We start from the raw sequence: 56,210 nt of genomic DNA on the forward strand, positions 1-56,210 counted from the left end.
GCGCGTCGCGCCCGCCAGCGATGACCTTGTCGATCTCGTGCAGTTTGCCGTGGTCGTAGTCGCGCAGGCCGCGCGGCTCGTCATAGAGCATCTGGCGCAGATGGGGCAGGCGGTCTGCGATGGAGAGGACCTTGTCGACCTGCTCCTGGTCCTGCACGCAGGCGAAGACCGCCTCGGCATGGTCGAGCACATAGGCCATCTCCTCGGCGACGCTGTCGGCATAGACCGGCACGGGAACCGCGCCGATCCATTGCGCGGCGCACATCGACCAATAGAGCCTGGGCCGGTTGTAGCCGATGATCGCGACCTTATCGCCGCGCTTCAGGCCGAGATCCTGGAGGCCCCTGGCGAAGCTGCGCACCTGCTCGGCCACCTCGGCCCAGTTCCAGGACTGCCAGATCCCGAGATCCTTGTGCCGGAACGCAATGCGCGAACTGCGCTCGCGCGCATTGCGCAGCAGCAATTTCGGAAAGGTATCCGCCTGGCCGGCGCTTGCGCTTGCCACGATTGCGTTCTCCACCCTGTCCGGCCGCCGTACATGGCAGCGACCTTCATTTTGGCCGTTTCAGCCCTTGTTCTTGATGCGAGCCTCGCAGCCACTCCATATCTTTGCAAGGGGGGCTTGACAGACAACTTGGCATTTGGTCGCTATTGTCTTGGGGCAGTGTGGTTCACTGCGCTCGGGTACGCGAATATGGCGAGCCTCGCTGTCATTCTGGAGCTTCGCCCTTGGGCCCGACCTGTGGTCGGCCCAAGCTAACTCAGCGAAGAGCCTGGAACCCATGGCCACCATTCATGCCAAATGAGCCTTGGCTCGGAACCACGCCGTCATCCTGGACAAGCCGCGTCAGCGGCGCAGCTCCGGCAACTGTGTTGTTTGGAGTGTCATGGTTGGAAGGCGGTGTCAGTTTTGAGCATGGCGTTGAGGGTTACGAGGAGCTTTCTTGCGACGGCGATGATGGCGACCTTTGCGGCTGGGCTGCGTGCGCGGATTGCGTCGTAGAAGGTCTTGAAGCGCGCAGATGTCCGGATGGCGGCGAGCGCGGCCATGTAGAGGGCTTTGCGGACGCGTCGCCTTCCGCCCTTGATCATGCGCTGGCCGCGCCTGCGCCCGCTGTCGTCGTTGAAGGGTGCGAGGCCTGCGAGCGCGGCGATGGCCTTTGGCGAGACGTGGCCGAGTTCGGGCATCAGGGCGATGAGAGTGGCGGCTGTGACGGGGCCGATGCCGGGCGCCGAGCGCAGCAGGGCCTGCGTCCTTGTCAGGGTCTCATCTGCCTGCAGTGCCTCGCTGACGAGGTGCTCGAGCGTAGCGATCTCCGCATCGAGCCAAGCGAGATGGCGGGCGAGGCTGCCGGTGGGATCTTGCCCCTCGCTGTCGCGGACCCGCTCGGCGGCGCGCATCTCGACGAGTTGGTCGCGGCGTTTGTGAAGCTGCGCCAAGGTGTTGCGGGCGGGATCGGAGGCTGCGTCGGGCGTGAGTGCCAGCATGCGCGCCATCGCAGCCAGCATGTGAGCGTCGATCGCATCGGTCTTGGCCAGACGGCCTGTGGCGCGGGCGAAGTCACGGGCACGCGCCGGGTTGATCCGGGTAAAGCGGCAGCCGACCTGCTCCAGGGCCTGGCGCAGCGCACGGTCATAGGGGCCGGTCGCCTCGAAGGCGACGAAGCTGGCCTGGCAGTCGAGCGACGACAGCCAGCTCGCAATCGCCTCGCTCGTATTGGCGATCCGAAGGCTCGTCCCGCTCGTCTCCTCGAACAGGTCGAGATGGCTCTTGGCGATATCGCAACCGATGAAGCAGGGGTGTATGGTCATGGTGCCTGTCCCTGTGCTGCGAGGTCCGGTGCAAGCGGCCTCGGTCAACTGTTCAGGATGGGGTCTTCGAACGCGGGCGGGAACCGAGCCGGAACGCGGTGTTTGCCACCCGGGATCCAACGGCTTCCCGCCCGCACCAATCATGACACCAATCAAACACACAGGGATCCATCGGAAAGCGCAGTTCCCTACGATGGATCCCGGGCCGAAGCGGAGTTTATCCTTGGGCCGATCGAAGATCGGACCCGGGGGCTTCGCCCAGGATGACGGCGTGGTTCCGAGCCAGATAGCTCATGGCCCTCGTCGTGCGACAGCCGCACTGATCGCACTTGCGTCGCGAACGCCTTGCATCCGCCGCCTTCCAGACGGAAGCTCGCCGCGAGGGTAGGTGAATGCGTGTTCTTGCCGCGATCAGCCTGGCGGTGGTGCTGGCCACCGGAGCGACCGAGACGCGCGCGCATCAGGCTGCCAGCGGTTGGGACTACCCGTTTGAGTGCTGCTCGGGCGCCGATTGCGCGCGGATCGATGCCGGCGCCGTCCGGGAGAACCCATCCGGCTTCGTCGTGACGATCGCGCCGGGGCGTCATCCGATGTGGCCGGTGGAGCGCCGCGAGCCTCTCATCCTCGAAATTCCCTATCAGAAAGCGCGTGCCTCGCCGGATGGGCTTTGGCATCTGTGCATTAACGATGCGGGCGAACTGCTCTGCTTCTTCTCGCCGGGTGGGGATTCGTAGTGCGATCGGCCGAGCTGCTCTGGTGCTAGCTATTGATCGCCTCTGGCGACTAGTATCGAGGACCTCAAGGAGCTGTGATGTCCGCGATGGATGGAGAGCGGAATTGCGAAACGCGATAGATTCCGCGTCATGAACCTCTCCGAACTCCCTCCAGATTTCACGTTCGTACCGCTGCCACAAACCTCTGAGGCCCGCGACTTCGCCTTTGAGGCCAAGCGCGCGGCCATGGGGCCTCACATTCTTCGCCGCTGGTCGTGGGACGAGGCGTTCCAGCGGGATCTTCACCGGCGTCACTTCAACGAAAAGCCATTCTTCATGATCAGGCGTGCCGGTCAATCTATCGGCACACTTTCATTTGTGCTTTTGCCAGACCACGTCAGATTTGGAGAGTTCCATCTCCTTCCGGCTTTCCACGGACATGGATATGGCACAGCCATTCTCCGCCATTGCCTATCTTTGGCGGACGAGCTTGGCCTTCCTATCCGTTTGGAGCATCTCCACTGGAACCCGGTTCGCTCGCTCTACCACCGACATGGATTTGTGGAGATCGGGCGTTCGGACACCCATTGCTTCCTCGAACGGCCCGCCTCGAGGTGCCTCGCCTAAGTCCCACTTGGGTCGAAAGCTGCCGTCGATGGGCAGCCCTACCCCTCGTAGCGCGCGAGCCGCTCCAGATCCAAGATCGTCACGCTGCCATGGCCGACCTCCAGCAGTCCCAGGCCCTCGAGTTTCGCCAGTCCCTGATTGGCGATCTGGCGCGACATGCCGGCGAGCAGACCGAGTTCCTCCTGCGAGATCGCCAGCGTCCGGTCGAGATCGGGATAGAGGATCGGGTTGAACAGCCAGGCGAGATTGCGCGCGAGGCGTCCGGTCGAATCGAGCGTGCGCTCGGTCTCGGCGATGGCAATGAATTGGGCGAGGCGCTCGTTGAACTGGTGCACCAGGAAGCGGTTGAAGGCTGCGCTATGCTCGAACAGCCAGAGGAATGTCGAGCGCCGCATCAAGGCGAGCCTGGTCTCGCGCAGGGCGACGAGTTCGTAACGGCGGGGCTCCGCCTTGATCACCGTGCCCTCACCGAACCAGGCGCCGGCGCGCATGCCCGCCAGCGTCGCCGATTTGCCGGTTTTCGAGGTGGTCGACATCTTGACCAGTCCCTCGGCGACGCCGGTCCAGGATTCGAGCCGGTCGCCGACATGGCAGATATAGGCGCCCTTGCCATAGAGCTTCAGGCTGACGCCGCGCCGCGCCTCCTCGAATTCCACCTCCGTCAGGTCACGCGACCAGGCGGCGATGCGGCGGAGGTCTTCGGGGGGGATCAAGGGCGGGGCGATCCTGGGTGGGGCGTGAATGCTCAGTATGGGGCGCGGCTACGTTCAGACTCAAGCTGGACGAAAGATGCGTGGGGAACCTTCTCCTGCGCGCCACCTTCTCCCGCCGGTCTTGAACGTTTGTGCGGGCTTCGGTTCACGGCTCGCAAACCGGGCGCGATGGCCCATGCCAGTGTGAGCACCGGATCACCGTGCAGAAATTGCCCCGCTTGAACTGCGGGTCCTTGTCGGCAAGCACATCCGCCTTGACGTTGCCGAAGGTTGTCTCCGGCTTGTGCCTGATGCCATCGAAGAAGGCCTGGATGATCTCTTCCTTGAAGTTCTGGTCGCGCGGATGTGCGGCGACGACGGCCTCGCGCTCAGCATCGCTGTATTCACTATAAGTCAGGCCGAGCACGTCCATTTCGACACCGGCTGTAACAAGCGCGACGACCGGGTGCATGTGCCTGGGGATCCCGGGTGTGGTGTGCAACGCGATCGCGGTCCAGACCGTGTCGATATCCGCCTGCGCGATGCCGTGCCCGCGCAGGAAATCGCGCGCGGCATTGGCGCCGTCGACCTCGAAGCGTTCATGCGCGCTGCCGTGCTGCCGGGTCAGTCCCATGTCGTGGAACATCGCGCCGACATAGAGCAACTCGCGGTCGAAGATCAGGTCGCGTTTCAGGCCGGCCAGCGCGCCGAAATAGTAGACACGGCTGGAATGATGGAACAGCAGCGGCGTCTCGATGTCGCGCACCAGCTCGGTCGCTGCGCGCGCCAGCCGGCTGTCGGGGATGCTCACGCCATGGATCGTCGTCATCAAGGCCTCCTGCGAATGAGTTCGGCCGGAGGCTAGCCAGCCCATTATTAGGCTGCAATTGACGTCTTACGTCGATTTCTGCCAAAAGCGGATGCAGGAAGACATGAAGCGCCGCCATGCCGCCGATCAGGACCATCGCTATCCTTGCGATACCCGGAGTCCAGCTCCTGGACGTTTCGGGCCCGCTCGACGTCTTCGCCGAAGCGAACCGGCAAGCAGGGGAGAGGTGCTATCGCCTGCTCGTTGTCGCCAGTGTTCCGGGCCCGCTCACCAGTTCGTCCGGCATCAGGCTCCTGCCCGATCTCGTCATCGCCGATGCCAGGGGCGAGGATATCGACACGCTGCTGGGCGCCGGCGCACCGCAGGCGGCCGCGACCACTCCCTCGCCCGATCTTCTCGCCTGGCTTGCCGAGCAGGCGCCGCGCACCCGTCGCTATGGCTCGGTCTGCAGCGGCGCTTTCATCCTTGCCGCCGCGGGCCTGCTCGACGGCCATCGCATCACCACGCACTGGGCTGTGGCCGGGCAGCTCGCCCGGACCTATCCGGCCGTGACGGTCGATGAGGATGCGATTCATGTCCGCGATGGCCGCGTGCGCACGGCCGCGGGCGTTACCGCCGGGCTCGATCTCGCTTTGGCGTTGGTCGAGGAAGATGTCGGCCGCGAGGTCGCACTGAAGGTCGCGAGCCAGCTCGTGATGTTCTTCAAGCGGCCGGGCGGTCAGCTGCAGTTCAGCCGCAAGGGCGAGGCCGAGCTGGCGGGACGCTCGGCCTTGCAGGAGATCCAGCGCTGGGTCGCGGCCAACCCTGCCGAGGATCACAGCGTTACAAGCCTGGCGCGGCGCGTGGAGTTGAGCCCGCGCCATTTCGCCCGGCTGTTCCGCAGCGAGGTCGGGCTGACGCCGGCTGCCTGGGTCGAGGCTGCGCGCGTTTCCGCCGCGCGGCAGCTGCTGGAAGGTGGGAAAGAGGCGCCCAAGCAGGTCGCCGCCCGCTGCGGCTTTGCCGATGCCGACACGCTGAGGCGCGCCTTTGCCCGCCATGTCGGCGTGACCCCGGCCGAATACCGCAAGCGCCACGCCCGGCTAGGCTGAGGGTGAACGGGCTACTCCGCCGCCCGCGGCATCGCCAGCGCCTCTGTCGAGCCGTCGCGCAGACGCTTCAGCAGCTCGGCTTCTTCGGCCTTCGCCGCCTTCAGGTGCCGTTCCTTGACATGGCCAAAGCCGCGGATCTTTTCAGGCGTCGCGGCCAGCGCGATGCAGAGCGCGTGGTTCTGGGTCGAGAGCTTCGCCAGGATTTCGCCGATCAGCGTCTCATAGGCGCCGATCAGCGCGCGCTCGGTCCGGCGCTCCTCGCTATAGCCGAAGATGTCAAAGGCCGTGCCGCGCAGGCCCTTGAGCTTTGCCAACAGGCCGAAGGCCGACATCATCCAGGGGCCGAAGCTGATCTTGCGGGGAATGCCGGTGACGGGATCGCGCCTGGCCAGCAGTGGCGGAGCCAGGTTGAACTCGTAGCGCAGCTTTTGGCCCGACGCGCTGGTCGGCTCGAAGGTCGCCTCGACCTGGCGCTGGAACGAGCCGTCGGCATAGAGCCGGGCGACCTCGTATTCGTCCTTGTAGGCCATCAGCTTGAAGAGATAGCGCGCGACGGTTTCGGTCAGGGCGTGCTGGCCCGGCAGAACCTCGGCTTCCTTCGCATGCACGCGATTGACGAGTTCGCGATAGCGCGCGGCATAGGCCGCGTTCTGATAGGCGGTCAGGAACGTGACGCGCCGCGCGATGATCTCGTCGAGCGAAGCCGAGATATGCCGGGCCTGCGTCGGGGCCTTGGCCTCCGAGAGGGAGGCGACCAGTGCAGCGGGATCATGCGCGGCGCGGCGGCCGAGCTCGAACGCCTGTTTGTTCATCGGCACGGCTTCGCCATTGAGCTCGATCGCGCGCAGCAGCGCCACGCGCGACAAGGGCACGCTGCCGAACTGCCAGGCGTAGCCGAGCATGAACATGTTGGCGGCGATGGCATTGCCGAGGAAGGTGACGGCCGCAGCCGTCGCATCGACGAAATGGGTCTGGTCGCGGCCCGAGGCCGAGAGGATCGAGCGCTTGATGCGCTCGATCGGCAGCGAGAAATCGGCGTTGCGGGTAAAATCGCCCGGCAGGCTTTCGGCTGTGTTGACGACGACGGTCGCGGCTGTGGGCTTGATCGCGCCGAGCACTTTCTTCGAGCCGGTGACGGTCAAGTCGCAGCCGAGCACGAGGTCGGCTTGCCCGGCCGAGACGCGGATGGCGTGGATGTCGTCGGGCGTCGGGGCGAGCTTGACGTGGCTGAAGACCGCGCCGCCCTTCTGGGCGAGCCCGGCCATGTCGATCATGCCGCAGCCCTTGCCCTCGAGATGGGCTGCCATGCCGAGGATCGCGCCGATGGTGACGACGCCGGTTCCGCCGACGCCGGTGACGATCACCGCGAAGCTCTTGTCGAGGGTTGGCACCTGCGGTTCGGGGATGTCGCTCGCGCCGAGTGCGCCGGCGTCGAGCTTGCGCGGTTCGGCCTTTTTGGGCCGCGCGCCATGCACGGTGACGAAGGACGGGCAAAAGCCCTTCACGCAGGAAAAATCCTTGTTGCAGTTGGACTGGTCGATCTGGCGCTTGCGGCCGAATTCGGTTTCCAGCGGCTGCACCGAGACGCAGTTCGACTGCACGCCGCAATCGCCGCAGCCCTCGCAGACCAGTTCGTTGACGATGATGCGCTTGTCGGGGTCGGGATAAGTGCCGCGCTTGCGCCGGCGGCGTTTTTCGGTGGCGCAGGTCTGGTCGTAGAGCAGCAGCGAGACGCCGGGCACCTGCCTCAGCTCGCGCTGGACGGCGTCGAGATCGTCGCGGTGGTGGAAGCTCGTGCCGGGCGGCCAGACCGTGCCGGGCGGGTATTTGCCGGGATCATCGCTGACGATCGCGATGCGCTGGACGCCTTCGCCGGCGATCTGGCGCGCCATCTGGTCAGGCGTGAGATGCCCTTCGGCCTGCTGGCCGCCGGTCATCGCGACCGCGTCGTTGTAGAGCAGCTTGTAGGTGATATTGACGCCAGCCGCGACGGCCCAGCGGATCGCGAGCGAGCCGGAATGGGTGTAGGTGCCGTCGCCGAGATTCTGGAAGACGTGGTTGCGGGTGGAGAAGGGCGCCTCGCCGATCCAGTTCGCGCCTTCGCCGCCCATCTGGGTGAAGCCGGTGGTCGAGCGGTCCATCCACTGCACCATGTAGTGGCAGCCGATGCCGGCATAGGCGCGCGAGCCCTCGGGCACCACGGTCGAGCTGTTATGCGGGCAGCCCGAGCAGTAATAGGGCGTGCGCTTGGCGACCTCCTGGGCTTCCGCGAGACGGCCTTGCGCTTTTGCGATCTCCTCCAAGCGCCCGCGCAGAACGGAATCGTCCCGGTATTGCAGCAGTCGCGCCCCGAGCGCGATCGCGACATCGTTGGGGTCGAGCGCGCCATGGACCGGGAACAGCCATTCGCCGGCCTCGTCCTTCTTGCCGATCACCATAGGCTGGTGCTCGGAACCATAGAGCTCCTCGCGGACCTGGACCTCGATCAGCGAGCGCTTTTCCTCGACGACCATGACGAGGTCGAGCCCGGCGGCGAAGCTTTTCAGCTCGGAAGGGTCGATCGGCCAGGGGCAAGCGACTTTGAACAGGCGGATGCCGAGATCGTTCGCCCGGACCTCGTCGATGCCGAGATCCTCAAAAGCCTGGCGCACGTCGAGATAGGATTTGCCGACGGTGATGATGCCGATGCGCGGGCTCTTGCCGCCGGAGGTGATGGTCTGGTTGAGCTTGTTGGCGCGTAAGTAAGCCAGGATCGCGGCGCGTTTGTGGATGTGCAGGCGCTTCTCCTGGTCGAGGAAATCGAGCTCGCGGCGGATGCTCAGGCCACCCGCCGGCATCACGAAATCATCCGGGACGGTGATCGTCACGCGGTCGATCGCACCATCGACGGACGCTGTCGATTCGATGTTGTCCTTGACGCATTTGATGCCGACCCAGACCGAGGCAAAGCGCGAGAGCGCGAGGCCGTGCAGGGAATAATCCATGATCTCCTGCACGCCGGCGGGATTCAGGATCGGCATCATCCGGTCGACGAGGACGAATTCGGTCTGGTGGGCGTTGGTCGAGGACTCGGCCGTGTGGTCGTCGCCCATCAGGCAGATCACGCCGCCATGGGGCGAGGTACCGGCCATGTTGCCGTGGCGGAAGACGTCGCCGGTGCGGTCGACGCCTGGGCCCTTGCCGTACCAGAGCGCGAAGACACCATCATATCGACCCTCGCCCTGGAGTTCCGCCTGCTGCGTGCCCCAGACGGCCGTGGCGGCGAGGTCCTCGTTGAGGCCGGGCTGGAAGACGATGTTTGCCGCCTTGAGCTGCTTGCCGGCGCGCGAAAGCTGCTGGTCGAGGCCGCCGAGCGGCGAGCCGCGATAGCCGGAGACGAAGCCTGCGGTGTTGAGGCCGGCAAGCCTGTCGCGCTCGCGCTGGACCATCAGCATGCGCGCGATCGCCTGCGTCCCGGTCAGGAAGATCGTTTGCTTGGAAAGGTCGTATTTGTCGTCGAGCGCGACCTCGCGCAGGCTGGCCGCCGCCTTGGCGTCAGAGCCGGAGTTCCGCTGCGTCTCGGCCATGGCCGACCTCCCCAGATCGTCCCGTTTCCAGACTATGGGGCCGGTTGATCCAGCCTCCAAGCTGGGCATCGCCCAACTCTTGGATATGTCAGTAAGGCTGACATATTGGCGCGCCGGGGTCAATTCAGATTGGGATTGTTCCAGCCTTTGCGCGAGGGCTGATGCTGCGCCGCGATTTGGCCCAGTTTACAGGGGAAGTCTGGTTGCGACGCTAATCACCGGCAAGCAGCGGGTTCATAATAGGTTAACCATGATCCGCCAGGTTTCGACCTCACGCGAAGGAGCCGCCCCTTGAAGCGCTGCGCCATTACCGCTGCCTTGCTCGCGGCCCTGGGCTGGTGGGCTGTTCTGTCCACTCCGGCCAGCGCGCATCCCCATGTCTTCGTCTCGGCGCGCGCCGAGATCGTCTTCGGTCCCGACGGGGCGGTGACGGCGCTGAAGCACATCTGGAGCTTCGATGAGGCTTATTCCGCCTATATCACGCAAGGGCTCGACAAGAACGGCGACGGCAAGCTGACGCCCGACGAACTGGTCGACCTCGCCAAGGTCAATATGGAATCGCTGCCCGAGGTCGGCTTCTTCACCACCGCCAAGGCCAATGGCAAGGCGCAGGAATTCGGGGAGCCGACGGGGGCTTCCCTCTCCTTCGAGAACAAGATCCTGACGCTGACCTACACCCTGCCGCTGAAGACGCCGATCAAGTCGGTCCGCTCGCTCGGGCTGGAGATCGGCGATCCCACCTATTTCGTCGCCTTCGACATCATCGATGCGCCCGACGCGGTGATCACGCGAGATGCGCCCAAGGGCTGCGTCGTGCGGGTCGCCCGCCCGCCCAAGCTCGATGCGGCGACCCAGCTCAAGCTGGCGCAGGAGGACATCACGTCCATGCCGGATATGAGCGGCTTCGAGGTCACGACCCGCGCGCTGGTCGCATGCCCTTAACCCCATCATGTCCTTGACCGCGTCATGTCCCTGATCCCGTCGCAATCGACCCCGCTTGCCTGGCCGGCGCTGTCGCGCCGGTTGATCGTCGTCGCGGTCACGCTGGCGCTCGTCGCCGGCGTCCTGGCGCTGCTGGCGCATTTCGTCACGAGCCTGAGCCCGGTGCCGCCACCGCCGCCGCGCAATCCCTTCGGCGGCGCGATGCCGCGCGAGGCGCTGCCCTCGACGACCGGGATCGGCGGGTTGCTGCTGGCCTGGCAATCCTCCTTCTATCGCGAACTGACGGCCGCACTGAAAGCGGTCCATCAGAGCCCCGCCGCGCTCTGGAGCCTGATGGCGCTGGCCTTCGGTTATGGCGTCTTCCATGCCGCCGGTCCCGGTCATGGCAAGGCGGTGATCTCGGGCTATATCGTCGCCGACAATCGCAGCCTGCGCCGCGGGCTGGGCCTGAGCTTCGCCGCGGCGATCCTGCAGGCGCTCGTCGCCATCGCGCTCGTCGGCACGCTGACGCTGGCCTTGAGGGCGACGGCGCAAACCATGACCACCGCCGCCGACATGGTCGAGCAGGCGAGCTTCGCGCTGGTCGCTCTCGTCGGCCTCTTCGTGCTCTGGCGCAAGGCCGGGGCGCTGCTGGCACTCGGCCATGGCGCGCAGGCGCATGACCCGACCTGCGACCATGTCCACATGCCCGGTCCCGACGAGATCTCGCGTCTCAAGAGCTGGCGCGAGATGGCGGGCGTGGTCCTCGCGGCGGGCCTGCGCCCTTGCGCCGGGGCGCTGATCATCCTGGTCTTCTCGGCCTCGCAGGGCCTGCTCTGGGCCGGTATCGCCGCGGCCTTCGCCATGGCGCTCGGCACGGCGCTGACGACGGGAGCGCTCGCCGCGCTCGCCGTGTTCTTCAAATTCGCGGCGCTCAAATTCGCGGGCGGCGGCTCCCTGCGCAGCGCGAGATTGATCGCCGGGCTCGAACTGTTGGCAGCGGGCTTCGTGGCGGTGCTGGGCGCGGCGCTGTTCTTCGGGCTCTGGGCCGCGGGGGCGGGGAGTTAGAAGAAGGCATCGAGGAACGCCGTCGCCTCGTCCGAAATCGCGACGAGCTTGTTGGTCGCCTGGCGATAGAACTTGAAGTTCAGCTCGGTTTCTGGCCGGCCGTCGTTCCAGGACGCGAAAGGCTTCAGCGCGCCGCGTCCCAGCGCCCGCCGGGCTAGCGCGGTGCGCTCGACGAGGATGCTGACGCGCGGCGTTTGACGTTCGATGTCGGACCGCTTGGGGACGGCCTCGGCGGAGGTGACGACGCCACGTGCGATCAGACCTTGCCCGCCCTCACTCTCGCTGGCGAAGACGAAGACGACATCGCCCGCCGCGATGCGCTTTCCGCCATACATCGTCTTCTGTCCGGCAAAGACGAACATCATTGCATGCGGATCGCCGATTTCGGCCTTTATCGCAAACGCCATGGTCATAAAGCCTCTGCGGGGTCGTTGGCCTGGGCGGCACTGTGCCAGCCATGTCGACCCATTTGAGGCAATATTAACCGAACTGGCAGCATTTTCGTCGAACGTATGGTGCTGGCCGCAATCGCTGTCGGGCTGAACTCCGTTCCAGGTGCTGTGATGATCTTTCCGAGTTCCATTCGGCAGTACCTCCTGGCGACCATGGCTGCCGTGTGCCTGCCGGGCCTCGGCACGCTCGGCTATCTCGCCTATGACGCCGTCATCGACATGCGCGCGAACCAGCGGCTAGCCAGTCTGGTCGAGGCCGATCGCGCCTTGCTGCTCACGGGCAATGCAATTCGCTCCGATCGCGGCAAGGCCCAGACGAGCCTGCAGGCCAATGACGATGCCGGCACCACGATTCGGGCGATCGTGGAGACATCGCGAAGCCAGATCGCGACAGCGGTGGCGAAGCTCGAAGCTGTCGATCTGGCGGAGCGTTCGGCATACTCCGCCGCTATCCTGCAGGCGGAAAAGGCCATGCAGGGCAAGATTCCCGATCTGGATGCCGAGGCGGCCAAGCCGCGGGCGCAGCGCAGCCTGGCTGCGACCATGCCCTGGTACAATGCCGTCGGCGCCATCGAGACCGCGCTGACCAAAGCCTCCGATGCGGCCTCGCTCGCGGTTCGATTGGCCGATCCCGCGCTCGCGGAGCTTCAGGCATTCAAGGCCGCCTCCTGGGCCTTGCGCTCGAACTACGGCACGCAATGCTCGTTGCTGCGCGGGTCGCTGGGCTCCGGCCAGGCACTCACCCCGCCGCAATGGAAACAGTTCGGCGAATTGCGCGGCGCGAGCAATGCGGCGCAGACCCAGCTGGGGCAGCTCGCCATGCGTACGGGGATCTCGCCCGAGCTTGCGCGCAAGGTCGGCGCTGCGACGGGCGAAGTCGCCACTGCAAACCAGGCGATGGACCAGCTTGTCGGCAAACTGGGCCAGGGCGCCGGTGCCGTCATCGGCGCCGAGGACTGGACCGCGATGTGCAACGGGCCCTTCAACGCCATCGTTGGCGCGGTTGCCCAATCGCTGGACGAAATGCGAGCGACGACCACGACGCAGACCAATAATGCCCTGACCCGGCTGGCGCTGATTGCCGGTCTGCTCGTCGCGCTGCTGGCCCTGTGCGCAGCAAGCTGGCGCGGTATCCAGAAGCGCATTGCGAACCCGTTGACCGGCATGAATGTCGCGCTTGCGCGCATGCAGGCCGGCGATATCGACGAGGCTGTTCCCGCCGCGCCCTGTCCCGACGAAGTCGGGGCGCTTGGCAACGCGCTTGAGGCCTATCGCGAAAACCTGGTCAAGGTTCGGGCTCTGGAGGAGCAGGAGCGTATCGCCTCGGCTGCTCGCCTGGCGCGGGCGCAGTCGATGGAGGCCGTCGTCTCTGATGTCGGCGAGGTTGTCGCGGCTGCGGCGTCGGGCGATTTCTCGGCGCGGCTGCAGATCGAGCATGCCGATGCGCAGATGCAGAAGCTGGTGGCGGGGATCAACGAGATCAACGCGGTGGTTGATTCAGCCACATCCGAATTCGCGGCCGCCCTGCAGGCAGTTGCGGGCGGGGACCTGACCGCCCGGATCGAGACCGCCTATCGCGGCAAGTTCGCCGAGCTCAAGGGCGCGATCAACGAGACGGTCGACCGCCTGTCCTCGACGGTGCGCACGATCCAGACGACCTCTGCGGATGTCGGTCTGGCGGCGCGTGAGATCACCATGGGCGCCGATGATCTCTCGAAGCGCACGGAAGAACAGGCGAGCTCGCTGGAGGAAACCGCGGCCACGACCGAGGAGCTCGCAGCCTCGGTGAAAGCCTCGGCCCAGGCCTCGAAGCAGGCAGCCGCGATCGCGACCGAGGCGATGCAGGCGGCCCAAAGCGGCGGCACGATCGCAACTGAAGCCGTGGCTGCAATGGCGCGCATCGAGAGCGCCTCGCAGAAGATCTCCGACATCATCCGGGTGATCGACGACATCGCCTTCCAGACCAATCTGCTGGCGCTGAACGCGGCGGTGGAAGCCGCACGCGCCGGCGATGCCGGCAAGGGCTTTGCTGTCGTGGCCTCGGAAGTGCGCACATTGGCGCAGCGCTCGGGCGCCGCCGCCAAGGACATCTCCGGCCTGATCTCGTCTTCGAACCAGGAGGTCGGCGAGGGCGTCAAGCTGGTGCGCCAGGCCGGCGACGCTTTGACCCAGATCCTGGCCGCCTCGCAAAAGGTCGCGGCCACCATCGCCGAGATCTCGGCGGCGTCTGGCGAGCAGGCCAACGGCATCGACGAGATGAGCCAGGCCGTCGCCCATCTCGACGAGATGACGCAGGCCAATGCGGCGCTCTCCGAACAGAGCGCGGCCTCGGCCGGTTCGCTCTCGGGCCGCATCGTCCAGCTCAACGACCTCGTCGCAGCCTTCAAGACCGGCCCCGAGGGCGCGACTACCTCATCGGCCAGTCATGGCTCGGAGCCCGCGCGCCTGCGCAAGCTCGCAGAGGCCGCCTTCGGGCAGGCCAGGACGCAAGCTCCAGCCAGATCCGCTCCTGCTCCGACGCGCGCCGCCGTTCCCGCCAAGCGCGCCGTTAACGGCCGCGCCAATGACGCTGGCTGGGAGGAGTTCTGAGCGATCGTTTGAAACGCTGGCCCCTATCCCGAGCGGCTGGCCTAGAATGAACCTCATCCTGACAGCCTTCAGCGCTGAGCGACGGCGTTATTCTCCGCCGTCATTCCGGGACATGGCCGTCGGGTCCGACCTTTGGTCGGCCCAAGGATAAACTCCACCATTGGCCCGGAACCCAGAACCGATGCGTGTTGTCGTGAAGCGAGCCGGTGCCCCGTGCCTTCTCAAGCCGCGGCATCGGTTCTGGGTTCCGGGCTCGATCCTTCGGATCGCCCCGGAATGACGGCGCGGAGGTGATCAGGACAGATCCATTGAAATCTGCAGCGGCCTATCGCCCCCGCTCCGGATCATTCTCCAGCACGATCGGCTTGCCATGCGGCGTCGCCTCTGCCGCCCGTGCCCAGGAGGCGGCGAGCGCATCGACGCCGTCATGCGAGGTCAGGCCCTTGTCGATCAGCAGGTGTTCCAGCGCCTCGCACCAGCGCTCGTAGTAATCCGAACCGTCGCGGCAGCCGCCTTCCGCCACCGCCTCGGCGATTTCGGCGCCCAGCGCTTGCGCCCATTCCTCGGCGGTGAAAACGCCCTTGTTCTGCAGCGCCACGACGAGCGCAAAGGCCTGCGCCTGCCAGGGCTCGGCGAAAACCGGACCGTCGGCATCGCGCGGGATCGGTGTATCGGCTGCCAGCGCGGCGACGAGATCAGGCTGGCTCAAGATAGCTCTCCCAGGCCTCGATGCTGACGCGCGTGGTCGGGTCGGCGTCGCGGCCCCATAGCTCCGGGCCGGTGAAGACCACGGTGTAGAGCCATTGCGCCGCCTCGGGCTGGCCCTGCGCCCCGGTGTCGGGGAAGACATGGCAGCCGCTGACGCGCTCGATCACTCCTAACTTGCCCCGGGCATAGCGCGGCAGGCGGGTATGGTGCTGCGGATGGATCACGATGGTGCGCACGCAGTCGCCGACGCTGAATTTCGCCGGCGACTGCGCTTCGCGCTCATAGGGAAAACCGCGTCGCAGCACGGCAGCGACGTCCTCGCCCTTCAGCACGCGCTTGGGCGGCCTTGGCGGCGCGGAAGGCTTGCCCTCGGCGAGCTCGCCTTCCGTGACGAAGCCATGCCGCAGCAGCAGGTTCTGCAAGCCCGCGAGCCAGATCTGGTAATAGGAGAAGGAGAGATAGTCGCTTGGGGCAATGCTCTCGCGGGCATGGCGGCTTTCGTCGATGCTCCATTGCCCCATCGCGCCGGCGGCGACGTTGAGCGCCAGCACGCGCTTTTCCCAGTCGCCGTGGAAGATCGGCTCGTTCGGCTCGGGCCGGACCGGGCCAAAACCCATCTGGCCGCCGAGATCCTGCCCGCCATTCATGACTGGGCCTCCGCGACGGCCAGCCCCGTGCCGATCATCGAATCGCGGCTGACGATCGAAGCCAGTTTGTCTTCCGACCAGCCCTCGGTGCCGGCTGGGCGCATCGGGATGACGATGAAGCGCGTCTCGGCGGTCGAATCCCAGACGCGGATGCTCTGGCCTTCAGGCAGCGTCACGCCGAAATCGGCGAGCACGCCGCGCGGGTCGATCACGGCCTTGGAGCGATAGGGCGGAGATTTGTACCAGACCGGGGGCAGGCCGAGCACCGGCCATGGATAGCAGGAGCAGAGCGTGCAGACGATCAGGTTGTGCTCTTCGGGGGTGTTGAACACCGCGACGATATGCTCGCCGCCGCGCCCGCCATAGCCGAGCTCGGCGACTGCCGCCGAGCCGTCCGCCTTCAGCCTTGCGGCGAAGGCTGGGTCGCTCCAGGCTCTTGCGACGACGCGGGCGCCATTGCGCGGGCCGATCTTGGTCTCATAGGTATCGATGATCGCGTCGAGCGCGGCCGGGTCGACATAGCCCTTGGCGACCATCAGCGTTTCCAGCGCCTTCACCCGCGCCTCGATCGGGGTGAAGTGGTTGTCGTGATCATGGTCGTGATCGTGGTGGTGATGATGACCGCTCATGGCCGCCTCCTCATGCGATTCGGATCCGCGCCGCCCGCTCGAATTTCACGGCGAAGGCGATAAGGGATTTGTCCGAGCCCTTCGGCCCGATCAGGGACAGGCCGAGCGGCGCGCCCTCGCGCTGCGCCACCGGCATCGTTACTTGCGGGAAGCCCGACAATCCGGCGAGGCAGAGCAGGCGCAGCGCCCGGTTGCGGAAATCGTCGAGCTCGGGCTCCTGCGCGCTGATGAGCGGGGCGATGTCGGGCACCGTCGGCAGGATCAGCACGCCGTCCCGCCCAAGCCAACGGACGAGCTTGGCGCGGAAGCTCTTCCGGACTGCCTCGGCCTTGGCATATTCGGCATCCGTGACGGATTTCGAGAAGGCGAAACGCTCAGCGACACCAGGTCCGAGCGGCGGCGCGAAGCGCTCGATCATCGGCCCATCGGCGAGCCAGGCCTCGCGGCCCTGCACCCAGCGGAAGGCCCAGTAGAGCCCGTCGAGATCGCGCGCCACCTTGATGCTCTCGGGCTGGCCGAGCGCGGGCACGGCGCGCTGGACGACATTGCGCAGGATGTTCTCGGCGTCCGGCACCGCCTGCGAGAACATGTCGTCAGCCAGCAGCATGCGTGGGATCTCGGGCAGGGCGATGCGGTCCTTGCCGAAGACGACCTCGGCGACGCGGGCAAAGGTTTCGCCGTCACGGGCGAACCAGCCCGGCGTGTCCAGGCTCTCCGCCAGCGGCCAGGCATGCTTGAGCGAGAGCCGGCCATGGCTCGGGCGGATGCCGAAGAGCCCGCCATAGCTCGCCGGCGCGCGCACCGAGCCGCCGGTGTCGGAACCAACAGCGATATCGGCGAGGCGGCCGGCGACGGCGGCCATCGAGCCCGAGGACGAGCCGCCGGTGATGCGGTCAGGCGCGGATGGATTGATCGGAGAGCCGAAATGGGCGTTCTTGCCGTTGAGCGAAAAGGCGAGTTCGTCGGTATGAGTCTTGCCGACGAAGCGCGCCCCGGCATCGAGCAGCGTCTTCACGAGCGGCGCGGTCCTGGTCTTGATGCCGGACTGGGCCAGCACGGTCGGCGAGCCGGCCCCCGTCGGATAGCCCTTGACGTCGAACAGGTCTTTCACTGCCAGCGTCAGCCCGGCGAGCGGGCCGAAGGCGGCGTTCTGCACCGGCGCATCCGGATAGGGAACGAAGCAGCGGAAGGGGTCTTCGGTAGGCATAGGCGTCAAAGTCCTCTGGCGTCGCCGTCTGAACGTGGGTCGTGGGTGGCTTCGACATGGCCCTTGGGATGCTTCACCAGCATGCCGGCATGGCCGAACTGATCGGAATAGGCTTCGCTGTATTCCTCGACCGGATGGCCGGCGGCGGCGAGCCTTGCCAGCAGCATCGGGTCGAAGCGGCTCTCCAGTTTCAGCGAGAGCGAGCCCGCGCCCCAGGTCTTGCCGAAGAGCCAGCGCGGCGCATCGACGGCGGCCGCCGGGTTTTGGCCAAAGCGGTAGCGCGTCAGGATCTGCGCCTGGAATTGCGGCTGGCCGTCGCCGCCCATCGCGCCATAGGAGACGATACGCCCATCAGTGAAGCGCGCGAAGGCGGGGTTGAGCGTATGGAATGGCTTGCGGCCGGGCGCGAGCGGGTTCAGCGCGCGCCTGTCGAGTGAGAAGGAGACGCCGCGATTCTGCCAGTTCACGCCGGTCCTGGGCAGGATGCAGCCTGAGCCGTATTCCCAATAGATCGACTGGATATAGGACACCGCCATGCCCGACGCGTCGATCGCGCCCATCCAGACGGTGTCGCCGTCACCCGCCTTGAACGGCCAGCTCGCCGCGCGCTTGCGGTCGATCGCGGCGGCCTCGCGGGCGAAGACGGCGTCGCTGAGGAGGCTCGCGGGATCGATCTGCAGATGCGCCGGGTCGGTGACATAGCGGTCGCGGATGGCGAAGGCGCGCTTGGTCGCCTCGACCAGGCCGTGATGATGGTCGAAGCCTTCGGCCCGGGCCACACCGAGCTTCTCGAAGATGCCGAGGATCAAGAGCGAGGCCAGCCCCTGCGTCGGCGGTGGGACATTGTAGACGGAGAGGCCGGGCAATTGGATGGCAAGCGGCTGGACGAGGCGCGCCTTGAAGGCCGCCATGTCCTGGCGCGTTACGGGCGCTCCCATCGCCGCTAGGTCGGCGCCGATCTCGCGGCCGATATCGCCGCGGTAGAAATCGTCGAGGCCGGCATCGGCGAGATGCTTGAAGGTGGCGCCGAGCGCCTCAGGTCTACGGCGCGCGCCCGCCTTGGGCTGCTCGCCGCCCGGCCAGAAGAATTCGCTGAAGCCGGGCGCGAGCTTGGCCGCCTCGACCTGCTGGGGCCAGGTGCGCAGCTCCGAATCCGAGATCGCATAGCCCGCATCGCAATGAGCGATCGCATTGGTGAGCAGGTCCTTGAGCGGCATCCTGCCGCCCAGGCTCCTGGAGAGCTCCAGAGCCGTCTGCCAGCCGCCGATCGCGCCGGCGACCGTCACGGCGGCGTCGGGTCCGCGCGCGGGGATCGTGTCATGGCCCATCTCGCGATAGCGCTCGATCGTCGCCAGCGCACCGGCCGGGCCGCAGGCCTCGATCGCATGAACCCGACCCTTGCCGCCGGGCTCATGCACCAGCCAGAAGCCGTCACCGCCGATTGCGTTCATATGCGGGTAGACCACCGCGATCGTCGCGGCCATGGCGACCATCGCCTCGATCGCGTTGCCGCCCTCGGCCAGAATGGCGCGCCCTGCCTCGGAGGCGAGATGGTGGGGCGCGGCGGCGGCACTGGCACCAAAGACGGGCGTCTCGATCATCAGGGTCTTTTCAAGCTGGGCGGTCGGGACTATTTCGCCTGGGGCAGGAATCCTGCCTTGTGACGAAGCGCGCGATTTTGTTGCATGCCGCTGCGGCCTCCGCTAGGCCGTCCCGTGCATGAGCGTTTGAGGAATGGGACCGATGGCCGTAAGGCGCACCAACTGGCGCACCCTGATCATGGTGATATCGCTGGGCATCCTGATCGCGGTCGAATTGTTCGGCGTCGCGCTGGCCTCGGGCTGGGCGCTCGCCGGCCTGCTCGATCTCGGCCATGTCGTCGGCTATGTCCTGATGGCGCTGTTCTCTGTCGTGGCCGGCTACGCCATGATCAACCTGATGCGCCGCGTGCTCAAGGTCGAGCATATGATCGGCGACAACTGAGACAGGCGGTTCAGCCGCAGGGCCTCAGGACGACCGGGTCGGCGTCATCCGGCAAATAAGTCCCCATCGGCCGGCAGGCGCCGGCGATGCAGACGCGCCAGTCGGCGGTGGCGCCCGAGCGCCGCATTACGACCTCCGGCAATACGGGCAGCTTCGGCGTCCAGCGCCAGAAGCCGTCGATGAGCTTCGCGCCGTCGGGGGGTCCATGCCGGCGCCCGAACCCTGGATGCGCGCCTCGATCAATCGCATGCCGTCGGGCTCATTGCGCCAGAGTTCTTCCCACACGCTCTTCTGCACCGAATGCCGCCAGCTCAGCGTGATCTCGTCGCTGCCGAGCGCGATGACGAGCGCGCCGGCTGCGAGGCAGAGGCTCATGCAGGTCTCTCGGCGAGCTGATTGCGGGCGAGCCACCAATGCCGCCCGACCATGGCGGCGGCAAGGATGTAGCCGAGCAGGTCGCTATAAGCGAACTCGCCCAGGATGAAGACCGAGGCGATGAAGGCCACGAGCCGCTCGATGAGGGTCAGCCGGCCGAAGAGATAGCCGATGGCCACCATGCCGAAGAGTGCGATGGCGACGCTGGCCTTGATCACGGCATAGACCACCGCCGGCCAGAAGCCGATGATGTTCGCCAGTGGGTCACCGGGCTGCAGCATCAAAGCGGGCGAATAGACCGCGATGAAGGGGATGACATAGCCCGCCAGCGCGACGCGCATCGCCTCCCAGCCGATCTTGTCGGGGTTCTCCTTGGCGATCGGCGCGGCGGCCAGTGCCGCCAGCGCCACCGGCGGCGAGAGGTCGGCCATGATGCCGTAATAGAACGCGAACATATGGCTCACGATCAATGGCACGCCGAGCTTTTCAAGGGCCGGGGCGGCCAGCGCCGCGACGATGATATAGGTCGGGATCGTCGGGATACCGGTGCCGAGCAGGATCGAGAGCACCATGGTCAGGACCAGCGCCAGGAACAGGCTGGTCTGGCCGAGCCCGATGACCCAGGCGCCGAAGGTGGTGCCGATGCCGGTCTGCGTCATCAGGCCGATGATGGTGCCGACGATGGCGCAGGCGATACCGACGGGAAGCGCCGTCTTGGCGCTGTCGGCCAGCGCGTTGCGGCAGGTCGCCAATGTCGCCCGCCCGCCCATGGTCAAGGCGTTGATAGCGATCAGCAAGGCGATCAATCCGGCGACGATCCTGACATCCATGCCCTCGCGGAACAGGGCAGCCGAGATCAGGCCGAGCCCGACCCAGAAGATCACGCGCAGGGTCGTGGTCGCCAGCCCCAGCGCGATGCCAGCGCCCAGGATGAGCCCGACCGTGAGCGCAAGCCCGATCGTGCCGGCAAACAGCGGCGTGAAGCCGTGGAACAGCATGAAGACCAGGACGGCGAGCGGCAGGGCCAGATACCAGCGCTCGCGCAGGGCCTTCAGCGGGCTCGGGAGCAAATGCCGCTCGACGCCTTTCAGGCCGTATTTGCCGGCTTCGAGATGCACCATCCAGAAGGCCGAGGCGAAATAGAGCACGGCGGGAATGGCGGCTGCCTGGACGATCGCCGAATATTCGACGCCCAGCGTCTCGGCCATGATGAAGGCGGCGGCGCCCATCACCGGCGGCATGATCTGCCCGCCCATCGAGGCAGTGGCCTCGACGCCTGCCGCAAAGGCGCGGCGATAGCCGAACTTGATCATCAGGGGAATCGTGAACTGCCCGACGGTCACGACATTGGCGACGCCCGAGCCAGAGATCGTGCCCATCAACCCCGAGGAGAAGACGGCGACCTTGGCCGGGCCGCCGCGAGCGCCGCCGAAGAGGCCGAGCGAGACGTCGTTGAAGAGATGGATCATGCCGGCCTTCTCGAGGAAGGAGCCGAAGACGATGAACAGGAAGATATAGGTCGCCGAGACATAGATCGGCACGCCGTAGAACCCCTCGGTGCCGAAGGAGAGGTGGCTGACGATCTGGTCGAAATCATAGCCGCGGTGATTGAAAGGAGCGGGCAGGTACTGCCCGAAGAACCAGTAGAGCAGGCAGACGCCGCACATGATCGGCAAGGCATTGCCCATCAGCCGGCGCGCGGCCTCGAAGATGAGCACGATCAGCAGGGTGCCGGTGACGAGGTCCATCGTCGTTGGGTCGCCGTCGCGCAGGATCAGGTCCTGGTAGAAGACGAGTTGGTAGAGTCCGAGCCAGAAGCCGAGCCCGCCCAGCGCCCAGCCGATCCAGCGCCCGGTCTCGGACTTTGCCTTGAAATTGGCGACGAGGCCGAAGGTCAGGAGCAGCAGGAAGCCGACATGGATGCCGCGCACCGCCTGGCTTGGCAGGACATGCCAGGCCGAGATCGCGATCTGGAAACAGGCGAAGATCAAGGCAACCGCATAGGCGAGCAGGCCCCAGCGTCCCGGGCCGAAGCCGGGTGGAAAGCCGTGCTCGAAATTGTCGAGCGCCGGGTTGTCGATCTCGACGGGCTGAGCGCCCGAGAGTTCGTGCAGCTGGTCGGTCTGGGCGGTCATTGCGGTGTCCTGCCGGTGTCATCCCGCACGCGCTGCGGCGCGTCAGTGCTGCTGCGCGGATGCGGGACCGCATTCAGAAAAGAGGCGCCTCGTCGTCCTACGGTCCCGTGTCTGCGCCACGTCACCTTGTGCCGCAGCGCGCACGGGATGACGCGCTTTATGAGCCGACCTTCAGGCCCTTTTCCCTGAGATAGCGCGCGGCGCCGGGGTGGAGCGGCACGGGCATGCCCTCCAGCGCGCTTTCGAGCTTGATCGATTTGCCGGCCGAATGCGCCGCGCCGATCTCGCCCAGATTCTCGAAGATGTTTTTCGTCATCTGGTAGACCGTCTCCTCCTTCACGCCTTCATGGGTGACGAGGTAGTTGACGACGGCAGCCGTGTTCACATCGCTGGTCTGGCCGCCATAGGTGTTGGCGGGGATGGGGGCGCTGACGAAGGGCGCCCCGGCCTTGTCGATCACCGCCTTGGGCACCTCGACGACGACGATCTCGACGGAAGCGGCGAGGTCGCGGATCGAGGCGACGCCGAGCCCGGCCGATTGCAGCGTCGCGTCGAGCTGGCGATTCTTCATCAGCTCGACCGATTCGGCGAAGGGCAGATACTCGATCTTGCCGAGATCCTTATAGGTGATGCCGGCGGCGGCGAGGATGGCGCGAGCATTCAGTTCGGTGCCGGATTTCGGCGCGCCGACGGAGAGGCGCTTGCCCTTGAGATCGGCGAGGGTCTTGATGCCGCTATCCTTTGCGGCGACGATCTGGACGTAGTTCGGGTAGATCGCGGTGATGCCGCGCAATTTCTTGAGCGGAGTCTTGAAGCCGGCTTCCTCATCGCCCTTCCAGGCGGCGTCGAGGGAATCGCCCAGCGTGAAGGCGACCTCGCCGCGGCCCTGCTGGAGCAGGACCAGATTCTCGACCGAGGCCTTGGTGGCCTGCACGGTCGGGCGGACGTTGGGTATCTTATCGCCATAGATCTTCGAGAGCGCGACGCCCATCGGATAATAAACGCCCGAGGTGCCGCCGGTCAGGATGTTGATGAAGTCCTGGGCGCGGGCCGTCACCGGCGCGGCGGCGAGCAGAACAGCGGTGGCGAGGCCTGCAAGCCTTCGGCCGCGAATGAAGCGGTTCATGTGTCCTCCCAGACGATTTTTTCCGGCCTTGCCGGCCGTGCTTATCCTTTTGTAGGTCAGGCCGAACGCAAAAGGAAAGCCAAAGGAACACAGGGCCTTTCTACTTTTGTCGGTATCGCGTGATGCTTTCGCCATTTTTGGCGTGCATTGAAACGGCCTCCCCCTTTCCGGCTGTCCCCTTCTCGCCAGTGGCCTCTCCTCGGTTGCTCTGGCCTGCGGGACAGGTTAGCCCGGATAACCCATGCCATTGCACAGCCAAAGAGCCTCGCCAGACATGCAGGATCGCTCCTCACCGCCCGCCCTCGACCGCCGCACCTTGCTTGCCGGGGCGAGCGCAACCGCGACGCTGGCTGCGCTCGGCTTTTCACCAGCCGCGCTGGCGCAGCAGGGCCTGAAGCTCGGCGTGGCGGAGGCGTTCGGCTTCGAGGGGCTGAAGGCGCGGGCGCGCGATCTCGCATCCAGGCCCTATCAGGCCCCGCCGTCACCGCGAGCCGATGTGCTGGAGCGGATCGACTACGACGCGCATGGCAAGATCAAGTTCAAGCCGGAAATGGCGCTGTGGGCGAACGGTCCCTCGCCCTGGCCGGTGACCTTCTTCCATCTCGGCCGCTACTTCCAGAAGCCGGTGCGCATGCATGTCCTCGATGCCGGCCAGGCGCGCGAGATCGTCTATGACGAGAGCTATTTCGAGATGCCGGCGGATTCCCCGGCGCGTGAATTGCCGACGGGAGCCGGCTTTGCCGGTTTCCGTTTCCAGGAAAGCCGCTCGGGCCATCCCGGCCGCAAGGGCGAGAAGCTCGACTGGCAGAAGAACGACTGGGTCGCCTTCCTGGGCGCATCCTATTTTCGCGCCATCGGCGAGCTCTACCAATACGGGCTCTCGGCGCGCGGGCTTGCGATCGATCCGGCTGTTGCGGGCAAGCCGGAGGAATTCCCCGATTTCACCCATGTCTGGCTCGAGACGCCTCAGCCCGGGGCTGAATATGTCGTGGTCTATGCCCTGCTTTCGGGACCGAGCGTTGCCGGCGCCTATCGTTTCCGCATGCATCGCGGCAAGGGCGTCACCATGGAGATCGAGAAGGCGCTCTATCTGCGCAAGGATATCGAGCGCCTGTGCATTTCGCCGCTGACCTCGATGTACTGGTACTCCGAGACGGCCAAATCGACCGCCGTCGACTGGCGGCCCGAAGTGCATGATTCCGATGGGCTCGCACTCTGGACCGGCGCGGGCGAACGCGCCTGGCGGCCACTCAACAATCCCCACCGGACCATGGCTTCGGCCTTCATGGACGAGAATCCGCGCGGTTTCGGCCTGCTGCAGCGTGACCGCGAGGTCGGCCATTATCTCGACGGCGTGTTCTATGAGCGCCGGCCGAGCCTCTGGGTCGAGACGCAGGGCGATTGGGGCAAGGGCGCGGTCCAATTGATCGAGATCCCGACCGACGACGAGATCCACGACAACATCGTCGCCATGTGGGTGCCCTCCGCTCCGGCCAAGGCCGGCGCCTCCTTCGAATTCCGCTACAAGCTGCATTGGCTCGCCGACGAGCCCTTCCCACCGGCGCTCGGGCGGGTCGTGGCGACCCGGCTCGGCAATGGCGGCCAGCCCGGCACGGTCCGGCCCAAGGGCGTGCGCAAGTTCATGGTCGAGTTTTTGGGGCCGGCGCTGGAGACGATCCCCTTCGGCGTCAAGCCTGAGGTCGTGCTCTCGGCCTCGCGCGGGACGTTCTCCTATGTCTTCGCGGAAGCCGTGCCCGATGACGTGCCGGGCCATTGGCGGGCGCAGTTCGACCTCACGGTCGAGGGCAACGAGCCGGTCGAGATGCGCTGCTTTATGAAGGCGGGCGAGACGGTGCTGACCGAGACTTGGTTGTATCAGTATCTTCCGTTCTGATGGCGGCGATTTATAGCATTTCCGCGTTTCTTCGAATTGCGGAAATGCTATAACCTTGTTTTGTCGCATTTTCTTCACGCGAACCGGTGTCCACTTCGCTCGAAAATGCTCTAGCCTGACTTTGCCGTCATGGTCGGGCTGTCTCTCAAGAACAAACACTTGTCCCGACCATTAACCGCTTCCCTTTCGAGGGCGGTGTTCAAGAGGTGGGTGCTCGCCACAAGGGCGCGCATGACGGTAAAGCAACGGGGCCATCCACAGACTCCGCTTGCTCGCTGTCGAGCGTAACATTATATCATTCCATATGAGTCAATCGCACAGCCATGTCCGTCGCGCCGTCTCGGAGGACCCGGGCTGGTCGCTGCTGCGCCTATCGGCTGTGGCGCGGCTTGGCCTGGCTGTCGCCGTGATCGTGCTGGTCTGGGCGGCGACGCTCGCCGTGATCATGTGAAGAGAGTGTTTGAGCCCGTGCCCGCTATCCGCTTGGACGATCTGACGCTCGGCTATGACCGCCATCCGGCGGTGCATCATCTTTGCGGAGAGATCGCCCAGGGCAGCCTGACGGCGATCGTCGGCCCCAATGGCGCCGGCAAGTCGACCTTGCTCAAGGGCATCGCCGGCGCGCTGACGCCGCTCGATGGCGGGCTGACGTTGGCCAAGGGCAAGCGGCTTGCCTATCTGCCGCAATCGGCGGATCTCGACCGCTCCTTCCCGATCCATGTCTATGATCTCGTCGCGATGGGCCTGTGGGGCTCGGCGGGCATTTTCGGCCGCATCGGCTTTGGCGCGAAAGCCAGGATCGAGCAGGCGATCGCAGCCGTCGGCCTCACCGGCTTCGAGCGTCGGCCGATCAGCAATCTCTCCGGCGGGCAGATGCAGCGCGTGCTGTTCGCTAGGCTTTTGCTGCAGGACGCCGACATCATCCTGCTCGATGAGCCTTTCACCGCGATCGATGCGCGTACCACGTCGGATCTGCTCGCTCTGGTGCAGCGTTGGCATGGCGAGAGCCGCACCGTCGTTGCTGTGCTGCACGATATCGAGACGGTCCGCCGCGCCTTTCCGCAGACGCTGCTGTTGGCGCGCGAGACCGTTGCCTGGGGCGCCACGGCCGAGGTGCTGACGCCTGCCAATCTGCTGAAGGCGCGCCAGATGGTCGAGGCCTTCGACAGCCATGCCGCCCCTTGCGAGCGCGACGCCGCCTGATCGGGCACAGCAGCCATGACGCAACTCTACGACCTTTTCATCGGCCCCTTCGCCGAGTTCGACTTCATGCGCCGTGCGCTGGTTGGGATCTTTGCGCTCTCGGTTGCAGCCGCGCCGATCGGCGTCTTCCTGATGCTGCGGCGGATGAGCTTGACTGGCGACGCCATGGCGCATGCCATCCTGCCTGGTGCTGCGATCGGCTATCTCGTCGCCGGCTTCTCACTGTCGGCCATGACGCTTGGCGGCCTCGTCGCGGGGTTTGCGGTCGCGCTGGCGGCCGGCGCGGTGGCGCGGGTGACGGTGATGAAGGAGGACGCGTCGCTGGCGGCCTTCTACCTGATTTCGCTCGCGCTCGGCGTCACCATCGTCTCGCTGCGCGGTTCGGCGATCGATCTCTTCCATGTGCTGTTCGGCAATGTGCTGGCGCTGGATGACGACGTGCTCGTCCTGCTGGCCGGCGTGACGACGCTGACGCTGCTGCTACTGGCGGCGCTGTATCGCCCGCTGGTGATGGAATGCGTCGACCCCGGCTTCCTGCGCTCGGTCAGCCGTTCCGGCGGCTGGGTCCATCTGACCTTTCTCGCGCTCGTGGTGCTCAATCTCGTCGCCGGCTTCCACGCGCTGGGCACCTTGCTCGCGGTCGGGATGATGATGCTGCCGGCGGCCGCCGCGCGGTTCTGGACCGCCGACATCACGCGCCTGATCCTGCTGGCCTCAGGTTTCGGCATGGCCTCGGGCTATGCCGGGCTCGTCGTCTCCTATGCGGCGGGCAGCAATCTCCCCGCCGGCCCCGCCATTATCCTTGCCGCCGGGACGCTTTATCTCGGCTCGCTCCTGATCGGCTCGCAGGGCGGCCTTGCGCGGCGGCTCTTGCCTCGACCCCATCTCCAGCGCTAGTAATGTTATAGTGTTTCAATTTTACTGGAGAGAAGCCATGCCGAATCGTCGCGAACTCGTCGCGGGCCTTGCCGCCGGGTTGATCCTCGCCGCCGCTCCGCTGGCGGCGCGGGCGCAGGAGAAGCTCCCGGTCGTCGCGAGCTTTTCGATCCTGGGCGATTTCGTAAGGGAGATCGGGGCCGAGCGCGTCTCGGTGACGACGCTGGTCGGGCCCAATGGCGATGCGCATGTCTATTCGCCGACGCCCGCCGACGCCAAGAGCATGGCCGGCGCCAAGCTGATCGTCGTCAACGGCTTCAAATTCGAGGGCTGGATGACGCGCCTGATCAAATCCTCCGCCGCCAAGGGCACGGTCGCGGTCGCGACGACGGGCATTACGCCGCAGGCGCTGCCCGCCGAGGAGGAGCCCGGCAAGAAGGAGGCCCATGGTCACGACCATGCCGGCCGCGAGGACCCCCATGCCTGGCAGAATGTCGCCAACGCCAAGATCTACATCGCCAATATCCGCGACGCGCTGAGCGTGGCCGACCCGGCGGGAAAAGCCGTCTATGAGGCCAATGCGACGGCCTATCTCGCCAAGCTCGATGCGCTGGACGGCGAGATCAAGGCGGCAGTGGCGCGCATTCCGTCCGACCGGCGCAAGGCGATCACCTCGCATGACGCCTTCGGCTATTTCATCAAGGCCTATGGCATCGACTTCATCGCGCCGCAGGGCGTCTCGACCGAGGCCGAGGCTTCGGCCAAGGATGTCGGGCGCATCATCCGGCAGGTGAAGGCCGAGAAGATTCCGGCGGTCTTCCTCGAAAACGTCACCAATCCGCGCCTGATCGAGCAGATCGCCAGGGAGAGCGGAGCCAAGATCGGCGGCCGGGTCTATTCGGATGCGCTTTCGGAAGCCTCCGGCCCGGCCGGGACTTACATCGCGATGATGAAACACAATATAAGCCAGTTCGAGAAGGCGCTCGGCGCCGGCCCGGCCTGAGCGTCGGTCCTCATCTTCAGCCCTCATCCCAGGGAGCCGCGAGGCGGCGTCTCGAAGGATGGTCCTAAAGGGGCTGGAGCATTCTTCGGGACGCGACCCTTGCGGATCGCTCCCCGGGATGAGGGCTGAAGGTTTCCAAGGCCGGGGCGGATATCGAGCGCTCCGGCTTTGTCCGTTCAATAACCAGGTCGAACCCATGTCCGAGAAAATCCCCGTCACGGTGCTCACAGGTTATCTGGGCGCCGGCAAGACCACGCTCCTCAACCGCATCCTCACCGAGGATCACGGCAAGAAATTCGCCGTGATCGTCAACGAGTTCGGCGAGACCGGCATCGATGGCGATCTCGTCGTCGGCGCCGATGAGGAAGTCTTCGAGATGAACAACGGTTGCATCTGCTGCACCGTGCGCGGCGACCTGATCCGCATCCTCGACGGCCTGATGAAGCGCAAGGGCAAGTTCGACGCGATCATCGTCGAGACCACGGGCCTGGCCGATCCGGCCCCGGTGGCGCAGACCTTCTTCGTCGACCAGGATGTCGGCGATGCGACCAAGCTCGACGCCGTCGTCACCGTGACGGACGCCAAATGGCTGACCGAGCGGCTGAAGGATGCGCCCGAGGCGAAGAACCAGATCGCCTTCGCCGACGTCATCATCCTCAACAAGGTCGATCTCGTCTCGGCCGAGGAACTGGCCGAGGTCGAGGCCGCGATCCGCGCCATCAACCCCTATGCCAAGCTGCACAAGACGACGCGCTGCGAGCTGCCGATCGACCAGTTGCTCGACCGCAACGCCTTCGATCTCGACCGCATCCTCGACATCGAGCCGGATTTTCTCGAATCCGGGCACCATCATCACCATTCCGACGAGGTGCGTTCGATGTCGTTCACGATCCCCGGCGATGTCGACCCCGACAAGTTCATGCCCTGGATCAACGACATCAGCCAGGCGCAAGGACCCAACATCCTGCGCTCCAAGGGCATTCTCGCCTTCAAGGACGAGCCGCGCCGCTTCGTCTTCCAGGGCGTCCATATGATCCTCGATGGCGATCTGCAGCGCGATTGGAAGGCGGATGAGACGCGCAATTCCCGCCTCGTCTTCATCGGCCGCGATCTCGACGAGAGCGAGTTGCGCAAGGGATTCTTGGCCTGCGCGGCGTGATCTGATGTCATTCCGGGGCATCGCGCAGCGATGAGCCCGGAACCTATGACCGGGCGAGCCCGTCCGCCGGTTGATAGCGTTTCACCCAGCCGTGGGTTCCGGGTTCGACCCTGCGGGTCGCCCCGGAATGACAGGGTTTGCGAAACACGCGGTCGAAGCTAAAGCGTTGCTCATGGATACGATCACCAAACCCGTTTCGCTGCGCGAACATGTCGTCCCCATTGAAGCCGGGGCGCATGTCGTCGCGGCCCATTGGCTCAAATCGACGCTGGTGCTCGCGCTTGCCGACGGGCGCGTGTTGCGCTGGCGCGATGGCGAGGCCGAGAGCGTCGAACCTCATGCCGGCGGCATCCTCAGCGCCTGCACGGATGGCGAACGACTGATCACCGGCGGCGATGACGGGCGCGTCGTCGCGACCGGGACTGAGGGCGAACCGACCGAGATCGCGCGCGATCCCAAGCATCGCTGGATCGATGCGGTGACGCTGTCTGGCAGCGGCAGCCTCGCCTGGAACACCGGCAAGACCGTGCATTCCCGCGACGACAAAGGCCGGGTCAAATCGCTCGATTTCGTCACGACGCCGCAGGGGCTGGTCTTCGCGCCGAAGGGCTACCGTCTCGCCGTCGCCCAGATGAACGGTGTCTCGCTGTGGTATCCCAACACCGAGGCCAAGCCCGAATTCCTGGAGTGGAAGGGCTCGCATCTCGATGTGATCTGGTCGCCCGATGGCCGCTTCGTCGTCTCCTCGATGCAGGAGAACGCGCTGCATGGCTGGCGGCTGGGCGACAAGCCGACGCATATGCGCATGACGGGCTACCCGGCCAAGCCGCGTTCGCTGTCCTGGTCGCATGACGGGCTCTGGCTCGCCTCGTCGGGCGCTGACGCCGCGATCGTCTGGCCGTTCCAGGGGGAAGGGCCGACCGGTAAGGCGCCGCGCGAATGCGGCGCGCGCCACGCCAAGGTCACGCGCGTGGCCTTCCATCCCAGGGCTCTGGTGCTGGCCGTCGGCTATGACGATGGCTGTATCCTGATGATCCGCTTGACTGACGCCTCCGAGCTCCTGGTGCGGCCTGCGATCAAGGGCAGCGGCGTCACCGCCTTCGCCTGGGACAAGCTTGGCAAGCGCCTGGCCTTCGGGACCGAGGACGGTGTCGCCGGCGTGCTCACCTTGCCAGCCGGCTGAGGGCCCGGGATGCGCTTTGGCCTGTTCGGGAAAGGTGCTGCGGACAAGGCCGTGGCTTCTGAGGCCGCGACGCGAATCAAGGCCGATATCCGCGACCTGCTCGGCTTGGCCGAAGATGCCGTGATCGCGGTCAACGAAATCCTCTGCGCTGACCCGGCCTGCCCGGGCACCGAGACGGTGATCCTGGTGATGAACCCCGGCAAGAAAACGAGGGCGTTCAAGCTGCAGAGTGCCATGGCCGAGGTGACTCGGGACATGCTCGCCGCCGCCCTGGCCGGCTGAGGGCAATCGCAGCGGCGCACTAGGGCAATTTCCGATCCGATTGGATCGTTCAATTGCTCTAGATCTTTGTTTTAACGCGTTTTCTTCACGCGAACCGATATCCACTTCGCTCGAAAACGCTTTAGACGTGCAGGCGCATGGCGTGCGAGGCGAGGTGGCTTGTCTCCCGCCTGGAATACCGACGATGAATCTCACACCCCTGATCCGCGAGATCACTGACGCCGATATCGATGCTGTGGTCGCGCTCTGGCATGCGGCGGGCGTCGCAAAACCCTGGAACGATCCGCTGCGCGACATCGCTTTCGCCCGGCGCGAGGCGCATTCGACCGTCCTCGTCGCCGAGATCGAGGGTCGCGTCGCAGCCAGCGTCATGGTCGGCGAGGACGGGCATCGCGGCTGGGTCTATTACGTCGCCGCCGATCCCACGATGCAGGGAGGCGGCCTCGGCCGGGCGATGATGGCGGCCGCCGAATCCTGGCTGGTCGGGCGCGGCGTCTGGAAGCTGCAATTGCTGGTTCGCGGCGACAACGACAAGGTCAAGCGCTTCTACGAGCATCTCGGCTATGCTGACACGAAGTCGAGCTGCTTCCAGAAGGTGATTGCGCCGTAGGCTTTCAGTTTTTGCGTCGGCTTGTCCTGAGAGGCTGACCTGAAATGAAGCCAATGATTTCAGAGGCTCTGCCTTGATCACCTACGCGCCGTCATCCTGGGCGAAGCGAAGCTTCGTCCCGGGATCCATCGGAGGGCTCCGGAGCTCTACGAGGGATCCCGGAGCTGTGCCGCTGCGCGGCTTGTCCAGGATGACGGCGCGGGTGATAAAAAGAGATCGTAAGTAATTAATATCGCTCGATTCATTTCAGATCGGCCTCTGAGAACCGGCTTCCACTTGCCGGGCCGATGTTCCGGCGCTGACGCGGCCTGTCAGCAGAGGTGGCCGCGACGGCTCTACAGCGGGGCGAAACGCGGCTAGCCTTTGCGCATCATGGCCAGACGTCCCGAATCACCGCTCGTCCTTTCCGCCGCGCAGCTCCGCCGGATCTGGCTGCACGCCCAGCGCCTGGACGAGCCGGAGCCTTTCGGCGCCGGGCCGGAGGCGACGCGAGCCGCGGTCGCGCATCTCGGCTATGTCCAGATCGACACGATCAACGTGATCGAGCGCTGCCACCACCACATTCTCTACAGCCGCATCCCGGCCTATCGCCGCTCCGATCTCGCGCAGGCGCAATCGCTGGATAAGAGCGTCTTTGAGTACTGGACGCATGCGCTCTCCTATGTCCCGACTGCGGATATCCGCTTCTTCCTCGGCGCGATGAAGGCGCATCGCGAGGAGCCCAAGCGTTGGTCGGCCGTCGGCTCGCCCGAGGAGGCGCGCAAGCTGCTGCGGCGCATCCGCAAGGAGGGCGCGCTCACCATCCGCGATATCGACACCGACGTATTGGTCGAGAAGGCCCATCTCTGGGCGAGCAAGAAGCCGTCCAAGGGCTTGCTGGAGCGCGCCTTCTACGATGGTGAGCTCGTCATCTCGGCGCGCGCCGGCATGCTCAAGACCTATGAACTGATCGACCGGCATTTCGGCTGGGAGAAGAAGCCCACTCCCGCAAGCGAGCGCCAGGTCGTCGCCTATAAGCTCGACCGGGCACTGCGGGCGCAGGGCGTGGTCAGCCTCGATTCGATCTGCCATCTCGATGCGCCGGCCAAAAAGGCCGTGGCCGAGTTGATCGCGGGGCGGGTCAGGCGCAAGGAGCTCGTGCCGGTACGGATCGAGGGCGCCGAGAAGGCGCCGCATTGGGCAAGTCCCGAGGTGCTGGAGGCGGCTGTGCCCGCAGAGGCCGGGCTGGTCCACATCCTCTCGCCCTTCGATCCCCTGATCATCCAGCGCAAGCGCCTGAACCTGATCTTCGGCTACCAGCATCTGTTCGAGGCCTATTTGCCCCGGGAGAAGCGGGTCTATGGCTATTTCGCCCTGCCGGTCCTGCTCGGAGACCGCATCGTCGCGGTGCTCGACCTGAAGACCGACCGCGCAGCGGGCAAGCTCCTGATCCAGCAATGGAGCTGGCTTGCAGGAGAGGAGACGCCGGCGGCGAAGGCTGCGATCGAAGTTGAGCTCGCGCGCTTCGAGCGGTTCCAGCTCGCGCGCGACAGCGAGAGCGAGCCAGCCTTCGCAGAGGTGCTGCCCGAAGAGGAGAGCTTCGCCGCGCTTCGCGCCTAGAGCACGCTGCTTATGCTCGGAGCCGCGCCGTCATTCCGGGGCTACGCCCCCGGGTCCGAGCTATGGTCGCCCCAAGGATAAACTCCGCGTAGAGTCCGGAATCCAGAACCGATGGAGCCGGGAAACGGGCGCCGTCATCAGCCGCGCCTATGTCGTCGCCACCTGCGGTTCTGGGTTCCGGCTCGACCCTACGGGTCGCCCCGGGATGACAGTGTGGTTCCGAGAATAGGCGGCCCATTCCAGGGGCGACAGGAGATGGGCTCGTGAGAGAGAGGCCTCAAGCCCCCAGCAGGTCGATCAGATGCGGGATCAGGGGTTCGTCGGCGGGCGGCATCGCCAGTTGGCTGAGCTTGCCGGCGCGGAGCCATTTCAGGGCCTGGCCCTCGCGCGAGATGGCCGTGCCTTCCCAGCGCCGGCAGATATAGAGCGGCATCAGCAGGTGGAAGTCCGGATAGGCGTAGCTGGCGAAGGTCAGGGGCGCGAGGCAAGCCTCCTTCACGGTGATGCCGAGCTCTTCCGAGAGTTCGCGGATCAGCGCGGGTTCGGGCCGTTCGCCGGCCTCCAGCTTGCCGCCGGGGAACTCCCAGAGGTCCGCCAGCGCCTTGCCTTCAGGGCGTTGCGCGACAAGGACGCGGTTGTCGGAATCGATCAGGGCGCAGGCGACGACGAGGAGGAGTTTCACGCGGGTGTCGATGTCCGGAGAGGATGACGTGGACGAGTCCTTCTCCATTACCCGTCACGGTGACAATGTCATAGGCCGCGCCGCCCTCGCGGAAGAGCCAGGTCTCGTCGCCCCAGATGGTCTCGTCGCCGCGGATCATCTGGTGCGAACGAAATACTCGCCCGGCGCGACGTTTTCGAAGGCGAAGCGGCCTCCGACTGAGGGCCGGGTGAACGCCCGCTTCACTCAGGAGCGATAGTCGCCATTGATCTCGACATAGGCCTTGGTCAGGTCGCATGTCCAGACCGTGGACTTGCCCCGGCCCAATCCGAGATCGGTGGTGATGACGATGTGCTCGCCGGTCATGTAGGCGGAGACCGCCTGCTCGTCATAGGACGGGGCGCGCGCGCCCTGCCGGGCAACCATGATCTCGCCGAAGGAGATGTCGAGCTTGTCGCGATCGGCGGGCTCGCCGGCCTTGCCGACGGCCATGACGATGCGGCCCCAATTGGCGTCCTCGCCGGCGATCGCGGTCTTGACCAGAGGCGAATTGGCGATCGAGAGCGCGACCCGCTTGGCCGAGCGCGCGGAGGTCGCCCCCACGACGCGGACCTCGACGAATTTGCGCGCGCCCTCGCCATCCTTGCAGACGAGATGGGCGAGCTCGAGCAGCAGCGAATTCAGCGCGCGCTTGAAGCCGGAGAGGCGGGCATCGTTGACCTGGGTGATTGTGGGCACGCCACGCTCGGCCGCCTTGCCGGTGGCAAACAGCATCAGCGTGTCGGAGGTCGAGGTGTCGCTATCGACCGTGACCGCATTGAACGAGCCCTTCACGCCCTTGGAGAGCAGCGCCTGCAAGACGGGCGCTGCTATGGGGGCGTCGGTGAAGACGAAGGAGAGCATCGTCGCCATGTCGGGCGCGATCATGCCGGCGCCCTTGGCGATGCCGGCCAGCACGACCTCCTTGCCGTCGATCTTGGCCTTGCGCGAGAGCGCCTTGGGGAAGGTGTCGGTGGTCATGATCGCCCGGGCGGCGTCGATCCAGGGGCCATCCGCGGCGCGCTTGGCGCAATCGCTCAAGACACCCTCGAATTTGGTGGCGTCGAGCGGCTCGCCGATCACGCCGGTTGAGGCGATGAAGACTTCCGAGGGCTTGCAGCCGGCAGCCTTCGCGGCGATCTCGGCGGTGAGCTTGACCGAGTCGCGGCCTTTGAGCCCGGTGAAAGCGTTGGCGTTGCCGGAGTTGACGACGATCGCGCGGGCCGAGCCCTGCGCCAGATTCTCGCGGCACCAGTCGACCGGGGCGGAGGGGCATTTCGAGCGGGTGAAGACGCCCGCGGCCTGCGTGCCCTGGTCGAGCAGCATCAGCACGACATCGGTGCGGCCCTTGTAGCGGATACCCGCCTCGGCGGTCGCGAAGCGCACGCCCGGCACGGCCGGGACCTTGGGCTGGCGCTTGGGCGCGAGCGGGGAAACGGGGACATCCTTGCCAGCCATGAAAAGCACCTCCAGATCGAGGAAGCCCATGTGCCGCAGGCCGATGACGAAAACAAGAAGGATGGCCGATAAGCCGGTATGCGCTCTTGCGGCAAGGCAAATTGTAGTTACATTACGGCATGGAGATCGAGTTCGACCCGGCCAAGGACAGCGTGAATGTTGCAAAGCACGGCATTTCGTTGGCGCGGGCAGTCGACCTCGAGATCCTCGGGTTCCAGGCTGACGACCGCTTCGCCGGGGAAACGCGCTATCGCGCCTGGGGATTGATCGACGAGCGGGCCTACTGCCTGGCCTTCGTCCAGCGTGAAGGGCGCATCCGTGCCATCAGCCTCCGTCGAGCGAGAGACAAGGAGATCAGACGTCATGTCCCGCAAGATCGTTTTCGATGACGACAATCCCGAATGGACGGAAGAGGATTTTCGGACGGCCCGCCCGGCCTCTGGCCTCCCTCCCGAAATCCTGGCGGCTTTTCCAAACACGAAGCAGCGTGGAGCACAGATTGCTCCGACCAAGGTTCAGGTCACGTTGCGGCTTGATCTCGACGTGATCGAGCGGTTCCGGAGGACCGGAAAGGGTTGGCAGACCCGGATCAACGAGGCGCTTAAGAAAGCCGTCTGATCGAGGCGGGGGCACCTGTCGCGGGCTGCGCAAAAAGAAAGGGGGAGCTGTTGGCTCCGCCCTCGGGCAATCTCATCAGGTTTTTCGTTCGTCAGGGCTTCTTCGGCTCGGCCGCAGGAGCAGGCGTGGCAGCGGCCGGCTGGTCCAGCCGCTCGACCTTGGCTTTCTCGCGCAGCGCCAGCACGATGTCCTGCTGAGCCTTGCGCTCGAGATACTGATCGATCTGCGGCTTGACGGCGGCGAAATCCGGCGTCGGCTTGGTGCGGCGGTCTTCGAGCTTGATGACATGCCAGCCGAACTGGCTCTTCACCGGGTCGGAGATCTGGCCCTTCTGGAGCTTGAAGGCGGCCTCGGCGAATTCGGGCACCATGCGCTCCTTGCTGAACCAGCCGAGATCGCCGCCTTCCTTGCCGGAGCCGGGATCCTTGGAGAGCTCGGCTGCGACCTTGGCGAAATCCTCGCCCTTCTTGACGCGCTCTGCGGCCGTCTTGGCCTGGGCCTCGTCCTCGACCAGGATATGGCGCGCGTGGATCTCCTCCTCGGGCGGCAGCGCCTTGACGGTGTCGTCGAACAGCTTCTTGGCGGCCTCCGGGGTTGCGGCCTTCTTGGCCTCGCGCTGGAGATATTCGTCGAGCAGCACCTTGTCGCGGTTATAGGCGAGGCGGGCGGCGAAATCGGGGCCTTCGGCGACCTTGGCGTCGGTGGCGGCCTTGGCGCCGAGCTTGAGGTCGACGAGATAATTCACCACCTCGTCGCGCTTGCGCTCCTCAGGAACCTGCGCGAGCCGCTCGCCGAGATCTTCCGTCGCCAGCGCGACGTCGCGTTCGGTGATGGCGATGCCGTTGACCTTGGCCACGATCTTATCGGCTTGAGCCAGCGCGGCAGGCGTCGCGGCGAGCACGAAACCGAGAGACATCATGGCGAGACGTGACAGCGTCATCGGGTCAAACCTTCAGCAAGCAGCAAAAACCGGTCATTTGCGCTGCACTGCCAGTTGAACGCGGCAAAGGCAAGGCAGCTGCGCGGTTTAAAGCCTCCATGGCGCGATGCTTTGCCGGCCTTTGCGCGGCTTGCGCTGTTCGATAGCGCGGCTCCCTTGGAACTACGCGACAAAAACCCCACATCGGTTGCGAATTCCGCCGCCGGCCAAGGCTCGTGCTTGCTGCAAACAAGGCTCGCACTTGGTGCAAAGCGGTGCTGGACCCCGCCCCCGCACGCGTCTAAACACGCGGTCGAATTGAGAATTATCGGGCTTTCGCCCGCGCGCGGGTCACCGCGGACGCAAGGCGAAAGCTGCACTATCGAAAGGCCCAACAATGCTTGGCGCGCTCGCAAAGAAACTCTTCGGCTCGTCGAATGATCGGCGGGTCAAGGGCTATGGCCCTCGTGTCGCGGCGATCAATGCGCTCGAAAACGAGATCGCCGCGCTCAGCGACGAGGCCCTGCAGGCGCGCACCGCCGAGTTCCGCCAGCAGCTCGCCGATGGTGCAAAGCTCGACGATCTCTTGGTGCCGGCCTTCGCCACGGTGCGCGAGGCGGCCAAGCGCGTGCTCGGCCAGCGGCCCTATGACGTCCAGCTCATCGGCGGCATGGTGCTGCATGAGGGTGCCATCGCCGAGATGAAGACCGGTGAAGGCAAGACGCTGGTCGCGACCCTGCCGACCTATCTCAACGCGCTCGAAGGCAAGGGCGTGCATGTCGTCACGGTCAATGACTACCTCGCTCGCCGCGACGCGGAATGGATGGCCAAGCTCTACAACTTCCTCGGCCTTTCCGTCGGCATCATCGTCCACGGCATCGACGATGAAGAGCGCCAGCGCGCCTATGCCAGCGACATCACCTACGGCACCAACAACGAATTCGGCTTCGACTATCTGCGCGACAACATGAAATACGAGGTCGCGCAGATGTCCCAGCGCGGCCACCATTTCGCGATCGTCGACGAGGTCGACTCGATCCTGGTCGACGAGGCGCGCACGCCGCTGATCATTTCGGGCCCGCTCGACGACAAGTCCGATCTCTATGTCGCGATCGACAAGATCCTGCCGGGCCTGGTGGCCGGGGATTTCGAGGTCGACGAGAAGCAGCGCGCGGTCTCGCTGACGGAAGCCGGCAACGAGCATATTGAGGAACTGCTGCGCGAGGCCGACCTGCTGAAGGAGGGCGATCTCTACGACGCCCAGAACGTCACTCTGGTCCACCACGTCAACCAGGGCCTGCGGGCGCATTCGCTGTTCCAGCGCGACAAGGACTACATCGTCCGCAATGACGAGGTCGTCATCATCGACGAGTTCACCGGCCGCATGATGCCGGGCCGGCGCTATTCGGAAGGCCTGCACCAGGCGCTCGAAGCCAAGGAGCACGTCACCGTCCAGCCCGAGAACGCGACGCTGGCCTCGATCACCTTCCAGAATTATTTCCGGCTCTATTCCAAGCTCGCCGGCATGACCGGCACGGCCTCGACCGAGGCCGACGAATTCTTCGAGATCTACAAGCTCGAAGTGGTCGAGATTCCAACCAATGTCCCGGTCGCCCGCAAGGACGAGGATGACGAGGTCTACCGCACCTTCGAGGAGAAGGTCCGCGGCGTCATCCGCGAGATCAAGGCGGCGCAGGAGAGCGGCCAGCCCATGCTGGTCGGCACGACTTCGATCGAGCGCTCGGAACTCGTTGCCGAGATGCTGGCGAAGGAAGGCTTCAAGCAGATCGATTTCAGCGACCCCAGCGGGCTGGAGCCGATCTACGCCGCCGCCCGCGCCGGCAAGCCCTCGAACGCCTTTGCCGTGCTGAACGCCCGCTTCCACGAGCTGGAGGCCTATATCGTGGCGCAGGCCGGCGTGCCCGGCGCCATCACCATCGCCACCAACATGGCCGGCCGCGGCACCGATATCCAGCTCGGCGGCAATGCCGAGATGCGCATCAACCATGATCTCGCCGGCATGGCGGAGGGGCCGGAGCGGGAGGCCGAGGCGAACCGCATCCGCGCCGAGGTGATCGACTTCAAGCAGCGCGTGATCAAGGCGGGCGGGCTCTACATCGTCGGCACCGAGCGCCATGAGAGCCGCCGCATCGACAACCAGCTGCGTGGCCGCGCCGGCCGCCAGGGCGATCCGGGCCGGTCAAAATTCTTCCTGTCGCTGCAGGACGACCTGATGCGCATCTTCGGCTCCGACCGGATGGACGGCATGCTGCAGAAGCTCGGCCTCAAGGAGGACGAGGCGATCGTCCATCCCTGGATCAACAAGGCGGTCGAGAAGGCGCAGGGCAAGGTCGAGGCGCGCAACTTCGACGTCCGCAAGAACATCCTGAAATACGATGACGTCATGAACTCCCAGCGCAAGGTCGTGTTCGAGCAGCGCCGCGACTTCATGCGCCAGCCGACGGTGCGCGAAACCATCGACGACATGCGCCAGGGCGTCGCCGAGGATCTCGTCAGCCGTCATATCCCCGAGGAGGCCTATCCCGAGCAGTGGGACACCGCCGCGCTCAAGGAAGGCGTGATGCAGTTCCTCAATCTCGATCTGCCGATCGAGGATTGGGCAAAGGAAGAGGGCATCGCCGACACCGAATTGCGCGAGCGCATCCGCAAGATCGCCGACGAGGATTACGCGGCCCGTATCGAGCGCAACACCGAAGAGGTGATGACCTATGTCGAGAAGCAGGTGCTGCTGCAGACGCTCGACCATCTCTGGCGCGAGCACCTCGTCACGCTCGACCATCTCCGCCAGGTCATCGGCTGGCGCGGCTATGCCCAGCGCGATCCGCTGAACGAGTACAAGCAGGAGGCCTTCGAGCTGTACGACTCGCTGACCGACCGCCTGCGCGAACAGGTCACCGGCAATCTGATGCGCATCGAGGTGCGTTTCGACGCGCCGGAAGAGCCGGGCAGCTTGCCGCCGCAGGATGAAGCCGGTTCCGGCTTCGGTGGCGATTACGGCAGCACGGGCCTGCAATACGCCGCAACCGACGCCGACACGGCCGTGCTCGACCGCAACCCGACCGACCCGGCGAGCTGGGGCAAGGTCGGCCGCAACGAGGCCTGCCCCTGCGGCTCCGGCAAGAAGTACAAGCACTGCCACGGCCAGTTCGTGTGAGGCGGTAAAGGCGCTGGAACTCCTTCTGCCCTCGCGGGAGAAGGTGGCTCGGCGCAGCCGAGACGGATGAGGGGGCGCTGTGAGCCCACCATCTGGCCTGAAAGCGACGCCAACCGGACGGGGCACGGCGCCCCCTCATCCGGCGCTGCGCGCCACCTTCTCCCGCATCAAAGTCGGCTGTTGCCGACTTTGACACTTTGTTGCCCATCTCGGGCACGCCCGAGATGGGTGGGAGAAGGGAAGAAGGCGTCGCGTCATTCTCGGCCTTCGGAAACGCCAGCGGTCATTTCCGCTTCTCCTCGCAGATGTTCATCCTATGAGGATCGCCGGAGAGCTGGCATCTGAAGCCGCATTCGTAATCGCCGCCCCGGCTGGTCTGAAGCAGCTTCATCCGCTCGATCGCGGCGTCGCGGCAGTAGCTGAATGTCTTGAAGCGCGCCGTCACGTCGAATTTGGCGCGGTTGGTCTGATCGGGATAGACGATCGCGGCCCATTCGCCGGGGCTGTCGTCGCAGCCAGCCAGCAAGAGCAAAACCAGGAACAGGGAACGTCTCATTTCGGTTCCTCCGGTTTCGGCCAAAAATAGCACGCTCCGGGTTGGCTGATCAGCCTCTAGCGTAGGCGCCCTTGCATCAACCCGTCGCAATCGTCAGGTTGTTGGCCGCGACGCGAAATGCGCGCACTGCCTAGGGAGGGCTGACGGGATGGTGTTCAACGGTTTCGACATCGTCGTCGTGGTACTGGTGGCGCTCGTCATCCTGACGATCGCGCTCGGCGTGCGCACTGTTCCGCAGGGCTATAATTACACGATCGAGCGTTTTGGCCGCTATTCGCGCACGCTCGGTGCGGGGCTCGGGCTGATCGTGCCTTATTTCGACCGGGTCGGGCATAAGGTGAATGTCATGGAGCAGGTGCTCGACATTCCCTCGCAGGAGGCGATCACCAAGGACAATGCCGGCGTGCGCATCGACGCTGCCGCCTTCTACCAGGTGCTCGACGCCGCCAAGGCCAGTTACGAGGTCTCCTCGCTCGGCCAGGCGCTGATGATCCTGACCATGACCAATATCCGCACCGTGGTCGGCTCGATGGACCTCGACCAGCTGCTCTCGCATCGCGACGAGATCAATGAGCGCTTGCTGCGCGTCATGGACGCCGCGGCCTCGCCCTGGGGCGTCAAGGTCACGCGCATCGAGATCCGCGACATCCTGCCGCCGGCCGACATCGCCGGCGCGATGAACCGGCAGATGAAGGCGGAGCGCGAGAAGCGCGCCGCCGTGCTCGAGGCGGAAGGGCTGAGGCAGTCCGAGATCCTCAAGGCCGAGGGCCAGAAGCAGTCGCAGATCCTCGCCGCCGAGGGCCGCAAGGAAGCAGCCTTCCGCGACGCCGAGGCGCGCGAGCGTTCGGCGCAGGCCGAGGCGGCGGCGACCGCGATGATTTCGGAAGCGATCAGCAAGGGCGATATCCAGGCGGCGAACTTCCTCATCGCCGAGCGCTATACCGATGCGCTGAAGGCGATCGCCTCCTCGCATAACAGCAAGGTGGTGATCGTGCCGATCGAGGCGGCCGCGCTCGCAGGCACGGTCGGTGGCATCGCGCAGCTGACCCGCGCGGTCTTCGGCGAGGAGGCGGTCGCGACGCGCCGCGTCGGCTCGGTTCCGCCGTCCGGCCGCACGAGCGGGTGAGGCCGGCCATGCTGCTGGACTGGTTTTCCTCCCTTGGCGGCTGGAGTTGGGTCGTAATCGGCCTCGTGCTGATCGGCGGCGAATTGCTGGCGCCCGGCGTGTTCCTGATCTGGCTCGGCCTCGCCGCGCTGCTGACGGGTGTCGTCGTCGGGCTTTTGGGCATCGGTTGGCAGAGTGCGGCGCTGGTTTTCGCTGTGCTCTGCGTCGTCAGCGTGCTCACCGGGCGGCGCCTGACGCTGCGCAAGGACGAGGAGCCCGATGCCGCGACAGGCCTCAACGATCGCGGCCGCCAGCTCATCGGCAAGGTTTTCCGATTGGAGGCGACGATGACCGGCGGCGAGGGCCGCATCCGCGTCGGCGATTCGTCCTGGCGCGTCACCGGCCCGGAATTGCTGGCGGGCAGCGAAATCAAGGTGGTGCGGGTCGAGGGCGCGACGCTCATTGTCGAGAAGGCCTGAGGCCGCGACGGTTTCGCGCGCCCGGCAGGCAAAGAATCGGGTTGTCCGGCGCGCTGGCGGGTCTATAGCGAACGCTCCGTCGCCAGCCCGATCGTTCCATGACACTCCGCACCGAACGCCTGTCCCTCTCCAAGGACCGCATCAAGGTCCTGCTTCTGGAGGGCATCAATGATTCCGCCGCCGATCTGATGGTCCAGGCCGGCTATACCAATATGGTCCGCCTGCCCAAGGCGCTCGACCATGACGCGCTGCTCAAGGCCGTCGAGGGCGTGCATGTGCTCGGCATCCGCTCGCGCACGCAGCTCACGGAGCCGGTCTTCGCCCAGGCGAGCCGGCTCTTCGCGGTCGGCTGCTTTTCCGTCGGCACCAATCAGGTCGATCTGCAGGCGGCGCGCGGGCGCGGCGTGCCGGTCTTCAACGCGCCCTTCTCGAACACCCGCAGCGTCGCCGAACTGACGATCGGCGAGATCGTCATGCTGCTGCGCAAGATCACCGACCGTTCGGTCTCGGCCCATACGGGCGGCTGGGACAAATCCGCGAACGGCTCCTTCGAGGTGCGCGGCAAGGTTCTGGGCATCGTCGGCTACGGCAATATCGGCAGCCAGCTCTCGACGCTCGCCGAGGCGATGGGCATGCGGGTGATCTATTACGATCAGACCGACCGCTTGCGCCACGGCAACACCGAGCCGGTCGACAGCCTGGCCGAACTGCTCGGTAACTCCGACATCGTCTCGCTGCATGTTCCGGAGACGCCGGCGACCCATGGCATGATCGGGGCCGAGCAGATCGCGCAGATGCGGCCGGGCAGCTACCTCATCAACAATTCGCGCGGCACGGTGGTCGATCTCGAGGCGCTGGCGGTGGCCTTGCGCGAGGGGCGGCTTGCGGGCGCGGCCGTCGACGTCTTCCCGGTCGAGCCCGCCTCCAATGCCGAGCGCTTCGTCTCGCCACTGCAGGGCCTGGCCAATGTCATCCTCACCCCGCATGTCGGCGGCTCGACCGAGGAGGCACAGGAGCGCATCGGGGCTGAAGTGGCGCGCAAGCTCGTCGATTATTCCGATATCGGCTCGACCGTCGGCGCGGTGAATTTCCCGCAGGTTCAGCTCACGCCGCGTCCCGCGGGCACGCGCTTCATCCATGTCCAGCGCAATGTGCCGGGCATGCTGCGGCGCCTGAACGACGTCTTCGCCGCCCGCGAGGTCAACATCTCCGCGCAGAACTATCAGACCGATGGCGAGGTCGGTTATGTCGTGATGGAGGCCGACAGCGTCGGCCCCGAAGCGCGCGACATCCTGCGCGAGATCGCGGCGCTCGACGGCACGATCCGGGCAAGGCTTTTGTATCAGCGGGCGTGAGCGCCTCCTCTTCACACACAGCCCTCATCCTGAGGAGCGGCCGATAGGCCGCGTCTCGAAGGATGCTTCAGTGCGCTCTGGAACATCCTTCGAGACGCCGCTACGCGGCTCCTCAGGATGAGGGCTGAGGGGGAAGCCGGCAGCAGCCTTAAGCCACGCCCAGCGTCAGCAGGTCGTGGACATGGACGAGCCCGACCGGCTTGTCTTCGCCATCGGCGACGATCAGCGCGGTGATGCGCAGGCGGTTGACCATCTCCAGCGCCTCGACCGCCAGTGCATCGGGCGCGATGCGGCGCGGATTTGGCGTCATCACGTCGCGGGCGCGGCGCGCGGTGACGTTGCCTGAGGTCAATTTGCGGCGCAGATCGCCATCGGTGACCACGCCTGCCAGCCGGCCGTCGGGGTCGACGACGATGGCGCAGCCGAACCCCTTGGCCGAAATCATCTCGACCACGTCGGCGACGGCGGCGTCGAGCCCAACGCGCGGCAGCGCCTCGCCGCGATGCATGATGCTCTCGACGGTCTTGAGCTGGGCGCCAAGCTTGCCGCCGGGGTGGTAGACGAAGAAATCCTGGCGCGAGAAGCCGCGCGCCTCCAGCAGGGCGACGGCGAGCGCGTCGCCGAGCGCCATCTGCATCGTCGTTGATGTGGTCGGCGCCAGCCCATTCGGGCAGGCCTCGGCCGCCTTGGGCAGGATCAACGCGATATCGGCCTCGCGCCCGAGCGCGCTGTCGGCATTCGAGGTCAGGCCGATCAGCCCGACGCGAAAGCGCCGGGTATGGCCGACGATGGCCGCGAGCTCCGCCGTCTCGCCCGACCAGGACAGCGCGATCACCACATCCTCGGGCTGGACCATGCCGAGATCGCCATGGCTGGCCTCGGCCGGGTGGACGAAATGCGCGGGCGTGCCGGTCGAGGCCAGGGTCGCCGCGATCTTGCGCCCGATATGGCCGGATTTGCCCATGCCGGTGACGACGACTCGGCCGCTGGCGGCGCGGATCAGCTCGACAGCCGCCGCGAAGGGCTGGCCCAGCCCATCGGCGAGCGCCTCGTGAAGCGTATCGAGCCCGGAGCGCTCGGTTGCGATGGTGCGAAGCGCGGAAGCGCGGATGTCGGCCGTCATGAGCGGCGCTCTAGCACGAGGACTGGCTGCTGCGCCACCATTCCTCGCCGAGCTGGCCGGTGCATTGACGCGCCATTAACCCTCTTCGTTCTAACTCTCTTAACCATGCGCGCCATGCCGGTGCGCCAGCCCTTGTCTGGAGCGAGAGCCTGCGCGTGTCCCGCGTCATCATCCTGCTGCTGTCGGGGGTCGCTGCGGCGAGCCTCGTGCTCGCCACGGCCGGGGCGCAGGCGCAGACGCGCGCGACGGGCCTGCGCAGCGGCACGCCGGTCTATGTCACGCAGGAGGCGCCTGCCGCAGCAATGCCATCGGGCTTTCCGAGCACGCCGAGCGGCGTCGCGGACCCTGCCGTCCAGATCCAGGGCCAGAATTCGGTGGTGTCGCGCCGGCCGCCGCCGCGTGCAAGCAAGCCGGTGCAGGCGCGTGGCCTGCGCGGCGTCACGCAGCGCCAGTTCCGCGCGCCGCAGCGCATCGTCACAGGCCTGCCGCCGGCCCCCGAGCCGCTGCCGCCACGCCGGCGCAAGACGGCTGTCGAGGAAGACCCCTACGCGCCGCTCGGCCTGCGGCTCGGCAATGTCACGTTGAGGCCGGGCTTCACCAATTCGATCGGCTATGACAGCAATCCGCAGCGGGTCAGCGGTTCCGCGCGCAACAGCTCGCCGTTCGGCCGTTATGAGGGCGATCTCGCCATCCAGTCGGACTGGAACACCAACGAGCTGAAGGGCTCGCTGCGCGCCGGCTATTCCGATTACTTCCGCGACAGGGACGCCTCGCGCCCCGATGGCGAGGGCAAGCTCGATCTGCGGTTGGACGCGACGCGCGACACCCGCATCCTGCTCGAGAGCCGGTTCAAGCTGGACACGCAGCGTCCGGGCTCGCCCGATCTGACGGCCTCGGTCACCGGGCGGCCCTTGGTTTATCAATACGGCGCCTCGGCCGGCGTGACCCACGACATGAACCGGCTGCAGTTGACGCTGCGCGGCTCGGTCGACCGCAGCGACTATGAGGACGCCAAGCTCACCAGCGGCACGACGCTCAGCCAGAAGGACCGCAACCAGACGCAGTATGGCGTCAGGCTGCGTGCGGCCTATGAGCTGACGCCGGGCTTCAAGCCCTTCATCCAGGGCGAGATCGACACGCGGCAATTCGACCAGTCCGTCGATTCCTCGGGCTATCAGCGCTCATCCAACGGCCTGACAGGCCGGGTCGGCTCGACCTTCGAGCTCAGCCGGTTGGTCACGGGCGAGGTCTCGGCCGGCTATCAGGACCGGGCCTATGATGACGACCGCCTGAAGAACCTGCGCGGCTTCATCGGCGACGCGGCGATCCTGTGGTCGCCGACGCCGTTGACGACGGTGACCTTGCGCGGCACCTCGGAGCTCGGCGACACCACCATCGCCGGCTCGTCGGGCACGACGGCAAGGCGCGTCTCGCTTGAAATCGCGCATGCCCTGCGCCGCAACCTGACCCTCACCGGCTTCGCCAATTTCGGCCGCACCGAATATGACGGGCAGGGCCTGCGCGAGGATTTCTCCAGCATCGGTGCCCGCGTCGAGTACAAATTGACCCGGACCTTCTCGGTGCGGGCGAGCTTCACCCATGAGCGCCTGAATTCGACCGCCCAGGGCTCGGACTACACCGCCAATGTCGCACAGGTGGGGCTGAGGGTGCAGTTCTGAGGCAGGCAGTCGGCAATGGGCAGTCGGAAGATAACGAGCGACTTGTCTTCGACTGCCTACTGCCTACTGCCTATTGCCGACTGCCTCCGAGCGGCGTAGCCGCGAGCCTTACTCCATCCCTTCCAGCTCGATGATCATCCCCTCGATCATCTTCAGCCCGATCTGCCAGAAGGCGGGATCGCGCGCGTCGAGACCGAAGGGTGCGAGCAGTTCGGAATGGTGCTTGGTGCCGCCAGCCGAGAGCAAAGCGAAATAGCGCTCCTGAAAGCCCTCGGCCGCATTCTGGTAGACGCCGTAGAGCGAATTCACCAGGCAATCGCCGAAGGCATAGGCGTAAACGTAGAACGGCGAATGGATGAAGTGCGGGATGTAGCACCAGAACGGCTCGTAGCCCGATCCCAGCCTGATCGCCGGCCCCAGGCTCTCGGCCTGCACGCTCATCCAGAGTTCGCAGAGATTCTCAGCCGTCAGCTCGCCTGATTTGCGCGCCTCATGGACCTTGCGCTCGAAGGAGTAGAAGGCGATCTGGCGCACGACCGTGTTGATCATGTCCTCGACCTTGGCCGCCAGCATCGCCTTGCGCTGCTTTGCGTCCGTGGTGCCGTCGAGCAGGCGGCGGAAGGTCAGCATCTCCCCGAAGACGCTGGCGGTCTCGGCGAGCGTCAACGGCGTCGGCGCCATCAATGCGCCATTGGGGCCGGCCAGCACCTGATGGACGCCATGACCGAGCTCATGGGCCAGCGTCATCACGTCGCGCGGCTTGCCCTGGTAATTGACCAGCACATAGGGATGCGCCGAGGGCACGGTCGGGTGAGCAAACGCGCCCGGCGCCTTGCCGGGGCGGGCCGGCGCGTCGATCCAGTGCTCGTCGAAGAAGCGGCGCGCAATGCCGGCCATCTCGGGCGAGAAGGCGTGATAGGCGTCGAGCACGGTGTCGCGCGCTTCGGCCCAGGGAATGGTGCGCTGCTCGACCTGCGGCAGCGGTGCGTTGCGGTCCCAGAAATCGAGCTGTTCGCGGCCGAACCATTTGGCCTTGAGCTTGTAGTAGCGGTGCGACAGGCGCGGATAGGCCTCGCGTACGGCTGAAACCAGCGCATCGACTACCTCGCGCTCGACGCGATTGGCCAGATGGCGGGAATCCGCGACATCCTCGAATTTGCGCCAGCGGTCGGAAATCTCCTTGTCCTTGGCCAGCGTGTTGGTGATCAGCGCGAAGGTGCGCAATTGCTCGCGGAAGACCGCGCTCAGCGCTTCGGCCGCGGCCTTGCGGACCGCGCCGTCGGCATCCTGCAGCTTGTTCAGCGTCAGTTCGAGCGTCAATTCCTCGCCGTCGAGCCTGAAGCGCAGCGAGGCGATGGTCTCGTCGAAGAGCCGGTTCCAGGCGGCTTGCCCGGTCATCGACTTCTCGTGGAACAGTTCCTCGATCCGGTCCTCGAGTTGGTGCGGCTTGTCCTTGGCGAGGTCGTCGAGCCAGGGCTTCCAATGCGAAAGCGGCGCCTGGCCCGAGATGCGCGCCATCAGCGCGGGGTCGATCCGGTTCAGCTCCAGCTCGAAGAAGAGCAATTCCGTCACGGCCGCGTTCAGGCGGTCCTGCGTGTCGCCATAGAATTTCGCGCGCTGCGGGTCGGTGGTGTCGCCGGAATAGATCAGGCCGGCATAGGCGCCGATTCGCCCGAGCAGGTCGCTGAGCGTCTCATAACCGGCGACCGCCTCGGCCAGCACGGTCGCGGCGTCCTCGCGCTGGGCGAGCGGGCCGAGCTTGCCGCGATAGAGTTCGGCGAAGCGCTGCGATTCGCTCAAAGCGCGTTCGAGGTCGGCCTTGAAGGCGGGCGAATCCATCGCCGGATAGAGATGGCTCAGATCCCATTCCGGCAGTGGGCCCAGCGCCTTGGCGCTGCGCGCGGAGCGTTCGGCAGCTGTGGCGAAAGCGGCGGGCTCGACCATCCCTGTCACGGCGAAATTCATCTCTGCAACACCTCGCTGGCCCGATAGGCCTTCCCCACTCATATGCGCGGAGCGGCGTTTGCGATCAACGCCGGAGCGCCGGGCAGAGGTGGTTTGACGCAGGCTGTGGCGCTTAAGCGCCGCTTAACCGTTCTGACCGAGGATGACCCAGAACGGAACAGCCGATTCCGTCTCGCGATGTCGTTTTCGCACTGCCTGGCCTTCGAGGTTTCATGTCCGCCACCGTTCTCGTCGTCGACGACGATCCCGTCCAGCGCCGCCTGCTCGACGCGATGCTGAAGCGTTTTGGTTACGATGTGGTCGTCGTCGAGAGCGGCAGCGAGGCGGTCAATCTGCTTGGCCATGGTGAGGGCGAGAGGTTCGATGCCGTGGTGCTCGATCTCGTCATGCCGGAGCTCGACGGCATGGGCGTGCTCGCGGCGCTGCGCGAGCGCGGCATCGAGACGCCGGTCATCGTGCAGACGGCGCATAGCTCGATCGAGACCGTCGTCTCGGCGATACGCGCCGGCGCGGTCGATTTCGTGGTCAAGCCGGTCGGCGCGGAACGCTTGCAGATATCGCTCAAGAACGCGCTGAAGCTGGGCGCGCTCGAACATGAACTGCGCCACATCAAGCGGCGCGTCTCCGGCACGCTCGGTTTCCGCGACCTCGCCACCAAGAGTGCCGACATGGCGCGCGTGGTACGCCTGGCCGAGCGCGCCGCAAAATCCAATATCCCGATCCTGGTCGAGGGCGAATCAGGCGTCGGCAAGGAGGTGCTGGCGCGCGCGATTCAGGGCACCAGTGATCGCAAGGGTAAGCCCTTCGTCACGGTGAACTGCGGCGCGATCCCGCATAACCTCGTCGAGTCGATCCTGTTCGGCCATGAGAAGGGCGCCTTCACCGGCGCGACCGAGCGTCATATCGGCAAATTCGTCGAGGCTAATGGCGGCACGCTCTTCCTCGACGAGGTCGGCGAATTGCCGCTCGACGCGCAGGTCAAGTTGCTGCGCGCCATCCAGGAGGGTGAGGTCGACCCCGTCGGCGCCAAGAAGTCGGTGCGTGTCGATATCCGCATCATTTCCGCGACCAATAAGAGCCTGCTCGACCAGGTGAAGCAGGGCGAGTTCCGCGAGGATCTCTATTACCGCCTCAACGTCTTCCCGATCACGCTGCCGCCCTTGCGCCAGCGCCGCGAGGATATCGCCGATCTGGCGCGCGGGTTCCTGGCGCGCTTTGCCGCCGAGGAAGGCAAGAAACTGCGCGGGCTCAGTGCCGAGGCGCTTGGGCTGATCAGCGGCTATGACTGGCCGGGCAATGTCCGCCAGCTCGAGAACGCGATGTTCCGCGCGGTGGTCCTGGCTGATGGCGACGAATTGACCGTGGCCGAGTTCCCGCAGATCGCGGCCCAGATGGAGGGCTTCGACATCCGCATCCCGCCGGTGTCGGCCTCGCTGATGCGCCAGGACATGCGCAATGACACGCCGCGCATCATCCAGATGCCTGTGCGCGATCCCAATTCGCTCGAACTCGTCGCCGGGTCCGACATGCGCAAGCTCGACGATCTCGAGCGCGAGATCATCAAATTCGCGCTGGCGCATTATCGCGGTCACATGTCGGAGATCTCGCGCAAGCTCGGCATCGGCCGCTCGACGCTCTATCGCAAGCTCAAGGATTACGGGCTGATCGAGAACGAGCCCGGCGCCGAAAGCGAGGATGCGGCCTGAGGCATGAGGCGCAACCGAAGCTCCGCATTCGCCAATGGCGGGGTTCCGTTTTCGGCCGAGGTCACACCAAAAATTTAAAGCCGATCGGCACTGTCTGAATAGCGGGGGCTGTTGCGCCGCCGCATCTTGTCCAAATCCGCTGACTCACGCAGAAGCGGTGAGATCTCGGCGAACATTCGAGGATAGCGAGCATGCGTCGTCGCCACTGGGCGGGCTTGGGTTCAGCCTCGGTTCTGGCGCTTGCGCTGGGGCTGACGGCAGCGAGCGCGCAAGCGCCTTCTGCCCAAGCGCCTTCTACCCAAGCGCCTTCTACCATGGACCCCACGCTCGGCATTCCACTGCCGGAGCAGCCGGCCCTGGTCATCCTGCGCGACGAGCGGCCGGCCGAGGTCTCGCGCGAAGAGCCCGGCATGGTGACGGGAACGGTCGCTCCCTCACTGGTGCCGCAGAACAATCTCGTGACGTCAGAGCCGCGGCCCACGCCTGCGACGACGCCCGGGGTCGATGATCGTCCCGCAGCGCTCGATATTCCTGCTGCGGATAGTCCTGCCACCGACATCCCGGCCGTCGATCTGCCGCCGCTCGATCCTGCGCTGTCACCGCCCGAGCCCCTGCGCTCGGCTGCGCCCAGCGAGGTCACGATTCCCCCGCCGGACCTGCCCAAGGTCGTGGTCGAATTGCCCGCGGGCTCCAATCTCGCCGGTGATATCGGCGCGCACATGACCGAGGGGCTGGCGCTGCCGCGCCTGGCTGAGCGTGAGCGCAGCGAGATTCTGGCCGCCTATCAGGCGCAGGAGAACCGGCCGCTCTGGATCGACGGCAAGGGCTGGAGCGAGGCCGCCAGGCATCTCGTCGCCCAGCTCGGCCGCGCGGCTGAGGACGGGCTGAGGCCGACCGATTATCCGCTGCCGGTGTTCGAGGCGAGCGACAAGGGCAAGCTCGCAGAAGCCGATGTCAGGCTCTCGGCGTTGGCAGTCCTCTACGCTCGTGACGCGCGCGGTGGTCGCATCGATCCGCGCCGCCTGTCGAAGCTGATCACGCCGACGCTCTATCTGCCCTCGGCTACCGAGGTGCTGTCGGAACTGACGGCGGTGCAGGATCCAGGCGCTGCGCTCGCTGCCTATAACCCGCCGCATGAGCAGTATCGCCGTCTCAAGGCCAAGCTCGCCGAGCTGCGCGAGCATCAGGACGATACGCCGCTGGTGCGCATTCCGGCTGGCCCGCCGCTGAAGCTTGGCATGCGCGACGAGCGCGTGCCGCTGGTCCGGGCGCGGCTAGGCCTGGGGCCGTCAGAGGAGCCGGTCTTCGACCATTCGACCGCACTGGCGCTGGCCGATTTCCAGAAGAAGGCCGGGCTGCCGGCCAATGGCGTGCTCAGCGAGCGCACGCTGGCCGCGCTGGGTACGCCGGCGACGGCGCGCGGCGAGCAGGACATCATCGCCCAGATGGAGCGCTGGCGCTGGCTGCCGCCCGATCTCGGCGAGAGCCACATCATCGTCAACGTGCCGGAGTTCATGGTCCGCGTCGTGCGGGACGGCAAGGTCGTGCACCAGACCCGCGCTATCGTCGGCAAGCCCGATACGGCGACGCCGATCTTCTCGCACAAGATGGACCACGTCATCGTGAATCCGTCCTGGAACGTGCCGCCTTCGATCCTGAAGAAGGAGTTCCTGCCGGGCCTTGCGGCCGATCCCAATTATGCCGCCAAGCGCGGCTATGTGGTAACGCGGCACGGCAACAACATCTCCGTCCGCCAGCCCCCGGGCGAGCGCAACGCGCTCGGCTGGATCAAGTTCATGTTCCCCAATGACCATGCCGTCTACCTGCACGACACGCCAAACCGCCGGCTTTTCGCCAGCGAACGCCGCGCGTTCAGCCATGGCTGCGTGCGCGTCGACAATCCCTTCCTGCTGGCGGATCAGGTGCTCGGGCCGGACTGGTCGCATGAGCGGCTGAAGCGCCTGATCGGCTCGGGCGAGCGCATGATCAAGCTGCCGCAGCCATTGCCGATCCATCTGGTCTACAACACCTATGTCGTGGGTGCTGACGGCCACATGACGGTTTTCGACGATCTGTATGGTTTCCATCGGCTCGTCCGGCAGGCGCTGGAGCAGCGTGGCTGAACCCGTCTGGCGGGACGGGCACGGTTTCGCCACGTTCCGCCGTTAGCGGAATTCGGCGGAAAAGTCGGGGTATGGCGATTGCCGGCTTGGTAACCTTGCATTAACTCTTCTCCGCAACTGTTCGTTCACGTTCATCGCGCCGCTTCAGGCGGGCACCGAGACGGGTCAAGCAGATTGGGCAAGTCTACCGCCACGCGTTCGAGACGGCTTTCGGTGCTTCCGAAGCCGGGCTTCCGCCAGTTTTTGGCGCTGAGCGTGGCGGCCACGGCTCTGATGCTCGGCGTGCGCGGCACGCAGGATGCCGTCGCCAATGGCGACACGCGCACCATCACCATCACGCATATGCACACCAAGGAGGAGACGACCGTCACCTTCAAGCGTGACGGCCGCTATGATTCCGCGGCGCTGGAGAAGCTGAACTGGGCGCTGCGTGACTGGCGCACCGACGAGCCGATCCGGATGGATCCGCGTCTGTTCGACCTTGCCTGGGAGGTGCAGCGCGCGGTGGGGTCCCAGGAATCCTTCCACGTCGTCTCGGCCTATCGCTCGCCGGGCACCAATTCGATGCTGCGCCGGCGCTCGCGTGCGGTCGCCAAGAACAGCCAGCACATGCTCGGCAAGGCGATGGATTTCTATCTGCCGGATACGCCGACGGCCAAGATCCGCGAGGCCGGCATGCGGCTGCAGCGCGGCGGCGTCGGCTTCTATCCCGGCGCGCACACGCCCTTCGTCCATCTCGACGCCGGTTCGGTCCGGTCCTGGCCGCGCATGACGCGCGATCAATTGGTGCGATTGTTCCCGGACGAGAAGACAGTTCATCTGCCGGCCGATGGCCACCCGCTCGCGGGCTATGAGCTGGCCAAGGCCGATGTGCTGTCGCGCGGCGGCTCGGTCGCCGGTTACGCAACTGCCGATTCCGATGAAGGCGCGGTGATCTCTTCGGGCCGCAAGAGCCTGTGGGCGGCTCTCTTCGGCGGCGACGACGAGGAGGCGGATGCGCGCCCGACGCGCGGTCGCGGCAATTCGCCAAAGCCCCAACCGACCGTCATGGCCTATGCCGCGCCGGCCCGGGATGACAGTAATTCCAATGATGGCGGGCGCTTCGCCGTCTCGGTGCAGGCTCCCGAGCCGGAGCCCGCCGCCCGCACGGTCGTGCGCGAGCGCTCCGAGCGGCTGGCGCCGAGGATCGTCGAGCCACAGCCGGCGCAGGTCGCCGCCACGGCGCCTGCCGCTGCGCCGCCCCCGGTCGATGACAAGCGGCCAAGGCTGATCGATGCGCCGCTTCCGCTGGCGCGACCGCGCGGCCTGACCATGCCACTGCAGCCCGGCGATTCGATCCAGGTCGCGGCCTTGCCCGCCTCCGGCGGCGCGCTCGCCTTCGCTCCGCAAGGCGCGGCCGCAGAGGATCAGAAATTCGTCCTGGCCTCGCTGCCGCCGCGCCGGCCCGACCAGATGGTTTCGCTGATCGAGGCCGTGGCGGAAGGCAAGCCGATGAACGCGCCGTTGCCGCCGACGCGTCCCGCCGCCTTTGCCAATCTGGTGCTCGCGGATCTGCGCGGCGGTGCGGGAGGCTCCACTGAGGCGCCGGAGGTTCAGCCGGCCGGACGTCTGGTCACGATCACGCATCCGCTGCCGCCTGGCCGTCCGCGCGATGACGGTTTCGCGCTGGCGTCGATGCCCTCCGTCAGCCGGCATGCGCCAAGCCCGGCTCCGACCCCGATCGTGGCGCAATACGATGCTGACCGGCCGGGGCTCGATTCGCTCTTCGCGACGGTCGCGCGCAGCCCGACCACCGCCGGCAAGGCGGTCACGATCGCCACTGCCCGCACCAAAGCCGGGCCAGCCAATAATGCCGAACCGATTCAGGCTCCGGGACCGGCGGCCTCTCTCGGCTTCAGCCATGCCGAGCCGAGCGACGCCAAGACGGGCTCGTTCAGCGGCCCGGCGGTGCGGCCGCTGCCGACGAATTTTGTCCAGAACTGAGCGCAGTTCGTTTTGACGGCCGTCTGACGCGGTTGTCTGCGCTTCCGGTGCTCATGGACTTTAGTCCACTCCGCTCCGGTTCTCGACAATCACGCCAGCCGACTCGCATGCCAGTCGACTCGCCAGAACGAATTGCGGGCGCGATCTACGGCTCCTCGCGGTCGATCGGCCAGTGCTTGAACACGTCGAGCGCCTCGCAGGCGCGCGCTTGGGCCGCCAGTGCCGGCCAGCGTTTCTCCGGCGCATAATCGGGGATCACGAAGCGGCAGAACCCCCAGGCGATCGCGGCGGAGATGTCGCCGGGTCGTAGATTCGGCCCCGCGCCGAGTTCGCCGCGCTCGGCCGCCGCGTCGAGCAGGTCAAGCGCGGTGTCGAGCTGGGCGACGATGCGCTCCTGCCAGGGCGCGTAGCGCTGGGCGTCGGGCCGCTTGCGCTCATATTCGATCGAGACGGCCTTGTCGGCGGCAACGATGCCGATGCCGGTCAGGCCGAGATCGCGTGTCCGCGCTGCCGCATCGCTTGGGCGCAGCGAGCGGCCGGCGACATCCTCGAAATGCTGGATGATCAGATTGGAATCGGTGATCACCGTGCCGTCGTCGCAGACGAGCGAGGGCGCCTTGATCAGCGGGTTGACCTTGGCGAAGGCCTCCATGTGCCGGAACACCGAGACCGAGCGGTGCTCGAAATCGAGCCCCAGGAGCCTTCCGGTGACGGCGGCGCGGCGGACATAGGGGCTGTCCAGCATTCCTACGAGCAGCATGGCGGTCTCCGGTTCGGGTGCGCCGCAACCATGCCGTGAGGCCGGCGGGAAGCCACGCGAATTCGCGTGATTTCACGCATCACGGGACGTGATGGAGCCGGGCGTCACGCGAGGGAAAATCCTTGCCCGGGCAAACAAACGCGCTAGCCTGCGGGACAAGCCCCCAGGCTGGACGAGGTGCGCCCATGTCAGTCGCCGAAAAACGGTTTGCCGCCGAAACCCTGTCTTCGCCACCCGCCGCGCCCGCGCCCGCCATGGCCGCCGAGCAAGGCCACCCCCACGAGACCGGCGTTGTCGCCTCCAGCGTCTATGCGCATGGCGTGCGCATCGCCGATATACCCATCGAGGAGGCGGGCGCATGGGCCCGCAAGGACGGTCATGTCGTCTGGATCGGACTGCTCGAGCCCGATGCCGACCTCCTCCATCGCGTGCAGCAGCAGTTCAACCTGCATCCGCTCGCGGTCGAGGACGCGACGAACGCCCATCAACGCCCGAAGCTCGAACAATATGGCGACGCGCTCTTCGTCGTTGCCCGCACGGCCCAGCTGGTCGACAAGCGCATCGCGTTTGGCGAAACGCATATCTTTGTCGGCAACGGCTATATCGTCAGCGTCCGCCATGGCGCCTCCACCTCGTACAAGACCGTGCGACAGCATTGGGAGACCTGCCCCACTTCATTGGCGAAGGGGGAGGATTTCATCCTCTACGCGATCCTCGATTTCATCGTCGACAACTACATGCCGGTGCTCGAGGCGATCCATGAGGAGGTCGAGGAGATCGAGGACAAGGTGCTGGCGAAGCCGATGATCCGTGACGACATCGAGCGGCTCTACATGCTGCGGCGCGATCTCTTGCGCTTGCGCAATGCAGCCGCGCCATTGGTCGATGTCTGCCAGCGCCTCGCCAATGCCAATGTGCCGCAGGTGCGCCCGACGCTCGCGCCGATGTTCCGCGACGTGACCGACCATGTTCGCACGGTTCAGGAAAAGATCGACAGCCTGCGCGAGGTGCTCGCCTTCGCCTTCGAGGTGAGCCTGCTGATCGGCCAGAGCCAGGAAAACGCGATCACCAAGAAGCTCGCCTCATGGGCGGCGATCCTGGCGGTGCCGACCGCGGTCGCCGGCATCTATGGCATGAACTTCAAGAACATGCCGGAGCTCGAACTCCAGTTCGGCTATCACACCGTCCTGGTGCTGATCGTGATCTCCTGCGCGATACTCTATTGGCGCTTCCGAAAGAATGGCTGGCTGTGAGCCATTTCCGATTAAAGCGCGCCGTTCATGCTCGAAAACACCGTGTCATCCTGGGCGACCGAAGGTCGTCCGGGATCCATCGTAGGGAACTGTGCTCTACGATGGATCCCGGAGTTGCGCCGCGGAGCCTGTCCTCGGACCGGCCGGAGGCCGGACCAGGGGACGGCTTGTCAGGGACAGAGTGGGTGTGAAGACGGTCAGGCGCTCTCGCCGACGGCCTGCAGGTAGAGGTCGAGGATGGCTTCCTCCTCGGCGCGCTCATTGGCGTCGCGCTTGC

Annotated in this window: 50 protein-coding genes (2 of these 50 only partly in view); 28 read left to right on the forward strand and 22 right to left on the reverse strand. The window is 65.9% G+C overall.

What is annotated here, in order from left to right; translation table 11 throughout:
- Positions 1–505: the 5' portion of an AMP-dependent synthetase/ligase gene (locus tag RMR04_RS02705; protein WP_410492191.1), read on the reverse strand. The gene continues 1,472 nt to the left of window position 1, outside the view; only the first 505 of its 1,977 coding nucleotides appear in the window; its start codon is at positions 503–505; the stop codon falls past the left edge of the window.
- Positions 506–885: 380 nt separating this feature from the next.
- Positions 886–1,812 (reverse strand): transposase, encoded by a 927-nt coding sequence (locus RMR04_RS02710; protein ID WP_311912826.1) that lies wholly within the window; start codon positions 1,810–1,812, stop codon positions 886–888.
- Between the two features lie 392 nt (positions 1,813–2,204).
- On the opposite strand from RMR04_RS02710, the gene RMR04_RS02715 reads away from it, so the two are divergent.
- Together RMR04_RS02715 and RMR04_RS02720 are read left to right on the forward strand one after the other, a co-directional pair.
- Positions 2,205–2,546 (forward strand): hypothetical protein, encoded by a 342-nt coding sequence (locus RMR04_RS02715; protein ID WP_311912827.1) that lies wholly within the window; start codon positions 2,205–2,207, stop codon positions 2,544–2,546.
- 129 nt (positions 2,547–2,675) lie between these two features.
- Positions 2,676–3,152 carry a GNAT family N-acetyltransferase gene (locus RMR04_RS02720; protein ID WP_311912828.1) on the forward strand — a complete coding sequence of 159 codons (477 nt, stop codon included), beginning with the start codon at positions 2,676–2,678 and terminating at the stop codon, positions 3,150–3,152.
- A gap of 38 nt (positions 3,153–3,190) precedes the next feature.
- Here the strand turns inward: RMR04_RS02720 and RMR04_RS02725 are convergent, their stop codons facing one another.
- Both RMR04_RS02725 and RMR04_RS02730 read right to left on the reverse strand, forming a co-directional pair.
- Positions 3,191–3,865, reverse strand: coding sequence for a Crp/Fnr family transcriptional regulator (locus tag RMR04_RS02725; RefSeq protein WP_311912830.1), 675 nt, complete (start codon positions 3,863–3,865; stop codon positions 3,191–3,193).
- A 145-nt stretch (positions 3,866–4,010) separates the two neighbouring features.
- Positions 4,011–4,673, reverse strand: a complete 663-nt coding sequence (locus tag RMR04_RS02730) for an HD domain-containing protein (RefSeq protein WP_311912832.1) — start codon at positions 4,671–4,673, stop codon at positions 4,011–4,013.
- 116 nt (positions 4,674–4,789) lie between these two features.
- On the opposite strand from RMR04_RS02730, the gene RMR04_RS02735 reads away from it, so the two are divergent.
- Positions 4,790–5,761 (forward strand): GlxA family transcriptional regulator, encoded by a 972-nt coding sequence (locus RMR04_RS02735; RefSeq protein ID WP_311912833.1) that lies wholly within the window; start codon positions 4,790–4,792, stop codon positions 5,759–5,761.
- An 11-nt stretch (positions 5,762–5,772) separates the two neighbouring features.
- Here the strand turns inward: RMR04_RS02735 and RMR04_RS02740 are convergent, their stop codons facing one another.
- On the reverse strand, positions 5,773–9,327 hold the full coding sequence (locus RMR04_RS02740) for an indolepyruvate ferredoxin oxidoreductase family protein (protein ID WP_311912835.1): 3,555 nt from the start codon (positions 9,325–9,327) through the stop codon (positions 5,773–5,775).
- A gap of 291 nt (positions 9,328–9,618) precedes the next feature.
- Between RMR04_RS02740 and RMR04_RS02745 the strand changes: the two genes are divergently transcribed.
- A complete protein-coding gene (locus tag RMR04_RS02745) occupies positions 9,619–10,269 on the forward strand; it encodes a DUF1007 family protein (RefSeq protein ID WP_311912836.1) in 651 nt (216 codons plus the stop codon).
- A 24-nt stretch (positions 10,270–10,293) separates the two neighbouring features.
- Positions 10,294–11,316, forward strand: a complete 1,023-nt coding sequence (locus tag RMR04_RS02750; protein WP_311912838.1) for a nickel/cobalt transporter — start codon at positions 10,294–10,296, stop codon at positions 11,314–11,316.
- On the opposite strand, the gene RMR04_RS02755 is transcribed toward RMR04_RS02750, so the two are convergent.
- The gene (locus RMR04_RS02755; RefSeq protein ID WP_311912839.1) at positions 11,313–11,723 is read right to left on the reverse strand and encodes a hypothetical protein; all 411 of its coding nucleotides are present in this window, start codon (positions 11,721–11,723) and stop codon (positions 11,313–11,315) included. The genes RMR04_RS02750 and RMR04_RS02755 overlap by 4 nt on opposite strands.
- Before the next feature lie 156 nt (positions 11,724–11,879).
- Here RMR04_RS02755 and RMR04_RS02760 point away from each other — a divergent pair, with 156 nt between their 5' ends.
- Entirely contained in the window at positions 11,880–14,357 is a 2,478-nt protein-coding gene (locus tag RMR04_RS02760; RefSeq protein ID WP_311912840.1) for a methyl-accepting chemotaxis protein, read from the forward strand.
- Between the two features lie 325 nt (positions 14,358–14,682).
- Here the strand turns inward: RMR04_RS02760 and RMR04_RS02765 are convergent, their stop codons facing one another.
- From RMR04_RS02765 to RMR04_RS02785, 5 genes are read right to left on the reverse strand one after another with little or no spacing between them, the layout of a single operon-like run.
- Entirely contained in the window at positions 14,683–15,066 is a 384-nt protein-coding gene (locus tag RMR04_RS02765; protein WP_311912841.1) for a nitrile hydratase accessory protein, read from the reverse strand.
- Complete coding sequence (gene nthB, locus RMR04_RS02770) at positions 15,053–15,712, reverse strand: nitrile hydratase subunit beta (RefSeq protein ID WP_311912842.1); 660 nt, start codon at positions 15,710–15,712, stop codon at positions 15,053–15,055. The genes RMR04_RS02765 and nthB overlap by 14 nt, the downstream gene beginning before the upstream one ends.
- A complete protein-coding gene (gene nthA / locus RMR04_RS02775; protein WP_311912843.1) occupies positions 15,709–16,341 on the reverse strand; it encodes a nitrile hydratase subunit alpha in 633 nt (210 codons plus the stop codon). The genes nthB and nthA overlap by 4 nt, the downstream gene beginning before the upstream one ends.
- Before the next feature lie 10 nt (positions 16,342–16,351).
- Complete coding sequence (locus RMR04_RS02780) at positions 16,352–17,548, reverse strand: amidase (RefSeq protein WP_311912845.1); 1,197 nt, start codon at positions 17,546–17,548, stop codon at positions 16,352–16,354.
- Positions 17,549–17,553: 5 nt separating this feature from the next.
- Positions 17,554–19,149 carry a gamma-glutamyltransferase family protein gene (locus RMR04_RS02785; RefSeq protein ID WP_311912846.1) on the reverse strand — a complete coding sequence of 532 codons (1,596 nt, stop codon included), beginning with the start codon at positions 19,147–19,149 and terminating at the stop codon, positions 17,554–17,556.
- A gap of 142 nt (positions 19,150–19,291) precedes the next feature.
- On the opposite strand from RMR04_RS02785, the gene RMR04_RS02790 reads away from it, so the two are divergent.
- Positions 19,292–19,531, forward strand: coding sequence for a hypothetical protein (locus tag RMR04_RS02790; RefSeq protein WP_092175382.1), 240 nt, complete (start codon positions 19,292–19,294; stop codon positions 19,529–19,531).
- A 126-nt stretch (positions 19,532–19,657) separates the two neighbouring features.
- Here the strand turns inward: RMR04_RS02790 and RMR04_RS02795 are convergent, their stop codons facing one another.
- The 3 genes from RMR04_RS02795 to RMR04_RS02805 all read right to left on the reverse strand — a co-directional run bounded on the left by RMR04_RS02795 (position 19,658) and on the right by RMR04_RS02805 (position 23,167).
- A complete protein-coding gene (locus RMR04_RS02795; RefSeq protein WP_311912848.1) occupies positions 19,658–19,906 on the reverse strand; it encodes a DUF1850 domain-containing protein in 249 nt (82 codons plus the stop codon).
- Complete coding sequence (locus tag RMR04_RS02800; protein ID WP_311912849.1) at positions 19,903–22,041, reverse strand: TRAP transporter permease; 2,139 nt, start codon at positions 22,039–22,041, stop codon at positions 19,903–19,905. The genes RMR04_RS02795 and RMR04_RS02800 overlap by 4 nt, the downstream gene beginning before the upstream one ends.
- Positions 22,042–22,198: 157 nt before the next feature.
- A complete protein-coding gene (locus tag RMR04_RS02805) occupies positions 22,199–23,167 on the reverse strand; it encodes a TAXI family TRAP transporter solute-binding subunit (protein ID WP_311912850.1) in 969 nt (322 codons plus the stop codon).
- 274 nt (positions 23,168–23,441) lie between these two features.
- Here RMR04_RS02805 and RMR04_RS02810 point away from each other — a divergent pair, with 274 nt between their 5' ends.
- From RMR04_RS02810 to RMR04_RS02855, 10 genes are all read left to right on the forward strand, one after another.
- The gene (locus RMR04_RS02810; protein WP_311912851.1) at positions 23,442–25,061 is read left to right on the forward strand and encodes an OpgD/OpgG family glucan biosynthesis protein; all 1,620 of its coding nucleotides are present in this window, start codon (positions 23,442–23,444) and stop codon (positions 25,059–25,061) included.
- 304 nt (positions 25,062–25,365) lie between these two features.
- Positions 25,366–25,512, forward strand: a complete 147-nt coding sequence (locus tag RMR04_RS02815) for a hypothetical protein (protein ID WP_311912852.1) — start codon at positions 25,366–25,368, stop codon at positions 25,510–25,512.
- Positions 25,513–25,529: 17 nt separating this feature from the next.
- Positions 25,530–26,264 carry a zinc ABC transporter ATP-binding protein AztA gene (gene aztA, locus RMR04_RS02820; protein WP_311912853.1) on the forward strand — a complete coding sequence of 245 codons (735 nt, stop codon included), beginning with the start codon at positions 25,530–25,532 and terminating at the stop codon, positions 26,262–26,264.
- A 15-nt stretch (positions 26,265–26,279) separates the two neighbouring features.
- On the forward strand, positions 26,280–27,161 hold the full coding sequence (locus tag RMR04_RS02825) for a metal ABC transporter permease (protein ID WP_311912854.1): 882 nt from the start codon (positions 26,280–26,282) through the stop codon (positions 27,159–27,161).
- Positions 27,162–27,198: 37 nt separating this feature from the next.
- Positions 27,199–28,143, forward strand: a complete 945-nt coding sequence (locus RMR04_RS02830) for a metal ABC transporter substrate-binding protein (RefSeq protein WP_311912856.1) — start codon at positions 27,199–27,201, stop codon at positions 28,141–28,143.
- A gap of 196 nt (positions 28,144–28,339) precedes the next feature.
- A complete protein-coding gene (locus RMR04_RS02835; RefSeq protein WP_092175024.1) occupies positions 28,340–29,302 on the forward strand; it encodes a CobW family GTP-binding protein in 963 nt (320 codons plus the stop codon).
- Between the two features lie 172 nt (positions 29,303–29,474).
- A complete protein-coding gene (locus RMR04_RS02840) occupies positions 29,475–30,485 on the forward strand; it encodes a WD40 repeat domain-containing protein (protein WP_311912857.1) in 1,011 nt (336 codons plus the stop codon).
- Positions 30,486–30,494: 9 nt separating this feature from the next.
- Entirely contained in the window at positions 30,495–30,767 is a 273-nt protein-coding gene (locus RMR04_RS02845; RefSeq protein WP_311912858.1) for a hypothetical protein, read from the forward strand.
- Positions 30,768–30,951: 184 nt separating this feature from the next.
- Positions 30,952–31,377, forward strand: coding sequence for a GNAT family acetyltransferase (locus RMR04_RS02850; RefSeq protein ID WP_311912860.1), 426 nt, complete (start codon positions 30,952–30,954; stop codon positions 31,375–31,377).
- Between the two features lie 372 nt (positions 31,378–31,749).
- Positions 31,750–32,976 carry a winged helix-turn-helix domain-containing protein gene (locus tag RMR04_RS02855; protein WP_311912862.1) on the forward strand — a complete coding sequence of 409 codons (1,227 nt, stop codon included), beginning with the start codon at positions 31,750–31,752 and terminating at the stop codon, positions 32,974–32,976.
- Positions 32,977–33,253: 277 nt separating this feature from the next.
- Here RMR04_RS02855 and mutT read toward each other — a convergent pair whose 3' ends face one another.
- Positions 33,254–33,706, reverse strand: coding sequence for an 8-oxo-dGTP diphosphatase MutT (gene mutT, locus RMR04_RS02860; RefSeq protein WP_311912863.1), 453 nt, complete (start codon positions 33,704–33,706; stop codon positions 33,254–33,256).
- A 177-nt stretch (positions 33,707–33,883) separates the two neighbouring features.
- Entirely contained in the window at positions 33,884–35,134 is a 1,251-nt protein-coding gene (gene argJ, locus RMR04_RS02865) for a bifunctional glutamate N-acetyltransferase/amino-acid acetyltransferase ArgJ (RefSeq protein WP_311912865.1), read from the reverse strand.
- Between the two features lie 119 nt (positions 35,135–35,253).
- On the opposite strand from argJ, the gene RMR04_RS02870 reads away from it, so the two are divergent.
- Entirely contained in the window at positions 35,254–35,523 is a 270-nt protein-coding gene (locus tag RMR04_RS02870) for a BrnT family toxin (RefSeq protein WP_311912867.1), read from the forward strand.
- Complete coding sequence (locus tag RMR04_RS02875) at positions 35,498–35,752, forward strand: BrnA antitoxin family protein (RefSeq protein WP_311912869.1); 255 nt, start codon at positions 35,498–35,500, stop codon at positions 35,750–35,752. Before RMR04_RS02870 ends, RMR04_RS02875 begins: the two co-directional genes overlap by 26 nt.
- A 91-nt stretch (positions 35,753–35,843) precedes the next feature.
- On the opposite strand, the gene RMR04_RS02880 is transcribed toward RMR04_RS02875, so the two are convergent.
- Entirely contained in the window at positions 35,844–36,692 is an 849-nt protein-coding gene (locus RMR04_RS02880) for a peptidylprolyl isomerase (protein ID WP_311912871.1), read from the reverse strand.
- 376 nt (positions 36,693–37,068) lie between these two features.
- Between RMR04_RS02880 and secA the strand changes: the two genes are divergently transcribed.
- Positions 37,069–39,846, forward strand: coding sequence for a preprotein translocase subunit SecA (gene secA / locus RMR04_RS02885; RefSeq protein ID WP_311912873.1), 2,778 nt, complete (start codon positions 37,069–37,071; stop codon positions 39,844–39,846).
- Positions 39,847–40,129: 283 nt separating this feature from the next.
- On the opposite strand, the gene RMR04_RS02890 is transcribed toward secA, so the two are convergent.
- The gene (locus RMR04_RS02890; RefSeq protein ID WP_311912877.1) at positions 40,130–40,402 is read right to left on the reverse strand and encodes a hypothetical protein; all 273 of its coding nucleotides are present in this window, start codon (positions 40,400–40,402) and stop codon (positions 40,130–40,132) included.
- 148 nt (positions 40,403–40,550) lie between these two features.
- On the opposite strand from RMR04_RS02890, the gene RMR04_RS02895 reads away from it, so the two are divergent.
- From RMR04_RS02895 to serA, 3 genes are all read left to right on the forward strand, one after another.
- Entirely contained in the window at positions 40,551–41,528 is a 978-nt protein-coding gene (locus RMR04_RS02895) for an SPFH domain-containing protein (protein WP_311912878.1), read from the forward strand.
- 8 nt (positions 41,529–41,536) lie between these two features.
- Positions 41,537–41,986: an NfeD family protein gene (locus RMR04_RS02900; protein WP_311912879.1), complete on the forward strand. Its 450-nt coding sequence runs from the start codon at positions 41,537–41,539 to the stop codon at positions 41,984–41,986.
- Positions 41,987–42,084: 98 nt separating this feature from the next.
- Positions 42,085–43,341, forward strand: coding sequence for a phosphoglycerate dehydrogenase (gene serA, locus RMR04_RS02905; RefSeq protein WP_311912880.1), 1,257 nt, complete (start codon positions 42,085–42,087; stop codon positions 43,339–43,341).
- Between the two features lie 148 nt (positions 43,342–43,489).
- Here the strand turns inward: serA and RMR04_RS02910 are convergent, their stop codons facing one another.
- Positions 43,490–44,464: a KpsF/GutQ family sugar-phosphate isomerase gene (locus tag RMR04_RS02910; protein ID WP_311912881.1), complete on the reverse strand. Its 975-nt coding sequence runs from the start codon at positions 44,462–44,464 to the stop codon at positions 43,490–43,492.
- Between the two features lie 155 nt (positions 44,465–44,619).
- Between RMR04_RS02910 and RMR04_RS02915 the strand changes: the two genes are divergently transcribed.
- A complete protein-coding gene (locus tag RMR04_RS02915; protein ID WP_311912882.1) occupies positions 44,620–46,143 on the forward strand; it encodes an outer membrane beta-barrel protein in 1,524 nt (507 codons plus the stop codon).
- Positions 46,144–46,251: 108 nt separating this feature from the next.
- On the opposite strand, the gene RMR04_RS02920 is transcribed toward RMR04_RS02915, so the two are convergent.
- Entirely contained in the window at positions 46,252–48,087 is a 1,836-nt protein-coding gene (locus RMR04_RS02920) for a M3 family oligoendopeptidase (RefSeq protein WP_311916039.1), read from the reverse strand.
- A 233-nt stretch (positions 48,088–48,320) separates the two neighbouring features.
- Here RMR04_RS02920 and RMR04_RS02925 point away from each other — a divergent pair, with 233 nt between their 5' ends.
- The 3 genes from RMR04_RS02925 to RMR04_RS02935 all read left to right on the forward strand — a co-directional run bounded on the left by RMR04_RS02925 (position 48,321) and on the right by RMR04_RS02935 (position 53,920).
- Entirely contained in the window at positions 48,321–49,814 is a 1,494-nt protein-coding gene (locus tag RMR04_RS02925) for a sigma-54-dependent transcriptional regulator (protein WP_311912883.1), read from the forward strand.
- A 314-nt stretch (positions 49,815–50,128) separates the two neighbouring features.
- Positions 50,129–51,937 (forward strand): L,D-transpeptidase family protein, encoded by a 1,809-nt coding sequence (locus tag RMR04_RS02930; RefSeq protein WP_311912885.1) that lies wholly within the window; start codon positions 50,129–50,131, stop codon positions 51,935–51,937.
- A gap of 255 nt (positions 51,938–52,192) precedes the next feature.
- Positions 52,193–53,920: a peptidoglycan L,D-endopeptidase MepK gene (locus RMR04_RS02935; protein ID WP_311912886.1), complete on the forward strand. Its 1,728-nt coding sequence runs from the start codon at positions 52,193–52,195 to the stop codon at positions 53,918–53,920.
- A gap of 145 nt (positions 53,921–54,065) precedes the next feature.
- Here the strand turns inward: RMR04_RS02935 and RMR04_RS02940 are convergent, their stop codons facing one another.
- Positions 54,066–54,680: a glutathione S-transferase family protein gene (locus RMR04_RS02940; RefSeq protein WP_311912888.1), complete on the reverse strand. Its 615-nt coding sequence runs from the start codon at positions 54,678–54,680 to the stop codon at positions 54,066–54,068.
- A 254-nt stretch (positions 54,681–54,934) separates the two neighbouring features.
- Between RMR04_RS02940 and corA the strand changes: the two genes are divergently transcribed.
- Positions 54,935–55,933 carry a magnesium/cobalt transporter CorA gene (gene corA / locus RMR04_RS02945; protein WP_311916040.1) on the forward strand — a complete coding sequence of 333 codons (999 nt, stop codon included), beginning with the start codon at positions 54,935–54,937 and terminating at the stop codon, positions 55,931–55,933.
- Between the two features lie 197 nt (positions 55,934–56,130).
- Here corA and RMR04_RS02950 read toward each other — a convergent pair whose 3' ends face one another.
- On the reverse strand, positions 56,131–56,210 hold the final stretch of the coding sequence (locus RMR04_RS02950) for a DUF2312 domain-containing protein (protein WP_069688540.1). The gene runs 163 nt beyond the window's last position; the window shows 80 of its 243 coding nt (coding positions 164–243); its start codon lies beyond the right edge, outside the window; it ends in the stop codon at positions 56,131–56,133.

The sequence above is a fragment of the Bosea sp. 685 genome (assembly GCF_031884435.1).
Lineage (GTDB): Bacteria > Pseudomonadota > Alphaproteobacteria > Rhizobiales > Beijerinckiaceae > Allobosea.

What these genes read in the sequence shown, in the direction of transcription:
- RMR04_RS02790 (WP_092175382.1), top strand. Translation starts at nt 19,292, where the DNA reads ATGGCCGTAAGGCGCACCAACTGGCGCACCCTGATCATGGTGATATCG.
- RMR04_RS02800 (WP_311912849.1), bottom strand. Translation starts at nt 22,041, where the DNA reads ATGACCGCCCAGACCGACCAGCTGCACGAACTCTCGGGCGCTCAGCCC.
- RMR04_RS02855 (WP_311912862.1), top strand. Translation starts at nt 31,750, where the DNA reads ATGGCCAGACGTCCCGAATCACCGCTCGTCCTTTCCGCCGCGCAGCTC.
- corA (WP_311916040.1), top strand. Translation starts at nt 54,935, where the DNA reads ATGGCCGCCGAGCAAGGCCACCCCCACGAGACCGGCGTTGTCGCCTCC.
- RMR04_RS02940 (WP_311912888.1), bottom strand. Translation starts at nt 54,680, where the DNA reads ATGCTGCTCGTAGGAATGCTGGACAGCCCCTATGTCCGCCGCGCCGCC.
- RMR04_RS02755 (WP_311912839.1), bottom strand. Translation starts at nt 11,723, where the DNA reads ATGGCGTTTGCGATAAAGGCCGAAATCGGCGATCCGCATGCAATGATG.
- RMR04_RS02795 (WP_311912848.1), bottom strand. Translation starts at nt 19,906, where the DNA reads ATGAGCCTCTGCCTCGCAGCCGGCGCGCTCGTCATCGCGCTCGGCAGC.
- RMR04_RS02835 (WP_092175024.1), top strand. Translation starts at nt 28,340, where the DNA reads ATGTCCGAGAAAATCCCCGTCACGGTGCTCACAGGTTATCTGGGCGCC.
- RMR04_RS02785 (WP_311912846.1), bottom strand. Translation starts at nt 19,149, where the DNA reads ATGATCGAGACGCCCGTCTTTGGTGCCAGTGCCGCCGCCGCGCCCCAC.
- RMR04_RS02825 (WP_311912854.1), top strand. Translation starts at nt 26,280, where the DNA reads ATGACGCAACTCTACGACCTTTTCATCGGCCCCTTCGCCGAGTTCGAC.
- RMR04_RS02780 (WP_311912845.1), bottom strand. Translation starts at nt 17,548, where the DNA reads ATGCCTACCGAAGACCCCTTCCGCTGCTTCGTTCCCTATCCGGATGCG.
- RMR04_RS02720 (WP_311912828.1), top strand. Translation starts at nt 2,676, where the DNA reads ATGAACCTCTCCGAACTCCCTCCAGATTTCACGTTCGTACCGCTGCCA.
- RMR04_RS02740 (WP_311912835.1), bottom strand. Translation starts at nt 9,327, where the DNA reads ATGGCCGAGACGCAGCGGAACTCCGGCTCTGACGCCAAGGCGGCGGCC.
- RMR04_RS02830 (WP_311912856.1), top strand. Translation starts at nt 27,199, where the DNA reads ATGCCGAATCGTCGCGAACTCGTCGCGGGCCTTGCCGCCGGGTTGATC.
- RMR04_RS02920 (WP_311916039.1), bottom strand. Translation starts at nt 48,087, where the DNA reads ATGGTCGAGCCCGCCGCTTTCGCCACAGCTGCCGAACGCTCCGCGCGC.
- RMR04_RS02715 (WP_311912827.1), top strand. Translation starts at nt 2,205, where the DNA reads ATGCGTGTTCTTGCCGCGATCAGCCTGGCGGTGGTGCTGGCCACCGGA.
- RMR04_RS02845 (WP_311912858.1), top strand. Translation starts at nt 30,495, where the DNA reads ATGCGCTTTGGCCTGTTCGGGAAAGGTGCTGCGGACAAGGCCGTGGCT.
- RMR04_RS02895 (WP_311912878.1), top strand. Translation starts at nt 40,551, where the DNA reads ATGGTGTTCAACGGTTTCGACATCGTCGTCGTGGTACTGGTGGCGCTC.
- RMR04_RS02850 (WP_311912860.1), top strand. Translation starts at nt 30,952, where the DNA reads ATGAATCTCACACCCCTGATCCGCGAGATCACTGACGCCGATATCGAT.
- RMR04_RS02760 (WP_311912840.1), top strand. Translation starts at nt 11,880, where the DNA reads ATGATCTTTCCGAGTTCCATTCGGCAGTACCTCCTGGCGACCATGGCT.
- secA (WP_311912873.1), top strand. Translation starts at nt 37,069, where the DNA reads ATGCTTGGCGCGCTCGCAAAGAAACTCTTCGGCTCGTCGAATGATCGG.
- RMR04_RS02875 (WP_311912869.1), top strand. Translation starts at nt 35,498, where the DNA reads ATGTCCCGCAAGATCGTTTTCGATGACGACAATCCCGAATGGACGGAA.
- serA (WP_311912880.1), top strand. Translation starts at nt 42,085, where the DNA reads ATGACACTCCGCACCGAACGCCTGTCCCTCTCCAAGGACCGCATCAAG.
- RMR04_RS02890 (WP_311912877.1), bottom strand. Translation starts at nt 40,402, where the DNA reads ATGAGACGTTCCCTGTTCCTGGTTTTGCTCTTGCTGGCTGGCTGCGAC.
- RMR04_RS02810 (WP_311912851.1), top strand. Translation starts at nt 23,442, where the DNA reads ATGCAGGATCGCTCCTCACCGCCCGCCCTCGACCGCCGCACCTTGCTT.
- nthB (WP_311912842.1), bottom strand. Translation starts at nt 15,712, where the DNA reads ATGAATGGCGGGCAGGATCTCGGCGGCCAGATGGGTTTTGGCCCGGTC.
- RMR04_RS02925 (WP_311912883.1), top strand. Translation starts at nt 48,321, where the DNA reads ATGTCCGCCACCGTTCTCGTCGTCGACGACGATCCCGTCCAGCGCCGC.
- RMR04_RS02710 (WP_311912826.1), bottom strand. Translation starts at nt 1,812, where the DNA reads ATGACCATACACCCCTGCTTCATCGGTTGCGATATCGCCAAGAGCCAT.
- RMR04_RS02730 (WP_311912832.1), bottom strand. Translation starts at nt 4,673, where the DNA reads ATGACGACGATCCATGGCGTGAGCATCCCCGACAGCCGGCTGGCGCGC.
- argJ (WP_311912865.1), bottom strand. Translation starts at nt 35,134, where the DNA reads ATGGCTGGCAAGGATGTCCCCGTTTCCCCGCTCGCGCCCAAGCGCCAG.
- RMR04_RS02870 (WP_311912867.1), top strand. Translation starts at nt 35,254, where the DNA reads ATGGAGATCGAGTTCGACCCGGCCAAGGACAGCGTGAATGTTGCAAAG.
- RMR04_RS02930 (WP_311912885.1), top strand. Translation starts at nt 50,129, where the DNA reads ATGGACCCCACGCTCGGCATTCCACTGCCGGAGCAGCCGGCCCTGGTC.
- RMR04_RS02815 (WP_311912852.1), top strand. Translation starts at nt 25,366, where the DNA reads ATGAGTCAATCGCACAGCCATGTCCGTCGCGCCGTCTCGGAGGACCCG.
- RMR04_RS02840 (WP_311912857.1), top strand. Translation starts at nt 29,475, where the DNA reads ATGGATACGATCACCAAACCCGTTTCGCTGCGCGAACATGTCGTCCCC.
- mutT (WP_311912863.1), bottom strand. Translation starts at nt 33,706, where the DNA reads ATGGAGAAGGACTCGTCCACGTCATCCTCTCCGGACATCGACACCCGC.
- RMR04_RS02735 (WP_311912833.1), top strand. Translation starts at nt 4,790, where the DNA reads ATGCCGCCGATCAGGACCATCGCTATCCTTGCGATACCCGGAGTCCAG.
- nthA (WP_311912843.1), bottom strand. Translation starts at nt 16,341, where the DNA reads ATGAGCGGTCATCATCACCACCACGATCACGACCATGATCACGACAAC.
- RMR04_RS02910 (WP_311912881.1), bottom strand. Translation starts at nt 44,464, where the DNA reads ATGACGGCCGACATCCGCGCTTCCGCGCTTCGCACCATCGCAACCGAG.
- RMR04_RS02900 (WP_311912879.1), top strand. Translation starts at nt 41,537, where the DNA reads ATGCTGCTGGACTGGTTTTCCTCCCTTGGCGGCTGGAGTTGGGTCGTA.
- RMR04_RS02750 (WP_311912838.1), top strand. Translation starts at nt 10,294, where the DNA reads ATGTCCCTGATCCCGTCGCAATCGACCCCGCTTGCCTGGCCGGCGCTG.
- RMR04_RS02880 (WP_311912871.1), bottom strand. Translation starts at nt 36,692, where the DNA reads ATGACGCTGTCACGTCTCGCCATGATGTCTCTCGGTTTCGTGCTCGCC.
- RMR04_RS02805 (WP_311912850.1), bottom strand. Translation starts at nt 23,167, where the DNA reads ATGAACCGCTTCATTCGCGGCCGAAGGCTTGCAGGCCTCGCCACCGCT.